The organism is candidate division Zixibacteria bacterium HGW-Zixibacteria-1, assembly GCA_002838945.1.
Taxonomy (GTDB): Bacteria; Zixibacteria; MSB-5A5; order GN15; family PGXB01; genus PGXB01.
This window is the reverse complement of record PGXB01000029.1, coordinates 1-46,851: the sequence shown is the minus strand read 5'-3', so window position 1 is coordinate 46,851 and position 46,851 is coordinate 1. Positions and strand designations below refer to the sequence as shown.

The following is a 46,851-nucleotide window of genomic DNA, read 5'->3' as shown; positions in this document are numbered from 1 at the left end:
GGCAACAATGTTATTAATATTCTTGATGTGACCTATTTGATCAGTTATCTGTATAAGGGCGGCGGCACGCCAATTTGCGGAACGACAGGGACTTAGACAAAATCAAGGCAATGAGAAAACAGGCAGTTTTCCCAAAAAGCCTCGCTTTGGCGAGGCTTTTTGCTTATTTTTGATAAAAGTTATTATTGCGAAACTCGAACTCCGGTTTTAGCGTAAGTAAAATAGGAATATAGACTACTCGAAAAGGAGTGTAAATAATGAGCCTGGGTAAGATTCTGAAATATGGTGTTGCTTTTCTGGCAGCGGGGATGGTCCTGGGGGCGTGGGTCGAGGTGGCGCTGGCCGAAGAAGTTATTGTCGATATGCGGGGTTTTTACGAGGGCGATCTTGTCGTTGACGGATTTGAACTGAAATCCGAAACCAGACTTTCTATTTACGCTATTGGGGCTCAACTGAAACAATCTGATGATATGTATGCATACGGCTGGATTATTAATGCCGACAGCAGGGAGCCGGTCTGGGTATTGAATGAGCAGGAAACCAGAAGATATAAAAAGACAAAAAATATCCGTGAGTATAAAGATGAAATCACTTTGCCCGCAGGCAGATATGAAATCTATTATTATGCGGGCAAACCTTATTTCCTCGGCGATATCAATATTTCCATAGGCGATCTGGAAGAGGCCATTGGCCTGCTGGATTATATCTTCCGGGATGATGATGAGAAATATGAATATTACTCCGAGGATATCGAGGATCTGGCTTTACTGATAAAGGCGCCTGATGGATCATTTACGAAATTTAATCCGATTCCTGAGTTGTGCAAAGATGTGGTCATCGATTTTACCCGCCCCGAAGCCGAATTTGCCGGGAAGAAGGGCTTTACTCTGAAAAAGGAAATGACCCTGAAAATAGAAGCCATCGGCGAATATATTTCAGATGACCGGGTCTTTGTCGATTTTGGCTGGATAATAGATGCCGATTCCCGCAAGCGGGTATGGCAGATGGATAAATGGAATACTTCCTGGGCGGGCGGCGGCCGGAAAAACCGCGGTTTTGATGGCGACGTGACGCTGCCGGCCGGAAATTATGTGGCTTATTTCGTCACTGACGACAGTCATTCGTTCGGCGATTGGAATGTCATGCCTCCCTATGATCCGCTTCATTATGGGATGTTGGTTTCATTTGTGAAGGAAGGTGAGGCCGGGAATGTCTCGGAATATGTCGACGACTATACCGAGCCGATTGTCGTTCAAATTAACCGGGTGGGAAACGATCAGTTCAAATCTCAGGGCTTTACGCTGAAAAAAGATGCCGGTCTGCATATCGTGGCGCTGGGTGAGTTCGGCTATCAGGATGACTTCGTCGATTATGGATGGATCGAGAATCTGGATGATGGAAATATTGTCTGGGAAATGAAAGAGGAAGACACTCAGCATGCCGGCGGAAGCAAGAAAAATCGTCGGTTTGACGGGATCGTCACTCTTCCGGCCGGAAATTATATGGCCTTTTATGTGACTGATGGTTCTCATGCTTATCGCCGGTGGAATGAATCCGCCCCCTTCGAGCCGACCATGTGGGGAATAACCATTTACGGGGCCGGCAAGAAGTTCGATGCCTCGATTGTCAAGACTTTCGACGAACTACCCCCAAATACCAACACCCTGGTAAATCTTACAGGGATAGGGGATGGCGAGAATGTCCGGAAATCCTTCAAACTTGACCGCAGTCAGAAGGTTCATATTTTTGCCTTGGGCGAGGGCAAGGGCGGCGAGATGTATGATTTCGGCTGGATTGAAAATTCATCTACCGGAAATATTATCTGGGAGATGACTTATCGGAAGACCCGTCATGCCGGAGGCGACCAGAAAAATCGAAAAGTCGATACCTACATCACTCTGGAACCCGGAGAATATGATGTCTATTTTGAAACTGATGATTCCCATTCTTTCCCGAATTTCAATGCCTCGCGGCCGGATCAGCCGCATAAATGGGGGATTACGATAACCAAAGAATAAGTTTTTACCTGTTCTTCCTTTCCCGGGCGGAGTTCTTACAAAATAAGATTCCGCCGTTTTTTATGGATGAAATCTATTAAGAGTTCTGCAGACTATGCCACCGGGATTGGTTCGGATACCGGAACCTGACGGGGAAATTCGATACTAATGGTGGTTCCCTGACCGGGACTGGAGTCGATGTGAAGGTGACCCTGATGATTGTCGATTATTTTGCGACAGATAAGCAATCCGTAACCATGTCCGGATTTCTTGGTAGTGAAGCGCTCATTGAAGGCCTTCTGCAGCAGTTCCGGATCGATGCCGCTGCCATTATCCTTAATATGAATGGCAAAACTGTCGCTCTGTTTATTAAATGAGGTTCTGATTTCGATATTTTTGTTCTCTGCAGAGTCATTGTCCAAAACGGCCTCGGCCGCGTTGTTAGTGAGGTTATAGAGAAGCTGTTGCATTTGCGTTGTGTCAATAAAAGATAAGATTTGGGTTTCGGCCAGATTCAATTTGATCTCGATGTCCTGAAAATGTTTCTGTGCTTTGAGGTACTCCGTCACATTGCGCACGGTAACATTCAAGTCACAATATTCACGGTTGGGATTAACACCGGAATAATCAACCAGACTATCGGTAAACTTCCTGATATTATCGAAATTATTTATAACGGCCAGAAGATGCTTTTCCAATTGGTCAAATTCTTTTTCCGCCAGATGATGTTGCATCAGGGACAGATTTCCCATGATCACACCGAGGAAATTGTTCAGCTCATGACCTATTTCCGCCGACATTTTTCCCCCGACCGCCATTTTCTCCAATTGGAGGGAATGGTCCTGCAAATCTTTTAGACGCTTGTAGGCATCGCGGCTTTCTTCAAGCAGAATTATATTTTCCAGCGAAATGGCAATCTGGCTGGCGGTAATCCCCAAAAGCTTCAATTCGCTTTGCTTGATTTCATCGGAGTCGGGGACAAAACCGAGAATAAGAAATCCATAAAGCTTGGGTCCCCGTTTCAAAGCGATATTAACCAGCGCGAAACCCTTTTTAAACCATACCGGGGTAAGAATCGAGGCCACTTTCTCATCGGAAAACTTGGCGTAAAGGGGGTGCTCTTCGATTGATTTCACGATGAAGGGAGCTTTGAGATCCCTGGTGTCTATATTGAAGAAATCGGTATCATACTTCCTGGTTGATTCTTCAAATCCGTTTTCGTTGGCATTGTCGACCGTAATCACGCCGACTTCATTTTTATGTCCGGTTCTGAATACGACGCTTCCAAGGGTCGTCTTACCCTGCATAAGAGCGAAACCGAGCGACAGTCTCATCAGTGAGCGGCTGTCGGAGACGGTGTACATAATCTGATTCAGATCCGAAAGGCGGTTAAGTTCGCTGGATAAAGTCTTTTCCGCGTCATTTTGCCGCTTGCTGATGGCGTTTTTGACGGCCTGGCGAATTTCTTTGAGCTCAAACGGCTTCATGATGTAGTCGTAGGCCCCCTCTTTGATGGCGTCCTTGGCTGAATTCAGGTTGGCGTAGCCGGTCATAAATATAATACCGACCGAGGGAATGATCTCGCGGGCGAGCTTGGCCAGTTCAATACCGTCGCATTCCGGCATTCTGATATCAGTCAGGATAAAATCGAAATATTCGCGTCTGATTTTTTCAAGGGCAAGATTGCCGTCTCCGGCCAATTCGATTTCATATCCGGAGTCTTCGAGCGCATCCCGGGCGAAAGAAAGGACAATCTCTTCGTCATCGACAATGAGAATTCTAATCGGTCTTCCTTCAGTTTGAGATTTCTGGGTCATGTCGTTTTAATTTTTTTGCTCTCGATAATGCGGTTGATTGTCTCCCGCACATCCTCAAGTGCAAAGGGTTTGGCCAGACAACACATGGCCCCCGCCTCGGTGGCCAGTTCGGCCATCTTATCCGGAAATGAATCGGTCATGACAATCGGCATTTCCGGTTTTGCAGCTTTTATTTTTTTGATCGCCTCCAGGCCGTTCATCACAGGCATGTGGACATCGCAGAATATCATTATAATCCCGGTTGACGGCCATTTCGTATCCCACCCGGCCGTTGATGGCAATATCCACTTCGAAACCGGCGTCATTCATGACTTCGGTCAGGAAGTCCCGGATGACAGGGGTATCGTCTATGATAAGAACTTTAGATGCCATCATCCAACTCGATTCCCCCGGGACTGTTAATGTCGCCGAGTCCCAGGGATTTCTCGACCTCGGCCCTGATCTGTTTTATGGTAAAGGGCTTCGACAGAAAAGCGCATACACCATAACCCAGCGTATTACTCATCGAAAAAAGCGATGAATAACCGGAAATGACTATGATCTTCGAATCGGGGTAGGCCTCTTTGGCGAACTTGACGACTTCCTCGCCCGATACCCGCGGCATTTTCATGTCGGTGATTATGAGATCATATTTCCCGATCTTAAGCTTCTCTATCGCTTCATCGCCATCGGCGGCTTTGTCGACGTTGAAGTCTTCCAGGACATCGGCGAGGAACTCGCGCATGACCTGCTCATCATCGACGACCAGAATATTTTTTGTTGCGATATCTTGCATATTCCAAATTCTTTATAAGTTACCTATGACTTAATTGTCGGCTGAACAGGTGATTTTCTCCACCGGAACTATAACGGTAAAGGTAGTCTCTTCTCCCAGTTTCGATTTGACCCTTATTTCGCCGCCATGTTCTTTAATTATTCCATAACTTACCGACAGGCCCAAACCGGTACCCTTACCGATATCCTTGGTTGTGAAGAACGGCTCGAATATTTTCTTGAGGTGTTCTTCCCTGATGCCCTTGCCCGAGTCGACTACCGCAATTTCCACGGTTCCATTGAATTCGCCGAGCGGCGGGGCGAAACGGGTGGTCAGGGTCACCTCGGACCCCGGATTGGAAGCGTGCATGGCGTTGATAATAATATTCGTAAAGACCTGCTGGAGCTGACTGGGATGTCCCTTGATTTTAGGCAGGCTGGGATCCAGATTCTTTACCAGCGTGATCTGATTCATCATCAGCTGATGTTCCACGAATGTCAGCGTATCTTCAACTACGGCATTGACATCGACGTCGTCGAATTTGACCGTTTGCGATGTTCTCGAGAATTTGAGCAAATTTTGAACAATGGCCTTGCAACGGCGCGACTGCGTCTCGATATCGCGTAGATAACGTTTGTAGGATTCAATATCTTTGTCGCTGATGTTGTCGGCGCATTTGTTCTGAATTTTTTCCAGCGTGAACTGTGCATAGCCAAGGATACCGCCCAGCGGGTTGTTTAATTCGTGCGCCACGCCTGCGGCAAGCTGACCGATTGCGACCATTTTTTCGGACTGTATCAACTGTGTCTGGGCTTCTTCCAGCTCCCTGGTGCGCTCAATAATTTTCTCTTCCAGATTTCTATTATATTCCTCGATTTCATCCTGAGATTTCTTAAGCGATTCGATCATGCGGTTGAATGATTCGGCAAGAAGGCCGATTTCATCGCTTCGATTAATATCCACGGTCTTGGTCAGGTCACCCTTGGATATCTGGTCGGTCACTTCCACCAGCGATTCGATCGGGCGGGTAATAATTCTCACAAAAGCCGTCATCAGGATAATGGCGGAAAGCACAACAATAAAGGTCAGCAAAATCGAGGCTGTTTGCGACTTGGTAACCTCGCGGCTGAGATTGGAATAGGTCAATCCGATCCGGACTTCACCGATAACTTCCCGGACATAACTGTTTTCCCCGGAGGAATAGTCATAAATTGAACCCAGATTTTCGCGGGAGGCCGTTTGCCGAACCGTCTCCACCGGATACGACAGCTCCATGAAGTCGCTGCCGTTGGCGGCAATATAATCCGTTTTTTGGAACCTGCCGGTGGTCAAAGCTGATTCTTCGGGCTTGCCTTTGATTTTTGCATTGGCATATGACTCGCTGCCCGTCTCGGCCAGAACACGGCCGTCGATTGTCAGGATTTTGACAAAAATTATGTCATTGGCACGGGCCACACCCTTAATTAAGTTTTCAAGCTCGGTTGTGGATTCAAGAATAACACCGTATTCGGCATTATAAGCGAGGTTTGCCACCAATGCCTGTCCGCGTTTTTCCAGCTCGTTAGTGTAAATTTCGCTTTGCCGTTTGATCAGGTAACCGCCTATTATCAGCATACTGGCAATGATGACCAGGGATACGACTGTCACGAACTGTTCCCGAAGACCAAACCTTTTAACCGATCCAAAGAGGCTCATCTGTACACCCCCTTGGCCACGGCTGCTAAATCATCAGGTATTTGAATGGCAATATGTTTGGCGGTTTTCTCATTATAGTGAAACCAGATTATGGTCGGCACCGCCACCGGAATATCGGCCGGTTTTTTCCCCGATAGTACTTCACAGGCAATTTTACCGGCCTGTCGACCGATATCCTTATAGTCATAGTCCAACCCGAAAAGCGCCCCGGACTCTACCATATTCCCCGAAAAGCCCATGAACGGCTTGGCATTACGAAGAGTGTTGAGGAGGATAAAACGGGTTGAGCGAGGCGAATAAATCTGACCGTCCGCCACCGACCAATAGCCCTCAACGATTTGATTAAGACTGTCAAGCGCTTTGGGAATATCCTTTTCAGAGGCGATACGCACGGCGTGAAGTTCCAAGCCGGCGTTTTGCGCCAATATTTTGGCCGGAGGGATCAGGTTCTGAGTCTCTTCGGTATAGAGAACACCTATCTTCTTTAAATTTTTGATTATCTTCTTGAAATAATTGAACTGAATATCAGGCGGAATATCGAGGGATGCCCCGGTAATATTCCCGCCCGGATGCTGCAATGAATTGACGAATTCCGATGTTTCAGGGTTAAGGACCGCCGAGAAAATAATCGGTTTGTCCTTTATGCGACCCGAAACCATTTTGGTGGCAAATGAGCCGACGGTTATAATGAGCAGGGGATCGGTACTTCTAACAGCGTTTATTTGACTTTGAATTTGTGTCTCATCAGAGGTCAGCAGGTATTCGGTAAAAACCGCCTCCGCGTATTTTGCGCCGATAGAGCTGGTAATGCCCCGCATGGTCCGCAACGTGGTTTTGAGACTATCTGAATAGACAATAGAAAGATGAATCGGTTCGGCCAGGGCATCGCTGACAAGACCGAAAACGATAACAGTAAAAAATACTAATAAAGATATTTTTACCTTAAATGACCTCAATGTCCAGTTTCCTCAGATTTATAAGGCATGAATCCATTAATGTGTAGTCCACCTTGTCCCTGTCTCCAAAGTTGGGGCATACTTCAATTTGATTATCGGGTTATTGCACAAAAACTTGATTTCCGCCGATAAAATAATTTAAGGTTCATAACCAAATTCCGGCGGCCGGTAATTAATAAAAAAATCTATATAAAGTGTGTTAAAAAATCTGAACGAAAGTCGATACAATGTAGGAGAAACCAGAAGTTTCTGGTCAGGCAGATAAAATGTCATTAAAGAATGCAACCATGAAATTAAAAAAACGCTTTGGCGATAGCAACCGTTTGCAAGGAGGGTTCATCTTGAATACTCATAATCGCGCACTGCAATTATGTATGGCAATAGCAATTCTGTTGCTGCTGCCCGTGCTGCTGTCGGCCGGAACATCGGGCAAAATTGCCGGTATTGTCGAGGATGAGAGAACGGGAGAACCGATTCCCGGGGCGACGATCAGAATCACCGGATACGATGTTGCCACTCAAACCGATCTTGACGGTGAATATTTCATCATCAACCTTCCGGCCGGAACTTATTCCGTGATGGTCTCAATCATCGGTTTCCAGACGATTGAGAAGGAAAACGTCAGGGTCCTGATGGATCTGACGACTCCGGTTGATTTCACGCTCCAGCAGGTCGAAGTGCCTTTGAAGCGGCTGGTTCGGGTCTATGCCGAACGCCCCCCGATTCAAAAGGATCTGACCGCATCTCGCACGATCATGACAGCCGATCGTCTCAATTATACGCCTAATAATCTGACGGTACAGAGCGTCATCTCGAATATGGCCGGAACCATCGTGGATCATTACAATAATTTGCACGTCCGCGGCGGACGGGCCGGTACGATTACCTATTTATATGATGGGTTTTCGGTCCAGGATCCGTTTGCCGGAAATTCCGGAATAAGAATCATGCCGGATGCCTTGGAGGAAATTAACCTGACTTCGGGTGGTTTCCCGGCTGAGTACGGCGATGCCTTATCCGGTATCGTTAATGTCGTGACCCGCGAAGGAACCATGGATTATCATGGTAAACTGAAATTGTATGACGGTTACAGCCGCAAATATGATGTCAATACCGGCGACTACGGTAACCTGACACGGACCAATAATAATGCCGGCAGTTATAATTTTTCGGGCCCGATGCCGCGCCTGTTCAGCCGGCGCTCGACATTCTTCCTGGCCGGTGAACTTCGCCGCGACGATGGATACCTGCCTCATAATGGACTGGAACAATATACTCAAGCGGGGAAATTTGGGTTCCAGCCGGCCCCGAACCTGAAACTTACGGCTATCGGAAGTTATTATCGAAGCAATTCCGACGACTATATCCATCGTGATGTCAATAACCTCTCGTATGATTTCAATCTGGATGGGTTGACCATTTCCAAATCGGAAGCTTACCTGTACGGCCTGAAAGGTAATTATAATCTGAATGAGAAGTCGATTCTCGGTTTCTCCTATAATCATTTTTATACCTGGACCAAGAGCGCTCCCGAAAGTCTGTTTGATACGTACTGGAAACAATGGCCGGGATATTCCGAGGACGCAAACGGCGTATATAATGGTACTATACAGAACGATAATTACCAGCTTTCCCAGGATTATTGCCTTACCGGCTTTACATCCGGTGAAGATTTTCTGCCGGTTTACCGTGAACGCTATACCGACTATAATGCTGTCGCCCTGAATTTTACAAGCCAAATGAACAAGTTCCATCAGATCCGATCGGGCGTCGAGTTCCGCGACTACAAAATATTCTGGGATCAGAAGCAGTTCTTTAATTTTTCTCCCTATGGAGAGAAATATGAACAATCGCCGAAATATGCGATGGCCTTTGTCCAGGATAAACTGGAATTCCGTGACTTTGTCATAAATGCCGGTTTGAGATGGGATTATCTCAATTCGGAGGTGGAATACTGGCCGGATGTAATGACCAAGTCGGATACAAAGGTCAAATCCGAGCCTCAGTCGCAAATATCGCCCAGACTCGGCGTGTCACATCCGATTTCCGACCGGTCCATGATTCGCTTTAACTACGGCTATTTCTTCCAGGTTCCCAATTACATTTATATGTATACGAACCTCGACGGCAACCTGAATTCGGGCTTGCCGCTGGTTGGAAACCCGGCGCTTAAAGCGGAAAAAACCATTGCCTATGAACTGGGCCTGAATCATATGGTCAGCGATGATATTCGACTCGATGTCACATTATATATAAAGGATATAAAGAACCTGATTGCCACCACCGAAATCGGTCTTGTCGGCGGGAACCCGGTCACCCAGTTTGTCAACGAAGACTTTGGCTCGGTCAAAGGTGTTGATGTAACCATCGAGAAAATCGCCCGGGGCAATTTCTCCGGATCGCTGGTTTACTCTTATATGAGTGCCATGGGTAACTCCTCTTCGGCTTATGACGGTTATTACAATTATATAGCGAACACTACCGACACGGTCAAACCGGTTCAGGAATATCCGCTTGATTTCGACCAGCGGCACACGGCCACCATAACCATGAACTACTACGTCCCGCGCGATTGGACCGGCAAATTCATGGGTATGAATGTTCCTGGAGCATGGGGAATGAATATGATTGCCCATTACGGGTCCGGCCTGCCCTACACCCTTACCGATATCAACGGCGTCCGCTATGGCAGTCTTAATGAAGGACGGATGCCTTCGGTTTTCTCGGTTGATTTTCGCTTTAATAAAGACATCTTCCTTAGGAACAGCAAGAATTTCTTCAGCTTCTTTGTCGAAGTCGAAAACCTGTTTGATCGCCGCAACGCCGTGAATGTTTATACAAACACGGGAAGACCCGATGATGATGGAAGACGTTATGAATTGACCGCCGATCCCGACGGGGACGGCCCTCAGACAGCAGAAGACGCCAATAGATATTATAGATTGTTATCACAAGATCCTCGGAATTATTCCGCTCCCCGCCAGGTGCGTGTGGGGCTCGAATTCAACTTCTAATGAGGTAGCCATATGAAAATGAATTCAACACATTCGAAATACCTCGTTGGTCTGATGGCCATAGTCCTTCTTTTGCTGTTGACCGGCAGTCTCTGGTCAAGGACCTTCGAATCGACAGCTCCCCCGCCCAATGTTGTCGACCGTATCACCCATGATAAGGGTAATATTATTACGACAGTCGACAATTGGGGCTACATCGGCGGCTACAGTTATCCTTATGAACTGCCGTCGGGCGAGTGGCCGCGCAATTCGGGCCATAATTATATCGGGGAGATGAAGTTCTGGATGGGGGCGATAACCCCGGACGGCGACACTATTGTTGCCGATTCGGATGAAGATTTTCTGCCCTTGATTGATATTGTCAGCGGGGTGGAATCATACACGATCAGGCTGTCCACCGACACCGCCCGCTTTGATTATGACGCCAGCGATACAACCGGGCTCGGCCTCGGCAACCCGGCCTTTGGCTGGCAGATATATGACAGCACCGGAACCCTGACCTACAATCAGGTTTATTCGCCGATCGATTCGGCCTTTCATCCCGGTGGACCGATCGGTATGCAGCAGTCTTTCTGCCGTTATACCGATGAAAACGGCCCGGCCAGTCTCGGCCTGCTGGTTTCGCAGACGATTTGTCAGTGGAATTACTGCTATAATGAAGATTTGCTTTTTGTGATCCTTGAAATCACCAATACTTCGGACGTCGATTACACCGATTTCGCCTTCGCGATTTACAGTGATTATGACGTCGGCGGTCCCGATGGTACCGGCGAAAACGGAAGACTGGGCGACCTGGTGGCGTCCGATCTGGCCGCCAATCTGGCCTGGACTTATGATGAAGACGGCTATGATCCGGGCTGGGGCCCTCTGGTCAGAACCGGCATCATGGGCACCAAGTATCTGGAAACCCCTGATGGGATCGGTATGACGGCGTTTCGAACCGGCCAGTGGGAACTGCTTCCTGATAATGATGCCGACCGCTATGAACTGATTAATTCGGAGCAGTTTGATGCTTCGCTGCCTCCGACCGATCAGTATTACCTGCAGTGCACCCGCGGGATCAATCTCAGTGCCGGCAAGACAGTCCGCGTCGTTTATGCCATTGTGGCCGGCCAGGATGAGGCCGAGCTTTTTGCCAATGCCAACACCGCCCAGGTTCTGTATGACAACCATTTTGTCGGTCCGCAGCCTCCGGCCATGCCGACCCTGACGGCCCGCGTGAGCGATCATAAGGTCTATCTGAGTTGGAATGACACGTCTGAAATCGATATTGACCCGATGTCCGGTGTTGTCGATTTCAGCGGATATAAGCTCTACAAATCCACTAACCAGGGATATAGCTGGGGATTTGAAGACAGGTCATCCAACAATAGCTGTCTGGATATCGATTATCTGCCGCTGGCCGCTTATCAGGTGGAAAATCCCGGCGAGCCGATCGCGCACAGCTTTATCGACAGCGGTTTGACAAACGGCAAGGAATACTGGTACTGCCTGGTGGCCTATGACTCCGGAGACAGTTCGGTCCCGATTAGTTCCCTGCAGAACGGTTTTGGAAAACCGGGCAGTGATTTGAATGTGGTCAAAGTTGTACCGCGTTCCGATCCTGCCGGATTTTTCGATGCCTTCTCAAGCATAGATCATATATACCTGGGAACGGGCGACCCCTCCGCCGGCCTGGTTTACCCCATTATTTTCGATGAAAATCAGGTCGTTGGAGATGAATACAGCGTCATCTTCACGGAAGATGATGAAAGTACTTTATGGCATCTCATACGCGTGGACGGGACATCGGGAGATACCGTTTTTGCCCTGGCTGATCAAACGACTCAGGAAGGTGACCCCAATATATATGAAGTGGCTGAGGGGATTCGCCCCGTCGTTCGTAACGGCGATCGCATCCCGCGCGATTTTATCCAGACCGGCTTTGCCGTGGAAGGGGATACCACCCTGCATTTCGGATTCAATTACGGACCAATGGGTGACCTCTTCGGGTATCCTCGCGGATCAGACAAACATTTTAGGTCGACCTATGAGTTGCGTTTCACCGAAAGCGGCTCCGAAGGCTACTGGTTCTACGATGACGTCACCCCGGTGGCGCTGCCATTCGAAGTCTGGAATGTCACTTTCGGGTATCAGGTTCTCGCCGAAATTTACGATCAGGATTTTGATCAGGTATGGGAACCCGATGATAGAGACTATATCGTTATTGTCAATACACCTTATGACGGCAATCCGCATCCCGAGGCATTTCCCTATAACCATGCCTGGTTTTTCCGAATCGGCGATACCGATACGGATTATGCCGTCGGCGATATCATGACTGTCGAAGGGGCCCCGGTCAACGGCGCCGAAGATGTCTTTACTTTCAAGACCGATGGTGTCAGTACCAGTGCCGCACAGTCGGAGATGAGCCGTATCAAGGTCGTCCCCGATCCATACATCGGCCGCGCCGAGTGGGAAGTCAGTCGTTTCTACCGGAGACTGGAATTTGTCAATCTGCCGGAAATCTGTGTCATCAGGGTTTACACCCTGGGCGGAGATCTGGTTAAGACATTGCAGCATGACAGCAACGGTGGAACCGAGGCCTGGGACATGCAATCCGAGGACGGCCTGGGTATTGCTTCCGGTGTTTACCTTTACCATGTAGAGTCGCAATACGGCGATAAAACCGGCCGCTTTGCTGTGATTAAATAGGAGAAAACGCCATGAATAGAAAAATAGTAATATTTTTACTTACAGCTCTGTTGAGCACTACGGCGCTGGCCGGCGAATTCTCCAAGACCGGTACCGCCGGAGCTCAATTTCTGAAGATCGGTGTCGGCGCCAGATACAACGGGCTCGGTGAAGCCTGCGTCGCCACTGCCGATGACATCTATGCCATGTACTGGAATCCGGCCGGACTGACCAATGTCTCCGGAAATGAGATTGCCTTTACCTATGTCAATTATGTCACCGATGTCAGCCTGAATTATGTCGCTTATGCCAGAAATTTCAATGATATCGGGGTCTTCGGTCTGTCCGCGACCGTCCTTTCCATGGCCGACCAGGAAATCACCACGATCGATGAACCGGACGGCACCGGCCTGAACTACTCCGTATCGTCATATGCGCTGCAGCTCAGCTATGCCCGCCAGTTGACGGTTCAATTCTCGTTCGGAGTCAGCTTCAAGTATATCGATGAACGGATTTATCATGAGGATGCCCGAGGCTTCGCATTCGATTTCGGGACTCTCCTTTATACCGGATACAGGTCCCTGCGCCTGGCCATGAATATATCCAACATGGGACCCGATATGAAATTCGACGGTCCCGACCTGGATGTGGCCTATGACCCTGATCAGTCAAATCCCAATCAGGATCCATATGCCGGAAATCTGAATGTCGACCCGTATCACCTGCCCCTGACGTTCAGGGTGGGTATGGCTTACGATTTTGATTTCAGTAACGATTCCAAGCTGGTCATGTCATTCGAGGCCAAGCACCCTAATGATAATGAACAGCAGGGTTCGATCGGCGCCGAATACAATTATCAGGACAAGTATTTCCTGCGCGCCGGATATAAGCTGAATTACGAAGAGGAAAATATCGGGTTGGGCGGGGGATTCCGGACAAGTCTGACCGAATCCACCGGTCTCATTCTCGATTATGCCTGGGTCGATTATGGCCGTTTCGACTCGGTTCATCGCTTTTCAGCCAGTATCACATTTTAATTGACACATCTGCCTTTAAAGCCCGCCTCCGGCGGGCTTTTTTTTTGCTCGCTATGGACAACCGTTGGTATAAAATATATATTATGATACGGTTGGCTAAATCAATATTCCGGAGTTATACAAATGTCTTTAAAGCAAATATTAAAATCTGTTATAGCGGGGGCGGCGATTGTTTTCTGGACGGCGCAAGGGATTGCGGCGGACGAGACCAAAGCTCAGGAAATTATTTACTATTATCTGGATCTGCTTCGATCGGGCAATTTTGAATCCGCTGCAGGATTATGGGAGCCGTCCTGCCTGGAGCAGTCGAATCGCCTGGGTATTAAGTACGATGGAATCCCCATAAAGGCTGACTGTGTTTCTCCCTTTGTATATAATTATGAAAACATGAAAATATTTCTTCCCGATGGTATCGTCGCAAAGGCGGTTCTCGACAGCAATACCATCAGGTGGAAGCTGGAAGGCGCGCTTGACAGTGAAAAGATTACATATTATTACTATACAACTCTGATTGGCGATTATTATTGGATTATCCCGCCTCATTATTATTATTCAAAAGGATGGCCGGTCACCGAGTCAAAATACTTTCGATTCTTCATTAATCCCGATCGATTAAGCCACTATAATGAATTAATTGCCCGTTCGCTGGATGATATGGTCGAATCACTGGCAGCCGAATTAATAATGTCGGATGAAAAGTTGAATCTGCTGGCGGATAAGAAAATAGATTACTATTTATGCCTTGATGATCGCGAGGCGGAAAATTTATCCGGGATGAACAATAAAGAAGGATATGACCGTGGGTTTGATATTATAATTACCCGGTTCATACCCGATTTCCATAAAGTCGCTCTCCTGCTGCTGAATTACGAACTCCAGAATCCCCCTTTGTTTACTCTGCCCTTGATTCGGGAGGGGCTGGCCACCTGTTTTGTCGGGCAATGGCAACGAGCCCCGGAGGTTGTCTTTGATTTCGGCGATTATATTCTGAAATATGATATTGTCGAACTGGACTCGATTTTGACATATGATCAGTTTCTCGATAAGACCAGCGGTGATATTACCAACCCGGTGGGGGCGTGTCTGGCCAAATATATTTATTCGCAACTGGGCGAAGAACGTTTCTTTGATCTCTATCGGTCGCTGTCGGGAGATTATAAGACTGTCAGTAGTCTGTCATGCGATGATATCAAGCGAACAATCGAAATGGCGCTGAATCAGCCGTGGCCCGATATTAAATCCGGCTTTCTTGATTTCATGGAAAAACGCCGCTCCCGCCACGGTCTCATTTATCCCGGCGAAACCACCACGGAAAAAGTCCTCATAAACGACAGCGGCCTGGTCCTGTCGGTCTCGGATAAATGGCTGAAAATCGAATATCGGAACGAATCGGACAATAGAATGGAAATGAATCTTCTATTGGACAAAGAACCGCAACTGGCCGACAAAAAATCGATGCTGTTCGATGAACAATATAAAACGAATTATGGTTTTGAGGGATTCCGTTTTGGCATAAAATTCGATAAGAATGAAATCGGGCTTTATGATTATGCGGTCAATCAGATCAAAGCGAAATTCATCGATGACCCCGGTATCGAGTCGCCGTACTATGACAGCACGGAGAATAAAATCACCGCTTATTTTGATTTGGAACTGATTGGAGGGGCTTCCACCGATTTTTCATCCTACCGGATTTTGAAGTAAGATTATTGCGCTGACGTGGTATCGCGAAGCTCCAGAACAATTGAGTTCATTCTTTTGCGAATCACCGGCACTTCCGGCAGTCGGTCATTAGCCCCGACGAACCGTTCAAAATAATTCAGGGCAGCCTGCTTTTGACCGCGTTGATCGGCCAGCAGGCCTTTATACATCAGGGCATAAGGCTCGGTCGAGTCGATCGTCATGACGAGGTCGGTCAGGCTGTCGACTTCGGCGGGAAGATGTGCCCTGAAAGAATAGCCGGCCAGATCGATAAGGAGCATGGTCGAGCGCGGATCGATCTCGATCCCTTGTCCCAGGGCCTCAAAGCATTTGCGCTCCAGTCTCATTTCGCGGTACAATTCGGAAAGGAAATGGTAAAAATCAGGTCTGTAAGGGTCGAGCTTTATAGCGGCCTTAAGCTCTCTTTCGGCATCCCCATATCTTTTATAATGCTTGAGAAGATTTCCTATTTGCATACGATACTGGCCGACATAAGGATACCTTTCGACCAGGCGCAAGGCATATTCAAATGACTCGTCGAATCTCTCATGAGCATAAAGATCGTTGACCAACTGCGATTCAAGAGCCCCGGGAGCCTTGCTGATGGCTTTTTCCTTTAGAACGGCGGCCTCATTCTCGCCGATCGTAACATAATAATCACGGAAAGCATAAAGAGCGGCTTCCGTCTTGGTTTCATTGCATGTTATATAATTATCAAGATATTTTTCTGCCGCCGGCGGATGCAGATGTATGTACAATGAAGGCAGAATGATTAATAATGAGAGGGGCGCCAGAGTCATGATAGTATTGCCGTCCAGACGAAGCATCCCGCGACTCTTGATTATTGAAAATATCCCCCAGGCCAGCAAGCCGGTCAAGAGCAGACCGAACATCGGAAAGTCCCTGGCCATGCCAAGCCGGGGATCAAGAATAAGAAGATATAATAATTGAGAAATGGTCAGAAAGCCGAGCGTAATATAAATTCGTTCGCTCTTCAGATACTTGAAAGACATTATCAAAACAAAGATAAATATCAGGAAAACCGGAATTATCATATATGTCAGGTTGAAGATATCCATAAGATGATGGAAGCTGAACATCCAGTATCCAATATCGGGAAGTTTGGCCGAAAGAAATAGAATATGACTGGACAGGGGAAGATTGCCGATGGCCTTAAAATAGAGAATAATGACAGCCGCCAAAATAAAAACCGAGGCCGACAGTGAACCCAAAAAATTGCTGAATGATTTTCTTTTTATCAGATGCTTAAATGTCAAATAGAGGTTGGCCGGAATAAAAGTGATGATCTGAAAATTAAAAATCATACCGATTAGGGTCAAGGCCCAGATAAAATAAAGATATTTGCGCTGGCGCGTACCGCTTAAATGTGCATACAAATATATCAGAATTATCGCGACGGCAAGAAGAATGGGGTAATTTTCCACAAGGCCGAAAAAGAAAAACAATAAGCCCGAAAACAGCAGCAACAGCAGCGACAACAGCCGGTCATCATCGCCTTCAAAGATGCTTTCGGAAAATTTGAATGAAAAACTGATATAAACAAGTCCGGCAATAAATGATAATATTTGATAGGCCCACATGGCCGCGGCAATCTTAGTTGTTCCCGCCGCTTCCAATAATGAAAAAAGAAGATAAGCGAGATAGGTATCCCCGAATTCAAACCAGCGAAAAACGGGGATGGTCCGCTGAGTCAGATTGGCGACTCGTATATAACCGTTTCCGAAGAAATGGGCCTCATACTTGAACAGGAAAAAAAATGCCAGGGCAATGATAATTGCAGCCAGACGCCCGATGATTTTTCTGTCGCCCCAAAGATAACGAGCGGTCAGGGCCGAAATAAAATGTTCACGCGGCGCAAAAATAAAGAGCGCCGCCACCACCGCGGCTGCCGGGAACCAGATATAATATAACGGTTTCGGCAGGTAGTTAAGGGCATTGAATCCCCAGTTGAAGCGTGTTAAAAGCGGCCCGAGGACAGGTCCTAACAAAATGATAAAAGCCAGAATTATAACGGTCAGATTCAGAGGATTTGAAAAGGCCTCTCGATTGAGTGAAAAAAGCTTTTTTCTCTCGCTCATTTATATCTCCTGGCGTCCTTCAATGGCGCGGGAAATAGTCATCCCATCGGCATATTCAAGGTCACTTCCGACCGGCAGTCCCCGCGCGATCCTGGTTATTTTTACACCCATCGGACGGATCAGTTTCGCCAGATAAAGAGCGGTCGCCTCGCCCTCCACATTGGGATTGGTCGCAATGATCAATTCTTTGGTATCATCGCCGAGTCTTGACAGCAGTTCCTTGATTTTCAGATCATCCGGCCCGATTCCATCGAGAGGGGAGATGCGCCCGCCGAGAATGTGATACAGGCCCCTGAATCCTTCGGCTTTTTCCAGAGCGGCCAAATCGGAAGCCTGCTCGACCACACAGATAATTTCGCGGCTGCGTTCGGGATCATTACAGATATAGCATGGATCCTGCTCGGAAATATTGAAGCATATCGAACAGAAGCCGACCTTCTCCTTAACCAGCTGGATAGCTTCGGCCAGCTCATTCGCTTCCTCTTTGGATATTTTCAGGATATGAAAAGCCAGCCGGCCGGCCGACTTCCGGCCGATCCCGGGAAGCCGGGCCAGAAGGTTGATAAGCTTTTCAACCGATTCAGCAGATTTAAACATAACCGAATCAGAACGGCAAATTCATTCCGGGAAGATTCAAACCGCCGGTCAGAGAGGACATCCGCTCCGCCTGCAATTCCTGGGCTTTCTGGCGGGCCTGATTGACTGCGGCAACAATCAAATCCTGAAGCATTTCGACATCTTTCGGATCTACCACTTCCGGATCGATTTTAATTTCCAGCAGATCCTGCTTGCCATTGACCACGGCCGTAACCATTCCGCCGCCGGCGGTTCCATCCACCTGCGTCTCCGCCAGTTCCGCCTGAATCTGTTCCATCTGGGCCTGCATCTTCTGAATCTGCTTCATCATATTGCCAAGATCGCCTTTATTCATATCTCATAACTCCTTATTTTAATCTTCAACTTTTTTTCGACCCACCACTTCACCATCGAAACGTTCAACAATATTACGAAGTCTGTCATCTTCAGCAAGCAACTTTTCCGTGTCGAGCTTTTCCGGCTGTGGTGATGCTTTCGGGGCAATATTATTCTTTTTATTTAAATCAACTTCGAATTTCACTTTAAGATTGGTTTTGAAAAAATCTCTTAAACTTTCCGAAATAATCGACATATAATGCGGCTTTTCCACGACCTGTTTGGAGGTTCCACCGGCATTATAAAAAACGGCGGTAATAACATTATCCCTGACTTCCCTTATTTCCGCCATGGCCAGGAGCGCGGCGAGCATGGGGTTGCTGCGCTTGAGACTCTCGATATAATTCGGCCAACTGTTTTGCACCATCGGCAGATTTATCGCCCTGACCTCACCCGGAATTGAGATCGGATCCGGCGGAGGCGCCGGCTCAGGCGAATTTTCCGGCGTGGGATGCACCGGCGCAGGTTTGGATGTGGCCGGAGTTCCAAAAAGGTCGGACTCAATTTCCGACTCGTCCTCGATTCCCTCGCTCTCGGACAGATGGGCCAGAATATCTTCGAACAGAACCGTCGATTCCATCGTGGCCAGCTTTAAGGTATTGGTCTCAAGTAACAAACGCGGATCGATGCCGCTCTTGAGGTCAATTGTCATGTCCGTAATAATTTTTATCATGCGAAGCAAATCACCTGATGTGAAATAGTCGACCTGCTTCTGAAATGATTCCATTTCCGATTCCGACAATTCCAGCAGTTTCTCCGGTTCACGGGCATTTTGCAGAATGAGTAGATGTCTGAAATGATCGGCCAAACCCTGGCAAAATTCGGGAATCTCGATTCCCGAATCGACCAGCTTCTTGATCATTTCGAGCGCCAACGAGGCATCTTTGGCCGCAATCGCGGCAATATAATCGAAATAAAATTGCCTGTCGATCAGGCCCAGCGCTTCGATGACACTCTGTGCCGTGATTTTTTCCCCGGCATAGGCCGACATCTGATCCAGCAGCGACATCCCGTCACGCACCGAGCCATCCGCCTTGCGCGCAACCATGAACAGGGCCCCGTCATCGATTTCGATCTTCTCGGACTCGGCTATTTTTTTGAGATGCTCGCTCAGGTTGCCGACCGAAACGCGATGGAAATCATATCTCTGGGTTCGGGAACGGATGGTTTCGGGCACCTTAAAAGGCTCGGTGGTGGCAAAGATAAAAACCACGTGCGGCGGTGGTTCTTCGAGCGTCTTCAACAGGGCATCGAAAGCCGACCCGGACAGCCGATGAACCTCATCAATTATATAAATTCTCTTTTTCCCGGAAGTCGGCAGATAGCGGACATTTTCCCGCAGGGTGCGGATATCATCGACCCCGGTATTGGAAGCGGCGTCGATTTCGAGCACATCAAGCGATGAACTGGCGATTATTTCCTTGCAGGAGGGGCACTTGCCGCAGGGCGTCGGTGTCGGGCCGTCGATACAATTCAAAGCCTTGGCCAGAATCCGGGCGGTCGTCGTCTTGCCGGTGCCGCGCGGCCCGGTGAATAGATACCCGGATGAAACCCGCCCCGATTTGAGGGCGTTTTTCAGGGTTCGGGTGACATGCTCCTGGGCGACGATTTCGTCGAATTGCTGCGGCCTGTATTTTCTTGCCAGAACCTGATATGACATCGGAATTTCTTTGTTTTACTATTTTGGTGTGCACCCACCGTTGTCCCTCCGCCCGAAGGTTTCCAAGGCAGCCGGCTCCGACCAGGCTGCCCCGCAACACATACCGATCATCGCCTACCGTTGCTACCTTCCGGTCCTGGCGGGGTTCGGCGCGTCCGTATTGTACAGGACCCGGCCATCATCACTGCTTACCTTTTCCGCGCTACTGACGGGACAGGCCGCAGGTGGGGATTCAATCCCGGTATAGCGGATTCCGGGTAACAGGGCACCGCTAACTCCCCATCTAGCACACCGAAATCCCTTATATATTTTATTGGACCAGAGCGGGATCGAACCGCCGACCCCCACGTTGCGAACGTGGTGCTCTCCCAGCTGAGCTACTGGCCCAATTCAATTGCCAATCCATTCCGAATATATAAGCCATTCGGTCTGTCTTAGAGCCCTTTAATAAACACAAAATATCCGGAAAATCAAGTGCTTTTGGCAAGTTTAACCGGTAATGTGAAATCCATGGGTGATTCGGCGACCTGCGGAGACACCGCCCTTTATCTTACGCCGCATCAGGTTGAAAAAGTGATTTTTCCTGCCTGCACAGCTTCTTGACAGGAATAGTCTCTTCCTCTATATTGATCTATCTTAGTAATATAATTTTTCTTTTGTCAAAGATGTCTTTAACGAAGTCGGCCAGCTTAATTGTGAGGGATTGCTTGTTGTAAGGAATCCAAAGCCTATAGACTTTCAAGGGTGGGGATTATGAAATATTTAAAACCTGTTTTTATATGCCTGATATTATTATCGGCCTCCGGCCAGAGCCTGTTTGGACAATCCAAAGTCGGCACGGCCGGCATGCGATTTCTTAACATCTATAATTCGGCCCGGGCCAATGGCATGGGCGGCTGCTGGGCGAATATTACCGATGAGCAGTCCGCCATGATGAATCCCGGCGCAGCCGGCATTTTTTACCTCAACAAACAAATCGCCGTTTCACTTCCCAATAGCATTAAATTCTATCCCGACATCATTGACGATTTCAGATTGAAATCGTTTTTGGCGGGTCTTAGAGTTCCCGCTGAAATTCACTGTTCCAACAACAAATTCATCGGTGCGTTGACTTATTTTCAGCAGACCCTCAACACCAGTGTCATATTGAGAACCGACTATGGTTATCCAATCGGGGATACATCACAGGAGTTTTCATATTTCCGGGCCAGTGATGTTGTTCGAGGCATTACCGCGAGTATCGGGTTTGGATCAAGGTGTTTCAAGCTTGGAATTGGAATCTCAGGGAAATATGTCAAAGAAAAACTTGATATGGAAATTGCCGACGGCCATGCTTATGATCTGGGACTTCTGGCGGAAATCTCTCTTTCGCAATTGGCGGCCCGCGAGAGCAGTGTAAACGATGCGGCCAAAATACAGGATGATTTGACCTTTTCTTTTGCTTTCGTTCATGCCAATGAAGGGCAGGATATGGGGTTTGGCTCCGAAAAAAATCCGCTGCCAACATCCACAACACTTGGATTCTCTCTCATATATTCACTGGCCCGCCATCAACACCAGCTATTGTCACTCCGGCCCGCCTTTCAAATGAGACATCTTGAGAGCCTGTGGACAAGGAGGCTCGGTCTCGAAACCGGTCTATCCGGCGTGATATTTCTCAGGGCCGGCAAAATTGAAGATATCGATGATCTCAGCTGGGGATTTGGTCTTTCCATAATGGAAGCATTGCGCCGGTTGAATATACTGCATCGCAATCCTAACCCGGACAGTTCTTTCCTGAATGATATAAAAAATGAGCTTGACATTTCATTCGATTTTGCCCGTTCCGATGACTATAAATCATCAAATACCAATTACTGGCAGATAAATTTATCGTTTTAGACAACTATTAAATTATTAAGCTTATGCGCCTGCAGATATTATATATTCCTTGACAGATAATGGCGTCAATCGTCATTATGGTATAAAAATATGTCAAAGCTGGGCCTTTTTATAAGGCGAGGAGCAAATTTGTCAAAGGGAATTAATATGAACCAGAAGGTATTTTTTTTGGGCGGCCTTATTTTGATAATAATTTTCGCGATTTTTATCGGCTGTTCCGATGATCAAAACGCCAGCCCGCTTGATCTCAACGAGGCCACTCAGAAAGTCCTATCCGATATTCTCCACAATGACCTGGACAGCCTGGCCTTTTACAGATACCCCGACAGGCTTCCCTCCGGAGCCGAAGTTGGATATTATCAGGATCCGCAGCCGACCGAACCATATAAAGCGTCCGAACCAAGCTGGTTCTTCTTTATCGATGATGCTCCCGGTATGCGCTGGGCCCACCCGTGCCGCTATATTTTTGTTCCGGCCAGCGGCTCCAAAATCAGCGTCATAAATGAACAGTGGCCCCCCGATATTTATGATGCCCTGAATTTGTATTATGATCTGGATACCGCCATACAGACTGTTATATCGGATATATTATTCGACAGCCTGGCCCTGAAGGACCTTTATTATGCGCCTAATATATTGGCTCCCGGAACTAAAATAGTCAGACCGTCGGGGGGGCAAATTATACTGGAAAAATACAGTTGGTTTATTTTTATCGATGATTTGCCGGGCGCCTTTTATGCACATCCCTGCCGTTATGTCCTGCTTGAATTATGGGGAGGCAAAATATCCATATATGACGAACAATGGCCGCCCGACCTGGCCCTTGAATTGTACGTCAGCCCGTAAAATGGGCAGGTGAAATTTAATATTTGAATTCTCGTATTATTCATAAATTAAAAAAGCCCCGAAAGGTTGTTTCCACGGGGCTTTTGCTGTTATTGCTAGAGGCGAACGAAGCCCTCTATTCGAGAACTTCTCGGGCTCTACACTTAAACATGGCACATTATTTGCCCGATGTCAATCAATTTTGTTATATTTTTTTGATTAAAATTTCATCGAAATTTGAGGTTTGACAGTAGTATAATGAGAAAGTATATTATTAGTCTAAATCAGTTTTGAATTTGACTGGAAGGAAAGGAAAGAGCGCACATGAAGTATTTTGTCATCTTGCTGCTGTCCATGACCCTGGTATTTTCCATGGTGTCGGCAGGAGAGGAGCAGTCGAAAGACACGAAGGGGGATAAGATAGTGGAAAAAAGCGAATATACCAAGAGAAATGCGGATAATCCGGAAGTTGCCATCGAGACCGATTTCGGAACCATGAAACTGGAGCTTTTCCGTGATGTCGCCCCGATTCATGTCGATTCCATGCTTGCCCGCATTCGTGAAGGCTTCTATGACGGCCTTATCTTCCACAGAGTTATAGACGGCTTTATGATTCAGGGCGGCGATCCGAAAGGAAACGGCACCGGCGGCCCGGGATATTCCCTTCCCGCTGAATTCAGCAAGCTCAAACATATTGAAGGTACATTATCTATGGCCCGCAGCCAGAATCCCAATTCGGCCGGATCACAGTTCTTTATCTGCCTGGCTCCGGCTCAGTATCTGGATGGCCAATATACCATCTTTGGACATCTTATGGATGGCTATGATACCCTTCACAAAATTGGAAAGGTCCAGACCGGCGCTCAGGATAGACCGCTCAAGGATGTCTTTATGAGAAAAGTAACTATTCTCAAAGATGTCACAAAAGAGGCCGGTGAGTAATCTCGATTTCAGAGGGATAGAAATTTTTGATTGGAACACGGGGCCTTTGGCCCCGTTTATTTAAATAGATGAAAAAACGATTGGTCATACTTGGTTCGTCCGGCTCGATCGGCAAATCGGCCCTCGATGTGGTTGAGAAAAACATTGACCGAATCGAAGTTGTCGGCCTATCGGTCCATTCGAATATCGATTTACTTCGGGATCAAATTGCCAGATTCAAGCCGAAATATGTGGCCGTCACCGACCCGGATGCTTATCGACAATTTCGAAATTCCTCCCAAGCGGATGATATCAGGCTATTTAAGGCCGAAACCGGGGTCGAGGAACTGGCCGGGCTCGAGGAGGCCGACATTGTCCTCAATGCCGTGGTCGGCGCCGCCGGGCTGACGGCCTCGCTGAAAACGGTCTTGGCCGGCAAAAGACTGGCCCTGGCCAACAAAGAATCGATGGTCATCGGCGGACCCCTAATAAATGAGGCTGCCGCCCGCACCGGGGCCGAAATTATTCCGGTTGATTCCGAACATTCGGCCATCTGGCAGGCCCTATTTGCGGGTCAAAAACGGGAAATCAAAAAAATTATTCTAACCGGTTCCGGCGGACCTTTCCGCGATGTTCCGCTCTCCGAGTTCGATAAAATTACCAGGGAGCAGGCCCTGAGCCACCCGACCTGGAAAATGGGTCCGAAAATAACAATTGATTCAGCCACCATGATGAATAAAGGTCTGGAAATACTTGAGGCGATGCATCTGTTCCAGGTTCCGATCGATAAAATTGATGTCGTTATTCACCCCCAGTCGGTGATTCATTCCATGGTCGAGTTTATTGATTCCTCGATAATCGCCCAGCTTTCCAGCCCCGATATGAGGCTGCCGATTGCCTATGCCTTATTTTTTCCTGAACGAGTTGCCGGTAATAATGGTTATATAGACTTGACGGAAGTGGGAAAGTTGAATTTTTATAAACCGGATTATGAAAAGTTTATTTTACTTAAACTGGCCTTTAAGGTCGCCCGTTCGGGGGGAACGACTGCGGCCGTTTATAATGCGGCCAATGAAGTGGCTGTGGCGGCCTTTTTAAAGGAGACTATTGAATTTCGGGCTATTCCCGATATAATAATAAATACGGTCGAAAAACATAAGCCTGCCGAAAAGCCGAATCTTGAGGATATTTTTGAGGCGGATCGCTGGGCCCGCAAAGTTGCTTTAGAAATAATGAGGTGATGTTTTGATTACAGCATTGGCGACAATTTTTGTTTTGGGTGTTTTGATATTTTTCCATGAATTAGGACATTTCCTGGTCGCCAAAAAATCAGGGATCAGGGTCGATAAATTTTCGCTCGGTTTTCCCCCGACGATATTGTCAAGAAAATGGGGCGAAACCGAATATGCCATCGGCGCCATACCGCTTGGCGGCTATGTCAAAATGGCCGGAGAAAATCCCGATGAAGAAGCCAGCGGCGAACCGTGGGAATTTATGTCAAAACCGGTCTGGAAAAGGTTTCTGGTTATATTCGCCGGGCCGTTCATGAATTTCGCCCTGGCCGTTTTGGTCCTGGCCGGCGTTTATTCGATCCGCGGCGAAGCGGTCGATAATGCCGTTATCGTCAGGGGAGTCGATGAAACCGGTCCGGCGGCCATGGCCGGCATTCTGCCGGGTGACAGGATTGTCGAGATCGACGGCGTCGCCATAAATTCGTTCCGCCATATGGCCGATTCGATTATCTACCCCAAAATTGAGCAGCCGGTAACGGTCACCTGGGAACGGGACGGACAGCTTTATACAAAGACCATGACCACCATAAAAAGCTGGGCGCAAAACGCTTCCGGTGACTCGGTTCAGATTGGGCTGATCGGTATCAATCCCAAGGTCATTTACTCACGTATGAATATCGTTTCGGCTTTTGGTGAAGGTTTCAGTCAATCGATATTTTATGTCAAAATGGTGTTTGGCTTTGTCTATGATCTTATTACCAGAAGGGTCGATCCCTCCGGAATCGGAGGCCCGATATTTATCAGCCAGCTGGCCGGACAGACGGCCCGATCCGGATTTGACGTACTGCTTGAATTTATGGCACTCCTCTCGGTTAATCTTGCGGTTCTGAATATATTGCCGATTCCGGTTCTTGACGGTGGTCATATGCTTTTTCTGATCGTGGAAAAACTAAAGGGAAAACCGCTCTCAATCAAGGCGCGCCTGGTTGCCCAGCAGGTCGGCCTGGCCTTTATGCTGATACTGATTGTTTTTGTAACTTTTAATGATATATTCCGTTTACGTTAAGTGTATAAAAATAAAGCGAGAGGTATAAATGTCCAAGAGCGCTTTTGACATAATTTGGGAAAATGTTAAATCATTACTGATAGCCGTCGTTCTTGCGGTAATTATAAAGACGTCGATAGTCGAAGCCTACAAGATTCCTTCGGCTTCCATGGAGGATACTCTTCTTGTCGGTGACTTTCTGATCGCCAATAAATTCAAATATGGCGCCAGGATGCCGATTGTCAACTGGCAGTTACCGGCTTTCAGGGATCCGCAGCCCGGCGATATCGTCATTTTTAAATGGCCCGGCGACGGTGTTACCAATTATATCAAGCGCTGTGTCGCAGTCGGAGGGCAGACGGTCGAGGTCAGAGATAAGGTATTATATGTAGATGGAGTGGTTTTCCCAAATCCAACTCATTCCAAATTTACCAAACCAATGATCTCAAGACCCCCCAACGGCGACAATACCAGGGATAATTACGGGCCGGTTGTGGTCCCCAGGGATTGTTTTTTTATGATGGGGGACAATCGTGACAATTCTTATGACTCCCGTTTCTGGGGTGTTGTTCACAGGGATCTAATTCTGGGCCAGGCCATGTTCATTCACTGGTCCTGGAAACCGGATGAAAAATCACCCGAGGTTTCCGTGACCGATCCCTTGTCGGTCCCAAGATTATTTTTATATAATGTCGTTCATTTCCCGGAACGTGTCAGATGGAGCCGTCTCTTGGACATAATTCATTAAAATAAATATTGAGTAATATATAAAAGGGCGGGAATGATTCCCGCCCTTTTATAAGACACATCACACAATTATGTTGTCGCAGCGACTCGTTTTCTTGTCAATATCCATACCGCCGACGCAATCAGCAGGATTAGTAGGACAATAATTCCATAAGGTGTCAACGAGGATACAGGCGCCGGGACATTGACATATATCCATAGCGTATCCGTATATGTCGGCTGCCCTTGTTTTTTCACAAGAAACATCCAGCGACCCCTGTCTTCAGGACTAAAAATATACTGTTTTGAATTGCCCGGGGCTGTGGTCGTCAGGACATCCCCCCCTCCAGCGGTTTTTTGCGTGCGTCCTGCCGGCCATTTATCATTAAGCAACTCGACCGAATAAGTATTTTGATTAGCGAATACCACGTCATCAGTCATGCCAGTTGGTATGGCAAGGTGCACCCAGGGTTTATTGAAAACCGGGTTGCCGCTATTATCAATTATCTGGACGGATTCACCCTTATCCTGGCTGAAAGCCGGGGACGCGGCAAGCAAAATCAGAAACAACAAAGCGACAAAGTATTTTGAAAATCTTAACATGTTCACTCCTGTATGCTTAGCTAAATTATTATTTGAAAATTTCATTACAACTCCATAAATAAATATAGGGGGGAGCTCGGCTTTCACTAATGGAATACCTACAAAAGGCAAACCGCCCGGCCAAATAGAAAAGGTTCCAGTGTTTTTCACTTTCTTTGCTATAATACCGCCGGGCAGTTGCCGACGAGAATATTTTATCTATCAGAATTGCAAGAATTGCATTTATCATTACGATTACCGCAGAGGCGGCAAGTATGCCCGTAACAATGATGAACTTATCTATTAATGGAGATGTTACATTGTGCCCCAGAAGTAACCCATCTTTGACACCAGAAAAGTACAAGGCTGACTCCATAGCAGTCCAAAATAAGGCAAGCAAAGCGGCATTTCTTCCCCACTTCTGCCATATTTTGCCGGCCAGCCATCCGAATCCAGTTAGTAATCCAATACCGAGAATCAAATGAGCAATAGCCTTGAAGCTGAGCGACAATATTGGCTCACTGATAAACATAATAAAAAGCGTCGAGCCAAATAGAAAACCGGTTTTCGCTCCTTCTTTGGAATCTGTCGTTGATACGCGATATAAGAAAGGAGCCAGGGCAAAAAAACAAAAGTACCAACAGTCCTGATAACTAATAGATAGACATAAGAGAATAGTGGAGGAACCTGCATATAAATAAGATTCCGCCCATCTTCGAATTATAGAAGCCGCAGATCTTTTTCCACTCTTCATGGCAGACAAATATGACTGTTTATTCATCACAGTGGTGTGAATCTGGTCTACAGTATTTTTTCGAGTTCAGATGCAACTTTTGGCAGCTGGAGTAATCAATTGGTGTCAGACAACCTGCCAAATTTGTACAGCCGACTTTTTGGCTATAAGGCCATCCTTCTAGATGTGAAAATGCTATTAACTGTGAAAAACTGGAACCTGGTTATAAAATATCAAATGAGGATTAGTCTGTCAAGTTATTATTATAAAATTTAGAAATTATGATTCCCGGTTGAATATAATAGTGATAAATATTGTACTCTGAAAATCGTCATAAAATTAAATCGGGTAGCTATATAGAAGGGCGGGAATGGTTCCCGCCCTTTTTTTATAATCTGCAGAAAGGTTATCGTCTTGACGCAATATGGGGAAATCTATTGGTAAAGAACCCGGAGCCGACGAAAAGGATCCAGGACCTCACACAATTGCTTTTCTTCAGTTTCCGGGTCTTTACCATTAAGAAAGGCCTTTTCGATAATTATGATCATCGAGAAAATCGTAAAACCGCCTGCAATAATATTTCCGATGAAAGACTGATCTATATTCCGGACATTTATTAAAATACCGGTCTTACATTCGATTCCGGCGGCATCGGTTCAATTCCAATCCGCAGGATGGCGGATTTACTGAGATTCACGTTGAATATCGTAAATCTTTATAAACAAAAAATGCCGTTAACTCGAAAAGATATTTAAAGAAAATCCTGGATCCCAGTTAACAAAATGATAAGAAAATAAGACTCTTTTGTCAAGGAAGAATTGATCCGCCGGGCCATAATGGCCGTGGCGGGGAGTTCTTTTCCTAATTGTATAAATTTCAGTATCTTAACCTAATGTCGCCGCCCGTCGGCGATAAGTTCCCCAGGCAAGAACAATAATAATCAGCCATAAGGCTATAAAGGCGTATGAACTTAGCGACGGAACCGGACGGCCTTGGTTAACAGTAATGGAGGCGGTCATGGAAGGGTGAATATTGCAATGATAAGGAAATTCGCCGGCCGTGTCAAAAGTATAGGAAAATGACTGCCCGGTTGACAACGTGCCCGAATCCCAGGCAGCATTATCGGATGTGGTCGTATGCGGCAGGGAATGGTTGTTGGTCCAGCGTACGGTCGTTCCGGTATTTATGGTCAGTGCGGCCGGATTGAAATTCAAACCGGGAATATTGACGTCAACCGTGTCCGCCTTTACCAAACCTGCGCCCGATGACATGACCGCTGCCAGCAGGCTCATAAGCAAAATATTTTTCATTCTCAGTAAAACGGTCATTGGTCCTCCAATAATAATACTTTATTTAAAGACTGATTTCAATCTCTTTTAGTGGACTTAAATGACCCACGTAGTTAGATTAAATCGGTAATTATAATACGATATTAATGAATAATTGGACAGAAAATTATTGGCGGCCGCTTCTGAATCGGCTGATTGCGGTTAAATTCCTTCTAAGGCCCGCCAGTCCAGGGCGATAGATCGGGCTGGATTTGAACTTCTCATTAAATTGACTTTCCGATAATTCCATCACTTTGCCGGTCTCCACCAATCCTATATTCCCGATTCGTGAAAATGTCCCTTCCTTATGCGGCTTCTGAAACCGGTTAAAAGGACAGACCGAAATGCAGATATCACAGCCAAAGACCCAGTCCTGCATGTCAGCGGATATATCATCAGGGATATGATCCGATTTGGCCTCGATTGTCCAGTAACTGATACATTTCGTGGCATTGACAGTATAAAGCCTCTCAATGGCCCCGGTCGGGCAAGCATCGATACAGGCGGTACATTTGCCGCAGTGATCATTATGTATCTTTTCGTAAGTATCCACTTCGGCGTCAATGACAAGGCTGCCTATAACGAGCCAGTTGCCGAAATCCTTCGAGACAAGATTGCTGTGCTTTCCCTGCCAGCCAAGGCCCGCTTCCTGAGCCCAGTATTTATCCATAAAGGGGGCCGTGTCGACACAAATTCGGGCCTTGAGATCGGGGACATTTTTTTTCAAGGCCGCCCTGAGACGGCGGAGAATCCGCCGGAGGACATCATGATAATCCAATCCCCAGGCGTACCGGGCTACTTTATAAGGCATTTTCATTGATTCAATATCCGCGGGTGAAGGATAGTAGTTGAAACCAGTGACAATAACGGAACGGGCGCCGGGAAGAAGTAAACCCGGATCGAAACGCTGCTCTGCGTATTTCGACAAATAAGTCATATCCCCGGCACAGCCGTCATCAAGCCATTTTAAATAGCGGTGGGTTTGCTTTACCGGCAAAGCCCGGGCTATGCCGACAACATCAGCTCCAAGCTGCAGAGCCAATGCCTTGACTGCTTCTGATTTCAATAATCTCTCATCATTCATGCTAACACTATTATAGCAATATTAAATATATAAGCAAGCTTGACCGAGCATGAATCAGGCGATGGATGCAATTTCAGTCACTTAAATTTTCGATTCAATGTCGATTATACGAAGCTATTGTACTGTAATAATATCACATTAGTGGAAATTATCCGGCCTGTTTAAAAATTACGCACTGTCCAATATTTGGACGATTTCGAAGTGTCGATTTTGACCAGTAATTTTTTCGGTGCTTCATATCTCAAAGCGGCTCCGGCAATTAAGAATAGGGCTCGCCCGGGCATACAATTTGTAATACTCCATATTTCGACTACATACGTTTAGGGCAAGTTGAAGCGAATATATTATGAAGGGGTTAATTGTGATCAAATCTAATGGATTATTGCGGCTAATTATGGCCGCGTTTATTTTCAGCATAAGCCTTGGATTTGCCGGACCCGTTATGGCCGCCCAGGAGCCGCTTACTGCTCCGGCTGCGACACCCAATTCGGTCACATTAAACTGGACCGCGCCGGGTGATGACGGCACTAATGGGACCGCCGCACAGTATGACATCCGTTATTCCCTGAGTACTATTACCGATGCCAACTGGAACAGTGTTACTCAGGTTGCCGGAGAACCGACTCCTCAATCGGCCGGTACAACGGAAACTTTTGATGTCACCGGGCTGACGCCGGGGACAACGTATTATTTTGCCATCAAAGCCGCCGATGAGGTCCCCAACTGGTCGACCATATCGAACGTTGTCACCAAGGCGACCGAGCCGGAAAATACTCCGCCGGCCGCAATTGCCAACCTTATCACGCTCAATCCGACCACCGGAAGCATCGCGCTTCGCTGGACCGCACCCGGTGATGACGGTACTATTGGGACCGCCGCGCAGTATGACATCAGGTATGCGACATCATCAAGCGTGGTCGCGGCCTGGGATGGAGCCATTCAGGTCAGCGGCGAGCCGTCGCCGCAGGCAGCCGGAACGGTGGAAAATTTCACCGTGACCGGTCTTAATCCCAATACCGCCTATTATTTTGCCGTCAAGACCGCCGACGAAGTACCGAACTGGTCGGGTATTTCCAATATTGCCAGCGGCACGACTTCGGCAATCCCGACTCCACCGCCGGCACCGCTTCTGGTCAGTCCGGCCAACGGCGCCGCCAACTTGAGCCTGCCGGTCTATGCTGACTGGTCGGATGTGACCGGCGCCGACCTCTATGAACTGCAGGTGGATAGCAATGTCTCATTTGGTTCATTGGTCTGCGACTCAAGCATGACCGCCTCCAATTGTAATGTGGCCGGTCTGCAGGGCGGCGATACATATTACTGGCGCGTTCGTGCGCATAATAGTGTCGGCTGGGGCGACTGGAGTACAGTGAGAAACTTCAGTGTCGAATGTCCCGTTCCGGGCGTGCCGGTTCTGGCGAGCCCGATCAACAATGCCGACAACTTGACGATGCCGGTCACCGTCAGCTGGTCGACGGTCAGCGGGGCGACCAATTATCATCTTTGGGTCGATGATGCCTCCAACTTTTCGAGCCCGCTCACGAACCAGACCATGTCGGGGACGACTTACATCGTAACCGGTCTTGACGACGGCGTTACGTACTACTGGCAGGTTCGCGCCGGCAATGACTGCGGCTGGAGCGCTTTCAGTACGGCGCGCAGTTTCACGACGCGCGACACGACCGTACCCGCGCCGGTGGCCAACCTGGGCGCGCAGGCAGGTACCAACAACGGCGAAATCAGGCTTACCTGGACCGCCAGTGGTGATGACGGCGGCACCGGGACCGCCGCGAATTATGATATCCGCTATTCCTTGACAGCCATCACGGCGCAAAACTGGAGCCAGGCGTCGCAAGCGGCCAATGAACCGACCCCGCAGGCGGCCGGTTCGGCTGAGAGCTTTACGATCGCCAATCTCAACCAGGCTCAGATGTACTACTTTGCGCTGCGCGTGATCGACGAGGACGGCAATACATCGAGTCTGTCCAATGTGGTCAGCGCCACCCCGGCCGACCTGACACCGCCGGCGCCGATTATGGATCTCAGCGCCGAGACCGGGCCGCTCAACGGCAATATCTCGCTGTCGTGGACGGCCCCCGGCGATGATAATAATAGCGGCATGGTCAGCGCTTACCTGATCAGGTATTCGACGCAAATGATCAACAGCACCAACTGGGATCTGGCGACTGTTTATGAAGAGTACGTTATCCCGCAACCGCCCGGCTCCGGCCAGGCGGTTGTGATGGAGGGGTTGAATGCGGGCGAGAGGTACTATGTCGGTATCAAGGCGTACGATGAATGCCTGAATTGCTCGAACCTTTCCAATGTCGTGGCTTGTGTTGCCGGCTTCGACATTGTTCTTGACATAGACGGTGAAGATGTGGAGCCGGTCGGACCCTCCCCCAATGCGGTTCTGCATTCTTCACATCCCACATTGGCCGTCACCAACATTTCCGCAACGACGGATAATGTCTATTATTTCGAGGTGGCGGCTGACTCGTTTTTTATGAATCTTGCCGCAATATCGCCTCCCATCGCTCAAATGGGGGGCGATATCTCTTCCTGGAAGGTCGACGGCGACCTCCAGGCCGATCGAACGTACTATTGGCGCGCCAAAGCCAACGACAACAGTTACTGTGTGACATCGGCGTTCATGGTGCAACCGTCGCCGCATGCCTACCCCAATCCGTTCAAGCTGTCCGAGACCGAAGAGGTCCGTTTTGCCGAAGTGCCCGACGGCGCCAACGTGGTGCTGATGTCGGTATCGGGTGCGACGGTCCGGCAGTGGAGCAATGTGAGCGAGGAGGATCTGAGCTGGGACGGCACCAATGAATCTGGCAGGGTGGTGGCTTCGGGGACATATCTCTGGTTTGTCGAAGGGACCGATCTGGGCGGCAAAATCGTGCTGATGAAATAAGATCTTCTCGGGGGCGATGAGTTATAATATTTAAAAATATCCATATTTCCAGCCATAAGAACCGTTGTCATTAGGTTCATGCCGAATTTAATCGACACGGGATTTCGTATATGATTGCGTAGCGAATTAACATCAAATTACTATCGTTTTTGCAGCGTTTTTGGCACAATTTGCCCCGTAAATAGCAGGCGTCCTATTAGTTACGGGGAATTGGGTTCGTTTTCCCATTTTTAAAGTTTCGACTTCATTTTGTTAGCGAAATTGGGCGCAATAGCGCCTTTTGGCCTTTGGTCTACCATATCACAACATTCTGCTTGATTAGTGGCTGGGATATGTAGGAATGACAAATGGTGCGGATGGTATATTTTGGACATTTCAGAATATTGTGATCGGTCGGTCCTCGGACCGACCGCGGCGGGTTTGAGAACCCGCCGATCACATTTCAGGAGTGTTGTGTCAGGGCAGTGCCCTGTCGCTACGGTGTTTATAACGGGATGGCAGATGCCCGTTATCGGAATAATAATTGGTGATATTGATGCATTTATGGGCGTACTCATAGCATGTTCCCTCTATAATACCCCCGCGCACGAATTAACAACAAAGTGGTGGTGAAATTGTACCGGTAAGGGCGTATTGTCGAAGATCCTGACAAAGGAAGGAATATACGCCCTGCTCTTGGCAAATTGGTTTCAAGGCGGGCGTATGCAATACGCCCCTACGGCAATATCTTATGTTAGCCGGCTTGATAGCAAGATAATTGTGACAGTATGACTGGTTAATGTCAAACTTCGCCGCTGGATGAAGTACCGGCGTTAGTATTCCCATCCCTTTTTTTTATTGCATCCACAGCACCTTGCGGCAGTTTGCCATACATCTCCTCCACGGCCTTCGGCTGTGATATCTGGTGCTCAACGATCAAATTGACCAATTCAAAAATCAGTGATACCGTCTTTGGATCCTCCTGTAATTGCATTTCGCCGGGGTGGACTGCATTATTCCCAGTCACGCGCACAATGTCAAGTGCCTTTTGTATTTGAATGGGTAGTCCTTTTTTCACAAGACTTGCAATGTCGGTGTTTATGTCTTTACCCAGCTCCCCAAGATGCCTGCAAAGTTTTTGTATGCATAAGCGAAGAAGCGCCGCTGCTCCGCGGGGTGAAGTCGCTGAAATGCTTCGTGCTTCAATATAGTCTGCTTGGATATCTTCTGGCATATCGGGGTTTGGCAAAGGAGCCGCAGATATGTCTTGTGGCCATATCATCATCCCATTAAACTTAAGCCAAATTGTAAATTTATCACAATGACTGCAAAATGCAATGTAAATATAAGTAGGTGAAAATTCACCTTTCGCACGATAGAGCTGTTGCCATTCAAAGTTTGAGAATACATCGCAATGCGGGCACGTAAATGCTCTCGATTCGAATGACGGAGCAACATATTTATTATACGCCATTATCTGATCTCCCATTTATTGCCAACAGAAAGCTGAAAGGGATATTGGAAATTTAGGTTGTCTTTTTTTCAGTATCGTGTTGGCTGTTCCTTTTTCCATCCAATTTATTGATAATTAGGCTATCCAATAATTCCAGTACAAGAGGCCCTTTATGAATAGCCCAAGTTGCAGCACTAGATGAAACCCCGGCGCCGTGTGCTGCTTTATTACCAAGTGCAATGAGATCAGCAAGGCCTGAGGCAGTATCTCTATCTATACGTTCGTGAGAGATCAACTCACGTAACATAGCGCTAGCTGAACGACGATCTGTTGAAATTCCTAGATCTAATGCGATTTGCGATAGCCGTTTCTCAATTTCTATGCGAAGGCCAACAAGTGCAAGATTGGGATCGGCTTTGGCAACCTCGCGAAGTAATTCAAGATTCTCTTCTCGTCTACCGGGAGGCAACTGTAAAGCAGCCCTTGCTGTCGTTCCCGATGTCACTTTCTCCGTAGCTGCTTTGACATCTTGAAGTTCGATTTTGAATCCACCTGGAAGCTCAACTGATCGTATTATAGCGGACAACCATGGAAGTATGGCAATTACGATTAAGACCACTGTAGTCATATCGATTTTTATATCTGGCCGAACAATGTGGACAATAATCAATAGAATGCTTAGAATTGATATCGAAAATTTTGTCTTCATACCAAATTTCTTTCTCAAAATGCTATCGCTATTACGCTAATTATAACCCTGAAGTTCAGGAGCCATTTACTCAAGAGCTTTCTTTTTGTGGATTCTTGCCGAGGTGTCAGTCGATGATGGATATATCCACTTTGAAAAAGATATGTAAATTTAAGGAAATGGCAAGGGGAAAGTTGGGGGGCGTTGGGTGTGGTGATGCGGCAGGTCACATCCCCCGATTATTATCGGGAGATAAGACCCGCCGCAACTTTGGAATGGGGGCAGACGAGGATTCGCCGCCCAAAGGACAAATTAGGATTCTTGCCATAGCAATCCAACCCACAGTCCGCCGGGGCGGATGGGGCACCCCGGCAGACGGGGACTCGCCGCGGCGGGATGCCCACAACAAAGGTGGTGTCGGGTGCCCTTCATTTCATTCAGGGTCTTTGACAGGGACCCGACACCACTTAAGGATGTCGAAACCCATTCGCCCCCGATGAAAACCGGGGTCTGCGGGGATTTCGAGCTACCCATGGCTTGTTGGGTGAGGGGCCGGAGTGGAGCTTCGGTGGCAAATTAGATTCGAACCCACAGTCCGCCGGGGCGGATGGGGCACCCGGCAAATTAGATTCGACTCAAGGACTCGGAAAGCCAACTTGCCTTGCCGGATGTTGTTATCTATAAGAGAGTTATGCTGTAATCAGGAGCCGGATGGCTTTATTTATGATATTTTGCGAAAGGCCGGTCGGGCGTATCATAAATATAGTCTCAATTTCGGAAATCCTATTGATTTCCAGGAAGGTCTGGCTTATTATAGCCCGGTTTCTTTGCCGGATAGATGAAAGGAAAAAGTGATCGAACGAAAAGAAAATCATGCTGACAGGTTAAGGCAGGTGCATTATGTTTAGAAAATTACTACCCAAGACGGGCAGTTTCTTTGAGTACTTCGAACAGCACAGCCGGCTGTCGAAGCAAGCCTGTGCCGAGCTCGATGCCCTGGCGGCCAATCCCGACAATCTTGAAAACCGCGTGGGGCATATTAAAGATATCGAGCATCAGGCGGATGATGTCACCCGCCATTGTATCGATGCGCTTCACAGCACCTTTATTACTCCGATCGATCGATCCGATATTCATCGTCTGATAAGCCGACTCGATGATATAATCGACACGGTCGATTCGATTGCGGCCCGAATGCTGATGTATCGGGTGACCACGATCCGCCCGGAAATGAAACTTCTTATCAAGACTTTAATTGAAGCCGTCGACGGAATCGACCACGCCATCAAGGGTCTGCCCGTGCTCAGGAAAAAGGGCGCCGAAATTCAGAAGTACTGCTATGATGTGTATGATGCCGAGTCGCGAGCCGATGCGATATTGAATTCGGCTTTGGTGCATCTTTTCGAAGACGAAAACGACCCGATCCATATTATCAAATGGAAGGATATCCTGGAGCGTCTGGAGCGGGCCACTGATCGCTGCCAGGAGGTGGCCCAGATTATATCCGGTATCGTCATCGAGGCTTCATAATTATGCCGCCCCTGATATATGTCATTATTGCGACGGTGGGAATTGCCCTCATTTTCGATTTAATAAACGGCTTTCATGACGCCGCCAATTCGATTGCCACGGTGGTTTCGACGCGAGTGTTAAGCCCGCAAATTGCCGTTCTCTGGGCGGCATTTTTCAACTTTGTCGCCATGTTCGTTTTTGCACCGCGGGTCGCCGATACGCTGGCCAAGATTGTTCGGATTGACGGTACCGATTCCGTTTATGTTTATGTTGTCTTTTGCGGGTTGCTGGGTGCGATCATCTGGGATCTTATTACCTGGTGGCTGGGTTTGCCGACATCTTCGTCACATGCCTTAATCGGCGGTGTTGCCGGCGCCGGTTTGACCTATCGCGGAATTGATGTCATCCGCTGGGACAATATCTGGAAGACGGTCAAATTTATACCATTGGCCCCGGTGATCGGGCTGGTTCTTGCTTTCGCCATGATGCTCGCCATCTTCTGGATTTTTCGTCGCTGGCGCCCGACCTCGGTCGACCGCCTATTCCGCAAAGGGCAGCTTATCTCCGCCGCCCTTTATTCGCTCGGGCATGGCGGCAATGATGCCCAGAAGACGATGGGAATCATCATGGCTCTGCTTATCGCCGGGGGGCTTATGAAGCCGGACACGCAACTTTCAATCATGCATTGGGATACCTTATGGATTATTCTCTCCTGCCATCTGGCCATGGCCATCGGGACGGCCTTCGGGGGTTGGCGGATCGTGAAAACCATGGGCATGAAAATTGCGAAACTTCGTCCGGTCGGCGGTTTCTGCGCGGAAACCTCGGGCGCGGCAACACTCTTTATGGCGACACATCTCGGCATTCCCGTTTCCACGACTCACACCATAACGGGCTCCATTATCGGAGTCGGGGCAACCTCAAGGCTGTCGGGAATAAAATGGGGAGTGGCCGGGCGTATTGTCTGGGCATGGCTTTTCACTATCCCGGTAGCGGCGCTTATATCTTCGGGATGCTTCCTTTTGCTGAAATATTTGCTGCCCGGATTTTGATGAAGGGCCTTGTCATCAACCTGTAATTCTGCCGGATTGCCGAAGATCAAAACAGCCTTATTTCCGTCCGGGTTCATCATCCGTTCCATGAAGGTTTTACCGATAGCATATTCCGGTTGACTTTTGGGGGTGAACTCATATATAATTGCAAGGCTTAAGACCGGAAATAATCATATTCTTATAGGGGTTGAAATGGCGGGACAAAATTTAGTTGAGAAAATAGCACAGAAACACGCGGTCGGGCTCGATGAGGGACATGTCGTCCGGGCGGGCGATTATCTTTCGATTCGGCCTGCCTATGTTATGACTCACGATAACAGTGGGGCGGTAATACCCAAATTCAAGGGAATCGGGGCGACCAAAATCGCCAACCCGCGGCAGGTGGTCTTCACGCTGGATCATGATATCCAGAACAAAACCGAAGAAAATCTGGCCAAGTACGGCAAAATCGAAGCCTTCGCGAAGTCGATGGGGGTTGATTTTTATCCGGCCGGGCGCGGTATCGGGCACCAGGTGATGTGCGAAGAGGGCTATGCCTGGCCCGGGACGCTGGCGGTGGCTTCGGACAGCCATTCCAACATGTACGGCGGGCTGGGGTGCCTGGGGACGCCGGTGGTGCGGACCGATGCGGCCGCTATCTGGGCGACCGGACGAACCTGGTGGCAAGTGCCGCCGGTGGCCAAAGTGGAACTGAAAGGGAAACTTCGCCCGGGCGTGACCGGCAAGGATGTCATAATCACCCTGTGCGGTTTTTTCAATAATGATGAGGTGCTCAATCACGCGGTCGAGTTCGGTGGTGAAGGGATCGCGGCGCTTTCGGTCGATCAGCGGCTGACAATTGCCAATATGACGACCGAGTGGGGGGCGCTGGCGGGTGTTTTCCCGATTGATGAGATCACGATTGCCTGGTTGAAAAAACGGGCCGAGGCGATAGTCAAGCGCGGGCCGGCGAAAGTGCCTTCGGATGCCGACGGCGGCGAGTTTCACCCGAGGATGAATCCGAAACGAATCCATGAGCTTGCGGCGAGTAAATTAAGAGCGGAAAATGATGCAGTTTATGCCAAAGAATTGACGCTCGATCTGGCCACGGTGCTTCCGCATGTGTCCGGGCCGAATACGGTCAAGGTTATGACCTCGGTGGCGGAGATGAGCAAGAAAGATGTCAAGATACACAAAGCTTATCTGGTGTCCTGCGTCAACAGCCGGGTTGAGGATATCGCCGAAGCGGCGGCGGTGGTAAAGGGTAAAAAGGTTGCTCCGGGGGTGGAGTTTTATATATCGGCGGCCTCAAACGAAGTTCAGGCCGAGGCCGAGAAGCGCGGCGACTGGCTGGCGCTTCTGGAAGCGGGCGCGATTGAGCTTCCGCCCGGATGCGGGCCATGTATCGGTCTGGGCAAGGGGACGCTGGGCGACAATGAGGTCGGCATATCGGCGACCAACCGGAATTTTAAGGGGCGGATGGGTTCGCGGTCGGCGGAAGCGTACCTGGCTTCGCCGGCGGTAGTGGCGGCTTCGGCTGTGGCTGGAAAGATTGAGGCCCCTCACGAATTCAAGCAGGCGCTGCCGAAGGGTGAGATACGGATTCTTCAGAAAAAAGCGGCGACGGTTGAGACGGTCCGGATTCTTGATGGCTTCCCGGCCGTGATCGAAGGGGAACTGATTTTCTGTCATCAGGATAATTTGAATACCGATGGCATTTATCCCGGCAAGTACACCTATATCGATGATTTCACGGCGGCGCAGCAGGCGGGAGTGGCGATGGAGAACTATGATCCCGAGTTCCAGAAGCTGGCGAAGAAAGGTGACATTCTGGTCGGCGGGTTCAATTTCGGGAGCGGCTCATCGCGCGAGCAGGCGGCGACAGCCCTTAAACACCGTGGTATTCGGCTGGTGCTGGCGGGATCATTTTCCGAGACGTACAAGCGCAATGCGCTTAACAACGGTTACCTGGTTATCGAAGCGCCGGAGCTGGTGCGCGATATGAAAGAAAAATTCGGCACGAAAAAATTGACGGTGCGAACCGGTATCAACGCCAGTATCGACTTCAAGCTGTCAACCCTCGATGCAGGCGGCAAGAGTTACCGGATCAGCCCGGTGGGGGCGGCGGCGCAGGAACTGATTCTGGTCGGCGGCCTGGAGAACTGGGTTACGGAGAGGCTTAAAGGTTAGCATAAATGAAGCAGAGGCGGGTTTGGCCCGCCTCTCTTTTTAAAATATATTCTATAAGGATAATTATTGGACCAGCCATCCAGACTTCTCAATAAAAATTATTTCCTGCTCTGGCAGGGGCAATTTGTCAGCCAGCTCGGCAGCCAGGTGCACAGCATCGCCATGATGTTCTGGATCAAGCATGCCACCGGCTCGGCCACGCTGATGGGGACCATCATGATGCTGTCGATGCTTCCCGGCATAATTCTCGGGCCGTTCGGCGGAACCTTCGCTGATAATTTCTCCCGCAAAAAAATTATCGTTATCAGTGATATACTTTCCGGTATAGCTGTTCTGGCGCTGGCCGGAATTCTCTTTTATTCGCCGGATAATGTTTCGCTGGCAATTGTCTGGCTTTTTGTGATCGGGATCGGCATGGGGATAGTCAGCGCCTTTTTCAGACCGGCCATTTCGGCGGCCATACCTGATCTGGTGCCGCGCGATAAAATTGCGGCGGCCAATTCGATGAACCAATCATCATTTCAGATATCGTCACTTATGGGACAGGGAGCCGGCGGCGTTCTTTTCCGGGTACTGGGGGCGCCGGTGCTTTTCCTGATCGATGGTATCACGTATCTGTTCTCGGCCGTCAGTGAGATGTTTATCACGATACCGCAGACAATACCGGAAAGAGCACCCGGCTTCAAGCCGATTATGAAGAAGTTTCTGACCGATACCGGAATCGGGTTCAAGTATGTCTGGAACAACAAGGGGATGCGGGCGGTTTTTTTCACGGCGACGCTGCTGAATTTCCTGATATCGCCGATTGCGGTTCTTCTGCCGTTTTATATCGAGGATCACCTGCATCTGACACCCGACTGGTTCGGTTTTTTGATCGCCGCCAATGGCGTCGGGGCGCTGATCGGATATACCGCCGCCGGGACAATCAAAGTCTCGGGGAAGGTCAGGAGCTTTGTATTGATTTCGTTTTTGAGCCTGGTGGGTGTCGATCTGGCGCTTCTGGGGTGGTCCGAATCGGGGCCGCTGTCGGTGGCGCTGATGCTGTTTTTCGGGATACTGGCCGGGGCGATCAATATCAATATCGTGACGGTCCTGCAACTAACCACCCCGAGCGAAATCCGCGGGCGGGTGTTCGGGCTGCTGGGGACGATAGTCGGCGGGCTGACGCCGATTGGGATGGGCCTGGCCGGAGTTATAGCGGACTTACTTGACAACAACATAACACTTATTTTTATTATCTGTGGCCTGACGATGGCCGCGGTAAATTTGATGATGGCCTTTAACAGGCACTTCCGCGAATTTATGGCGTGCGAAGTGAAAGCGGATGAAACAGAAAGTAATAAGTTGAATTCATAAAAAGATTGAGGATGAGGATGGACAAATCGATTTCCCGGCAGATTGCCGAGTTTGCGGTCAATCTGAAATACGAAAACCTCCCCGATAGTGTGGTGCATGAGGTCAAACGGTACCTGTATGATTCGGTTGGATGCGCCTACGGCGGTTATCATACGAAGGATGTGAAAATATTGTATGACATTTATACCGGGCTGGGCGGCAAAGCCCAGGCGACAGTGTTCGGTTACGGCGACAGGCTGCCGGCGGTCAATGTGACGCTGGTCAATTCACTAATGATCCGCGCGCTCGATTTCAATGATATTTACTGGAAAGAGGACCCATCGCATCCGTCCGACATCATTCCGGCGGCGCTTTCGGTTGGCGAGATGGTCGGGGCATCGATGAAGGATGTCATTGTCGGGATTGTGCTGGCCTATGAGTTCGAACAGCGGCTGTGCGAATTTGCCGTGCCGGGTGTGCGCGAGCGCAAATGGCACCATGCCACGCTGACGCAATTCGTCTCGCCGATCGTGGCCGGGAAGCTGCTGGGATTGACGGTCGATCAGATGGTTCATGCGATCGGCATCAACGGGTCGCATAATCATACAATCGGATGCCCTACCGCCGGGCAGTTGACCATGATGAAAAACACGGTCGATCCGATGGCGGTGCAGACCGGGGTATTCGCGGCGCTGATGGCCCAGCGCGGCTACACCGGCACCGAGAAAGTGTTCGAGGGCAAGGAAGGTTTGATGGATGTGTTCGGACCGGACTGGGCGCTTGACAAGCTGGTCGGCGGCCTGGGCGAGTCATACCGGATTCTCCAGTGCAGTATGAAAGCTTTCCCGACCGAGGCGCTGACACATACGCATCTATCGACAACGCTGAAAGTGGTCAAAGGAAACAATATCAGCTATGACCAGATCGACAAAGTTACCATTACCACCATCGCGCGCGCCTGCGACATTCTGTTCGATCCGCACAAGTACCGCCCGGAATCGAGAGAGACAGCCGACCATTCACTGCCGTACTGCATCGCCTGTGTGCTGGTCGATCATGCAATCTCGACGCAGTCGTTTTCCGATGAGAAACTGAAGGACCCGCGTATCTGGGAAGTGATCGATAAGATCAAGGGCGAAGCCTCGGTCGAGTTCGAAAAGATGTTCCCGGCCAAGCAGCCGTCGAAAGTGGTCGTGAGAACCAAAGACGGCAAGGAATATTCCGAGTATCTCGAATATCCCAAAGGTGATCCGCGCGAGCCGATGACGATGGAGGACCTCGAATCAAAGTTCAACGGGTTGTCGGCGGAGCTTCTGACACCGGAGCGCCAGAAACTGATCCAGGAGATGATTTTCGCCTGCGACAACATGAAAGCAACCGATTTCATGGGGAACCTGGTGGTGTAGGGAGAGATTTGATTTTAGATGCAGGGCAGGATCCGCAGTTCCGTGCAGACGGAACCAGTGATCCTGCCTTTTATGTATTACCAGATTATTTCATATTGTCAAACAAGTCATGGTCGGCTTTGCGGGAAGCGGGCGGTTTGCGCATTCTTTCCGGGACCTTAGGCAATTCGGCAGCCTTGAAACAGGCTCCAGCGATGACATCTTCAAGCAGTTTGGCCTGTTTAGGATAAATTGCGATGGTTGCTTCCAAAACCCATAACAATTCCAGCAATTGGGTGGTGAATTGACTCGTCCAGCGTTCGGGTCGAATATCATCAAGCGGTGATGATTTTCGGCCTGCGCCTTTTTTCATGCGGTACTTAAGCCAGGATTGTACTACTTTCAACCCCGATACTTCAAATTCAAACACCTCGCGTTGGACAGGGCTGAATTCCCCGCAACCGACATACAACTTCTTCTTTGTCTCATCAAATACAAATCCCTCGGGATATTCATCAGGATTACCAGGAACTGCTTTGATACATCTGGCAGCGCCGGGCGGTATGCTGCCTTTGCGCTCGGTCTTGGGTATGAATCGTTCGCCATAGGTATGTAACCAGAGTAGATATGCGCCAATATCGCGTATTTTTTTAAAAAGAATCTTGTTTTTTGTAATTGGAACATGCAATTCGCGCGTTATCAGTTCTTTACTAAATCTCTCGGTAAAAGCAGGCTGGGCGAGAGTGCCATATATATAAGCAATAAACTCTTCCGGTAAGATTTTTGTCTTGTATTCCTTTTCAAGCATTTCAAGCAAACCTTGTAGGATATTAGCTTCTGCCGACTTCGCGTCTCGATATAATGGCAATATGTCTTTACCGCCGTAAGAGCCGCGGAGATGATGGCGATCTGGAATCTCGGAACAAGATGTTAAGGCTGGCCCTCTTCCCAATGGGTGGTTTAAAAGGCTTGTCATATACACTTGTTTTTGTCCATGACATCGCCAAAGGTCAGGTCTGGGTCGTGACATGAGGCGAGCATCCGCAATTATATGTTGTCTGTCGAAAGAACGGAATGCGCACATATAAATAGGAGGGTAGGGGGCATTTTTGGGCAACTGAGCTATAGGCGTCGATGAAGAATTAGAGGTTAAAGCAATTTTATATTTGCCTGATACCAATCGATCCGGTGTTTCTCTAAATAGAGTGGCGCGATTTTCCGCATTTAGAAGCTTGCGCCACCTTTTTTTCAAAGTCTCCTTATCGGGACCTATAGGCCAAGTTCGTTTACATTCAATCCCTGAATGTTGCCATGGTAAAATATTTGTTAATAATGGCCAGGAGAAATACTCGCCCTTTCCTTCAGGCTTAAATGGCGTCTGCCAACCCTTAGAGCACTCTTGCCATTTTAGTGACGCGAGAATGTGTAGGTCATTGAGTGATTGCAATTTCTCTTTACGGCCACCCTCAATGCGCGCATAATGCACTTTTGCCGGCTGTTTATTCTTTAACTTCCCGGAGCGCATGGCAACTGCAATCGCAACCGGTGTTTGGATAGCAAAAACGTTTTCTGATTTGCGTGTTCCGCGCCCCTCGCCGCCAAGATCAATTATCCATATTTCATCGCAGACCCGGCGCATGTGTTCACGCATTCCACTGAAGGCATTGCCTTCAAGGTAACTGGAAGCTGTGATAAAGCTGACGATACCGGGCCCATGAGCGATCTCATGTTCAAAAACCTTCCATAAAGCCCAACGCCAGAAATAAATATACAGGTTATATAGATTTTTTACATGAACACCGTGGCCTGCTTCCAGTGCGGGATCGAGAAAATCGCGAAAGAGTGCTCCTTTACCCTCGCCATCGTCACCCCAGCGCACCCATCCGCCTGTTTGTGCTTTATTGCCGGAAACAGCGGCTTCATGCCTGTCATACGGCGGATTTCCCAGACATACGATGACAGGGACTTTGCTTTTAACCTCAAGGGCACGAGCATGCTGATCCGAAATTGGTTTCAGGTATAATGAAAGTTGCGGCGGTACAACATCCGGGCTTTCCAATGTATCCGTAAGATAAATATGGGTTCCATCTTTTGGAAGTTCGGCGCCCTGGTCGCGCAGGGCGCGGCTGACACGTAATTCAGTGACGGCAAATGGCCCCACCATAATTTCAAAACCGTATAGATTCGCGGCCATGGATGATGCCCGACCCGGCACCGCGCCAGCGCCTTGCTCCAACCTTATACGGTTCAAAGCATGTTCAATAACTCCCAGCAAATAAGTACCAGTTCCGGTGGCTGGATCCAATGTGACGACTTCACTATCGGCAAAACCTAATCTTTTACCAAGGCGATTGACCAGAAGATCGTCAATCAGCCGCACCTGCGCACGGACAACTTCCACGGGAGTATAATAAGCCCCGGCGTCCTTACGCAATTTCGCGTCATAGGTGGCCAGAAAGTCTTCGTAAAAATAAAGCCATGGGTCTTCGGGTCCGCTGAGTGTAGCAGGTGGCACCACTGCAATGACACGAATCAATAAGTCAAGAGATGAGGATATTTCCGTATGTACCCGGGGATCGGTGAGGACTTGCAAGGCGCGAGAAAGAAGACTATGTTGCGCCGCCAAAGTTTCGACCGCACTTGAAAGAGTGAGTGGATCAGCTCCCTCGCTACGGCCCAGAAGAAGCGCAAAAGCAACGGTCTGGGCATACGCGTCCGCAAACTGTTCGTCAGAGGCATCAGGGAAAAGTAATTTTCGCCAGTCTTTGGCAAGCTCAACCAATGGGGATTCGGTATCATTCAGGGCATCTGTGACATTATCTCGTAATAGCCGGCAAAGTGGTGCCAGTAATTTGGCAAAACCCAAGAGATCTATTTTATTGTTTCTGCCAGTGGGAATAGAAGGCTCCCAAGCCAGAAATTTCCGTATTATTTTCGCAATGTCATCGGCATCATCAGCCTTAACAGCATTCTTGCCCTTTGATGTAACATCGCCGGAGAGTTTTACCACTTTATCAATAAGAACGCCACTACGATACAGAGCCCATTCATTGCCGTCGCAATAGAGCAGATTGGGCAGAGACTGAAACCGTTTCCATTGTTCTCGATTATGCCCTGTAAAGCGTCTTGTGTTTACTCCTGTACCGGGTGCTTTTAGTTCCACGTAACCGACCAAGAGTTTATTTAGATGAACGGCAAAATCGGGGCGTCCCAAGCGTCCTGCAAGCCTGGCCTCGCCGGTACAAACAAGATTATGTGCCAATTCCAAAGCCGCATCGGACATTAGATTCTCGAAGGGACCTCGAAGTTGATCTTCCGGATCGCCGGCAGTTACTTGTGATAGTTTCGCTGTCACATCACCGGCGAATCTCTGCAGGGCCTTTAATATCAACATTTTTTGATAAACGCCTTACTTTTATGGCTTATAGTTGGAATTATATACATTAAACATAATTTTTTGGCAACAATGTTTTTTGAGGTGGTTTTACGATAATTTATAAAATAGGCAGGATCGCTCATTCCGCTGATGGCGGAATATCGGATCCTTCCCTTGTATCTTATTCTCAAAGGAATTGATATATTAAAGCGGACCGGGATGAAACTGTTCCTTCCCTCAGGTTTTTAAGCCT

Annotated in this window: 35 protein-coding genes, 1 tRNA gene, 1 other RNA gene and 1 pseudogene (1 of these 38 only partly in view); 20 read left to right on the top strand and 18 right to left on the bottom strand. The window is 48.5% G+C overall.

Going from position 1 to position 46,851, the window contains the following annotated elements; translation table 11 throughout:
• Together CVT49_11205 and CVT49_11200 are read left to right on the top strand one after the other, a co-directional pair.
• Positions 1-96 (top strand): annotated as a pseudogene (locus CVT49_11205) (hypothetical protein); it begins 363 nt to the left of the window's first position.
• 161 nt (positions 97-257) lie between these two features.
• A complete protein-coding gene (locus CVT49_11200; GenBank protein PKK82951.1) occupies positions 258-2,018 on the top strand; it encodes a hypothetical protein in 1,761 nt (586 codons plus the stop codon).
• 92 nt (positions 2,019-2,110) lie between these two features.
• Here the strand turns inward: CVT49_11200 and CVT49_11195 are convergent, their stop codons facing one another.
• From CVT49_11195 to CVT49_11175, 5 genes are read right to left on the bottom strand one after another with little or no spacing between them, the layout of a single operon-like run.
• Positions 2,111-3,814 carry a hypothetical protein gene (locus CVT49_11195; GenBank protein ID PKK82950.1) on the bottom strand — a complete coding sequence of 568 codons (1,704 nt, stop codon included), beginning with the start codon at positions 3,812-3,814 and terminating at the stop codon, positions 2,111-2,113.
• Positions 3,811-4,119: a hypothetical protein gene (locus CVT49_11190; GenBank protein ID PKK82949.1), complete on the bottom strand. Its 309-nt coding sequence runs from the start codon at positions 4,117-4,119 to the stop codon at positions 3,811-3,813. The genes CVT49_11195 and CVT49_11190 overlap by 4 nt, the downstream gene beginning before the upstream one ends.
• A 56-nt stretch (positions 4,120-4,175) precedes the next feature.
• The gene (locus CVT49_11185) at positions 4,176-4,589 is read right to left on the bottom strand and encodes a hypothetical protein (protein ID PKK82948.1); all 414 of its coding nucleotides are present in this window, start codon (positions 4,587-4,589) and stop codon (positions 4,176-4,178) included.
• 30 nt (positions 4,590-4,619) lie between these two features.
• On the bottom strand, positions 4,620-6,263 hold the full coding sequence (locus tag CVT49_11180) for a hypothetical protein (protein PKK82947.1): 1,644 nt from the start codon (positions 6,261-6,263) through the stop codon (positions 4,620-4,622).
• On the bottom strand, positions 6,260-7,219 hold the full coding sequence (locus CVT49_11175; protein ID PKK82946.1) for a hypothetical protein: 960 nt from the start codon (positions 7,217-7,219) through the stop codon (positions 6,260-6,262). The genes CVT49_11180 and CVT49_11175 overlap by 4 nt, the downstream gene beginning before the upstream one ends.
• A 266-nt stretch (positions 7,220-7,485) precedes the next feature.
• On the opposite strand from CVT49_11175, the gene CVT49_11170 reads away from it, so the two are divergent.
• The 4 genes from CVT49_11170 (at position 7,486) to CVT49_11155 (ending at position 15,647) form a co-directional block, all read left to right on the top strand.
• Positions 7,486-10,233 carry a hypothetical protein gene (locus CVT49_11170; GenBank protein PKK82945.1) on the top strand — a complete coding sequence of 916 codons (2,748 nt, stop codon included), beginning with the start codon at positions 7,486-7,488 and terminating at the stop codon, positions 10,231-10,233.
• A 12-nt stretch (positions 10,234-10,245) separates the two neighbouring features.
• Positions 10,246-12,927, top strand: a complete 2,682-nt coding sequence (locus CVT49_11165) for a hypothetical protein (protein ID PKK82944.1) — start codon at positions 10,246-10,248, stop codon at positions 12,925-12,927.
• An 11-nt stretch (positions 12,928-12,938) separates the two neighbouring features.
• Positions 12,939-13,943 carry a hypothetical protein gene (locus CVT49_11160; protein ID PKK82943.1) on the top strand — a complete coding sequence of 335 codons (1,005 nt, stop codon included), beginning with the start codon at positions 12,939-12,941 and terminating at the stop codon, positions 13,941-13,943.
• A 123-nt stretch (positions 13,944-14,066) separates the two neighbouring features.
• Complete coding sequence (locus tag CVT49_11155) at positions 14,067-15,647, top strand: hypothetical protein (GenBank protein PKK82942.1); 1,581 nt, start codon at positions 14,067-14,069, stop codon at positions 15,645-15,647.
• A gap of 2 nt (positions 15,648-15,649) precedes the next feature.
• Here CVT49_11155 and CVT49_11150 read toward each other — a convergent pair whose 3' ends face one another.
• The 6 genes from CVT49_11150 to CVT49_11125 form a co-directional block, all read right to left on the bottom strand.
• Complete coding sequence (locus CVT49_11150; protein ID PKK82941.1) at positions 15,650-17,743, bottom strand: hypothetical protein; 2,094 nt, start codon at positions 17,741-17,743, stop codon at positions 15,650-15,652.
• Positions 17,744-18,340, bottom strand: coding sequence for a recombination protein RecR (locus tag CVT49_11145; protein PKK82940.1), 597 nt, complete (start codon positions 18,338-18,340; stop codon positions 17,744-17,746).
• A gap of 7 nt (positions 18,341-18,347) precedes the next feature.
• Complete coding sequence (locus CVT49_11140) at positions 18,348-18,674, bottom strand: YbaB/EbfC family nucleoid-associated protein (GenBank protein ID PKK82939.1); 327 nt, start codon at positions 18,672-18,674, stop codon at positions 18,348-18,350.
• An 18-nt stretch (positions 18,675-18,692) separates the two neighbouring features.
• A complete protein-coding gene (locus tag CVT49_11135; GenBank protein ID PKK82938.1) occupies positions 18,693-20,375 on the bottom strand; it encodes a DNA polymerase III subunit gamma/tau in 1,683 nt (560 codons plus the stop codon).
• 26 nt (positions 20,376-20,401) lie between these two features.
• An RNA gene (gene ffs / locus CVT49_11130) (signal recognition particle sRNA large type) lies at positions 20,402-20,667 on the bottom strand.
• Positions 20,668-20,689: 22 nt separating this feature from the next.
• Positions 20,690-20,762 (bottom strand) — tRNA-Ala (locus CVT49_11125).
• Between the two features lie 366 nt (positions 20,763-21,128).
• Between CVT49_11125 and CVT49_11120 the strand changes: the two genes are divergently transcribed.
• From CVT49_11120 to lepB, 6 genes are all read left to right on the top strand, one after another.
• The gene (locus tag CVT49_11120) at positions 21,129-22,256 is read left to right on the top strand and encodes a hypothetical protein (protein ID PKK82937.1); all 1,128 of its coding nucleotides are present in this window, start codon (positions 21,129-21,131) and stop codon (positions 22,254-22,256) included.
• Positions 22,257-22,403: 147 nt separating this feature from the next.
• Complete coding sequence (locus CVT49_11115) at positions 22,404-23,102, top strand: hypothetical protein (protein ID PKK82936.1); 699 nt, start codon at positions 22,404-22,406, stop codon at positions 23,100-23,102.
• Between the two features lie 303 nt (positions 23,103-23,405).
• Positions 23,406-24,023 carry a peptidylprolyl isomerase gene (locus tag CVT49_11110; GenBank protein PKK82935.1) on the top strand — a complete coding sequence of 206 codons (618 nt, stop codon included), beginning with the start codon at positions 23,406-23,408 and terminating at the stop codon, positions 24,021-24,023.
• 68 nt (positions 24,024-24,091) lie between these two features.
• Positions 24,092-25,243, top strand: coding sequence for a 1-deoxy-D-xylulose-5-phosphate reductoisomerase (locus CVT49_11105; GenBank protein PKK82934.1), 1,152 nt, complete (start codon positions 24,092-24,094; stop codon positions 25,241-25,243).
• 4 nt (positions 25,244-25,247) lie between these two features.
• Entirely contained in the window at positions 25,248-26,300 is a 1,053-nt protein-coding gene (gene rseP / locus CVT49_11100; GenBank protein ID PKK82933.1) for an RIP metalloprotease RseP, read from the top strand.
• Between the two features lie 28 nt (positions 26,301-26,328).
• Positions 26,329-27,027 (top strand): signal peptidase I, encoded by a 699-nt coding sequence (gene lepB / locus CVT49_11095; protein PKK82932.1) that lies wholly within the window; start codon positions 26,329-26,331, stop codon positions 27,025-27,027.
• Between the two features lie 68 nt (positions 27,028-27,095).
• On the opposite strand, the gene CVT49_11090 is transcribed toward lepB, so the two are convergent.
• Both CVT49_11090 and CVT49_11085 read right to left on the bottom strand, forming a co-directional pair.
• Positions 27,096-27,608, bottom strand: coding sequence for a hypothetical protein (locus tag CVT49_11090; GenBank protein ID PKK82931.1), 513 nt, complete (start codon positions 27,606-27,608; stop codon positions 27,096-27,098).
• Between the two features lie 28 nt (positions 27,609-27,636).
• On the bottom strand, positions 27,637-28,119 hold the full coding sequence (locus CVT49_11085; GenBank protein ID PKK82930.1) for a hypothetical protein: 483 nt from the start codon (positions 28,117-28,119) through the stop codon (positions 27,637-27,639).
• A gap of 515 nt (positions 28,120-28,634) precedes the next feature.
• Between CVT49_11085 and CVT49_11080 the strand changes: the two genes are divergently transcribed.
• Complete coding sequence (locus CVT49_11080; protein PKK82929.1) at positions 28,635-28,940, top strand: hypothetical protein; 306 nt, start codon at positions 28,635-28,637, stop codon at positions 28,938-28,940.
• Positions 28,941-29,204: 264 nt separating this feature from the next.
• Here CVT49_11080 and CVT49_11075 read toward each other — a convergent pair whose 3' ends face one another.
• Positions 29,205-29,648, bottom strand: coding sequence for a hypothetical protein (locus CVT49_11075; protein PKK82928.1), 444 nt, complete (start codon positions 29,646-29,648; stop codon positions 29,205-29,207).
• A 127-nt stretch (positions 29,649-29,775) separates the two neighbouring features.
• Positions 29,776-30,732: a tRNA epoxyqueuosine(34) reductase QueG gene (gene queG / locus CVT49_11070; GenBank protein PKK82927.1), complete on the bottom strand. Its 957-nt coding sequence runs from the start codon at positions 30,730-30,732 to the stop codon at positions 29,776-29,778.
• Between the two features lie 346 nt (positions 30,733-31,078).
• On the opposite strand from queG, the gene CVT49_11065 reads away from it, so the two are divergent.
• Positions 31,079-33,649, top strand: coding sequence for a hypothetical protein (locus CVT49_11065; GenBank protein ID PKK82926.1), 2,571 nt, complete (start codon positions 31,079-31,081; stop codon positions 33,647-33,649).
• 781 nt (positions 33,650-34,430) lie between these two features.
• On the opposite strand, the gene CVT49_11060 is transcribed toward CVT49_11065, so the two are convergent.
• Positions 34,431-35,102: a hypothetical protein gene (locus CVT49_11060; GenBank protein ID PKK82925.1), complete on the bottom strand. Its 672-nt coding sequence runs from the start codon at positions 35,100-35,102 to the stop codon at positions 34,431-34,433.
• Between the two features lie 52 nt (positions 35,103-35,154).
• Positions 35,155-35,808, bottom strand: a complete 654-nt coding sequence (locus CVT49_11055) for a hypothetical protein (protein PKK82924.1) — start codon at positions 35,806-35,808, stop codon at positions 35,155-35,157.
• Positions 35,809-35,903: 95 nt separating this feature from the next.
• On the opposite strand from CVT49_11055, the gene CVT49_11050 reads away from it, so the two are divergent.
• From CVT49_11050 to CVT49_11025, 6 genes are all read left to right on the top strand, one after another.
• Positions 35,904-36,269 (top strand): hypothetical protein, encoded by a 366-nt coding sequence (locus CVT49_11050; GenBank protein ID PKK82923.1) that lies wholly within the window; start codon positions 35,904-35,906, stop codon positions 36,267-36,269.
• A gap of 400 nt (positions 36,270-36,669) precedes the next feature.
• Positions 36,670-37,299, top strand: coding sequence for a DUF47 domain-containing protein (locus CVT49_11045; GenBank protein ID PKK82922.1), 630 nt, complete (start codon positions 36,670-36,672; stop codon positions 37,297-37,299).
• Positions 37,300-37,301: 2 nt separating this feature from the next.
• Entirely contained in the window at positions 37,302-38,333 is a 1,032-nt protein-coding gene (locus tag CVT49_11040) for an anion permease (protein PKK82921.1), read from the top strand.
• A 192-nt stretch (positions 38,334-38,525) separates the two neighbouring features.
• Positions 38,526-40,502: a homoaconitase gene (lysF, locus tag CVT49_11035; protein PKK82953.1), complete on the top strand. Its 1,977-nt coding sequence runs from the start codon at positions 38,526-38,528 to the stop codon at positions 40,500-40,502.
• A gap of 66 nt (positions 40,503-40,568) precedes the next feature.
• Complete coding sequence (locus CVT49_11030) at positions 40,569-41,858, top strand: hypothetical protein (GenBank protein PKK82920.1); 1,290 nt, start codon at positions 40,569-40,571, stop codon at positions 41,856-41,858.
• Between the two features lie 17 nt (positions 41,859-41,875).
• Entirely contained in the window at positions 41,876-43,243 is a 1,368-nt protein-coding gene (locus CVT49_11025) for an MmgE/PrpD family protein (GenBank protein ID PKK82919.1), read from the top strand.
• 85 nt (positions 43,244-43,328) lie between these two features.
• Here CVT49_11025 and CVT49_11020 read toward each other — a convergent pair whose 3' ends face one another.
• Positions 43,329-46,616: a DNA methyltransferase gene (locus CVT49_11020; protein PKK82918.1), complete on the bottom strand. Its 3,288-nt coding sequence runs from the start codon at positions 46,614-46,616 to the stop codon at positions 43,329-43,331.
• Between the last annotated feature and the right edge of the window lie 235 nt (positions 46,617-46,851).

Bases quoted from the DNA above. Each gene is read 5' to 3' on its own strand.
- CVT49_11200 (PKK82951.1), top strand. From the start codon at position 258: ATGAGCCTGGGTAAGATTCTGAAATATGGTGTTGCTTTTCTGGCAGCG.
- CVT49_11195 (PKK82950.1), bottom strand. From the start codon at position 3,814: ATGACCCAGAAATCTCAAACTGAAGGAAGACCGATTAGAATTCTCATT.
- CVT49_11190 (PKK82949.1), bottom strand. From the start codon at position 4,119: ATGACGCCGGTTTCGAAGTGGATATTGCCATCAACGGCCGGGTGGGAT.
- CVT49_11185 (PKK82948.1), bottom strand. From the start codon at position 4,589: ATGCAAGATATCGCAACAAAAAATATTCTGGTCGTCGATGATGAGCAG.
- CVT49_11180 (PKK82947.1), bottom strand. From the start codon at position 6,263: ATGAGCCTCTTTGGATCGGTTAAAAGGTTTGGTCTTCGGGAACAGTTC.
- CVT49_11170 (PKK82945.1), top strand. From the start codon at position 7,486: ATGTCATTAAAGAATGCAACCATGAAATTAAAAAAACGCTTTGGCGAT.
- CVT49_11165 (PKK82944.1), top strand. From the start codon at position 10,246: ATGAAAATGAATTCAACACATTCGAAATACCTCGTTGGTCTGATGGCC.
- CVT49_11160 (PKK82943.1), top strand. From the start codon at position 12,939: ATGAATAGAAAAATAGTAATATTTTTACTTACAGCTCTGTTGAGCACT.
- CVT49_11155 (PKK82942.1), top strand. From the start codon at position 14,067: ATGTCTTTAAAGCAAATATTAAAATCTGTTATAGCGGGGGCGGCGATT.
- CVT49_11150 (PKK82941.1), bottom strand. From the start codon at position 17,743: ATGAGCGAGAGAAAAAAGCTTTTTTCACTCAATCGAGAGGCCTTTTCA.
- CVT49_11145 (PKK82940.1), bottom strand. From the start codon at position 18,340: ATGTTTAAATCTGCTGAATCGGTTGAAAAGCTTATCAACCTTCTGGCC.
- CVT49_11140 (PKK82939.1), bottom strand. From the start codon at position 18,674: ATGAATAAAGGCGATCTTGGCAATATGATGAAGCAGATTCAGAAGATG.
- CVT49_11135 (PKK82938.1), bottom strand. From the start codon at position 20,375: ATGTCATATCAGGTTCTGGCAAGAAAATACAGGCCGCAGCAATTCGAC.
- CVT49_11120 (PKK82937.1), top strand. From the start codon at position 21,129: ATGAAATATTTAAAACCTGTTTTTATATGCCTGATATTATTATCGGCC.
- CVT49_11115 (PKK82936.1), top strand. From the start codon at position 22,404: ATGAACCAGAAGGTATTTTTTTTGGGCGGCCTTATTTTGATAATAATT.
- CVT49_11110 (PKK82935.1), top strand. From the start codon at position 23,406: ATGAAGTATTTTGTCATCTTGCTGCTGTCCATGACCCTGGTATTTTCC.
- CVT49_11105 (PKK82934.1), top strand. From the start codon at position 24,092: ATGAAAAAACGATTGGTCATACTTGGTTCGTCCGGCTCGATCGGCAAA.
- lepB (PKK82932.1), top strand. From the start codon at position 26,329: ATGTCCAAGAGCGCTTTTGACATAATTTGGGAAAATGTTAAATCATTA.
- CVT49_11090 (PKK82931.1), bottom strand. From the start codon at position 27,608: ATGTTAAGATTTTCAAAATACTTTGTCGCTTTGTTGTTTCTGATTTTG.
- CVT49_11085 (PKK82930.1), bottom strand. From the start codon at position 28,119: ATGTTTATCAGTGAGCCAATATTGTCGCTCAGCTTCAAGGCTATTGCT.
- CVT49_11075 (PKK82928.1), bottom strand. From the start codon at position 29,648: ATGACCGTTTTACTGAGAATGAAAAATATTTTGCTTATGAGCCTGCTG.
- queG (PKK82927.1), bottom strand. From the start codon at position 30,732: ATGAATGATGAGAGATTATTGAAATCAGAAGCAGTCAAGGCATTGGCT.
- CVT49_11065 (PKK82926.1), top strand. From the start codon at position 31,079: ATGAAGGGGTTAATTGTGATCAAATCTAATGGATTATTGCGGCTAATT.
- CVT49_11060 (PKK82925.1), bottom strand. From the start codon at position 35,102: ATGGCGTATAATAAATATGTTGCTCCGTCATTCGAATCGAGAGCATTT.
- CVT49_11050 (PKK82923.1), top strand. From the start codon at position 35,904: ATGATGGATATATCCACTTTGAAAAAGATATGTAAATTTAAGGAAATG.
- CVT49_11045 (PKK82922.1), top strand. From the start codon at position 36,670: ATGTTTAGAAAATTACTACCCAAGACGGGCAGTTTCTTTGAGTACTTC.
- CVT49_11040 (PKK82921.1), top strand. From the start codon at position 37,302: ATGCCGCCCCTGATATATGTCATTATTGCGACGGTGGGAATTGCCCTC.
- lysF (PKK82953.1), top strand. From the start codon at position 38,526: ATGGCGGGACAAAATTTAGTTGAGAAAATAGCACAGAAACACGCGGTC.
- CVT49_11025 (PKK82919.1), top strand. From the start codon at position 41,876: ATGGACAAATCGATTTCCCGGCAGATTGCCGAGTTTGCGGTCAATCTG.
- CVT49_11020 (PKK82918.1), bottom strand. From the start codon at position 46,616: ATGTTGATATTAAAGGCCCTGCAGAGATTCGCCGGTGATGTGACAGCG.